This is a genomic window from Pseudomonas avellanae BPIC 631, from assembly GCF_000444135.1.
Lineage (GTDB): Bacteria > Pseudomonadota > Gammaproteobacteria > Pseudomonadales > Pseudomonadaceae > Aquipseudomonas > Aquipseudomonas avellanae.
On sequence record NZ_ATDK01000564.1, the window covers coordinates 1 to 47,215 of the forward strand.

Here is a 47,215-nt window from a genome sequence, read left to right on the forward strand (position 1 = left end):
TAAGTGAACAGCATTGCGCAGCGATGCGGGTTTTTTGCGTAACGGGGTTACAAAACCATGCTTACTTCGCACGGCCTTTGTAGGAACCGCCTTCACGGGTATCGATCTCGATCATGTCGCCGATTTCGATGAAGTCAGCAACGCTCAGCTCGGTGCCGTTTTTCAGTTTGGCAGGCTTCATGACCTTGCCCGACGTGTCGCCGCGAGCGGAACCTTCGGTGTAGTCGACCTGACGCACGATAGTGGTCGGCAGTTCTACGGAAACCAGACGCTCTTCGAAGAATACGGCTTCGCAGACGTCGGTCATGCCTTCTTCAACGAATGGCAGAACGCTTTCGATGTCTTCGGCGTTCAGCTCGTACATGGTGTAGTCGCTGGTGTCCATGAACGTGTAGGTGTCACCGCTGATGAAAGACAGGGTGGCTTCCTTGCGATCAAGGATCACGTCGTCCAGCTTGTCGTCAGCGCTGTAAACGATCTCGGTCTTGTAACCGGTCAGCAGGTTTTTCAGCTTGGTCTTCATGATCGCGCTGTTACGACCGGATTTGGTGAATTCAGCTTTCTGAACCAGCCAAGGATCGTTTTCGAGACGGATCACAGTACCGGGTTTCAGCTCTTTACCAGTTTTCATTGCATATATCCGAATTTGGATGGAATTAACCAAAGGCTCTGTACGAGAAACAGCCTGCGCAGGCATTTTTCGTACAGAGCCTTGTATCAAGGCCGCATATCATAGCGAATTTCCATAAAACTGCACCAGCGCCGTGGCAAGATCAGTCTGTGCGGCTTGTTGCTGGCACCAACGTTCGGCGTGTTTTTCGATTTGCGCCCAGTCTCCGGTGAGTGCCTGCCAGCTTTCGCTCAGGTCGCAGCCAGTGTTCCAGCTCTGCCAGAACCGATTCACGGCCTGCGCCGCCTCAGGCGCAAGACCCGCCAGATAGAGCGCTAAAAACGCATCGAGCTTGGGCAGGTGGGCGTCTTCTTCCTGCTGATAGATGTGCCAGAGCATTGGCCGCCCTGCCCATTGTGCACGCACAAACGAGTCTTCGCCGCGCACCACGTTGAAATCGCAACTCCAGAGCAGTTGATCGTAGCGTTCCTGTCGGATGAACGGTAAAACCTGGACCGTCAGCGCCCCCCTGGCCTGCACCATTCCGGCGTGCAATTCACTCTCGCCACCGAGCCAGCGCTGCACATCCGCCAGAATGCGTCCTTCCGGCACCAGCAGGTGGTTCGGGCGGCTGTCGCTGGCCAGCGCGTCGAGCCAGCTGTCCAGTCGCGGGTTCTCATAGGCAAACACCGAGATCAGGCGTGCGCCAGCCAACGGCTCGACGTTCAGTTCCTGCAGAAATGATTGCTGTAACGCCTTGTTCTGCTGAAACGCCTGACGCTGAATGATCAGGTTTCTTTCGCGCAACAGGCCACCGGTGGTGTCCGCAAAACCTGGGAAGAAAAAGAATTTCTTCAAACCGTTCATTTGCGGCGAAGGCAAAGCGTGGCAACCCGAGACCCAGTCTTCTGCGCTGAGGTACTCAAGGTTCAGCCACAGCGGCCTTGGCGAGCGCTGCAGCATTGATTCGGTGTACGACGTCGGCAGTCGGCAGGCGAAGGCTTCGATTACAACGTCGGGCACGGTGGTGCTGACCCAGTCCGCCGGCCACTGGCAAACGTTGACGCCCTCACGCTGTTGCTGCGAGGCGCAAGGATCGGCATCGGGACACAGGCGAACAAAGGCCGCAAGATCATCAATCCACAAGCGCACCTGCACGTCATGTTCGGCAACCAGTTGGCGTGCCAGACGCCAGGTCACACCCGCATCACCGTAGTTGTCGACTACGCTGCAAAAAATGTCCCAAGAGGGTTTCATCCTGGCTCCCTGAGTCTGGATGGAGAAAAACCCTGATTGTCGTTCAAAACGTTGCTCAGCCACCAGTTCGGTCACCGCCCTGACAACAATGATGAGCACATCGGGGAAAACGCGCAGCGCAGTTTTCATGCCCGGCCGTCAGGCATGGCACAATCGTATCTGTTGCCCTGCAAGGAGTTCAGCCATGTCATCGCCCACCCGCCGTCGCGACCTGTACGTGTCGTTGAAGTTGATCGTCTGCATTGCACTCGGCATCTGGCTGGGTGCCTTGGCGGTGTTTCTCACCGGCCTGTTGTATTACAAAAGCCTGCCACCTGCGCAAACCCAGGCGCTGGACAACGCCGCCGCCCAACTCAGTGCCCCGCCCGGACAAAAAGCCGGCAACACGGCGGCGGCCGAGCCCGAGACTGAAATGTTTCGCAAGTACCAGCAAAGCCTGCGCGAAAGCGAGGCCCGTCAGGCTCGTGAACAGGCCCAGGAGCAACAACAGCGTACCTTCAACCGTCCGAAATGTGATTTCTGGATGCAACAGGATCGCACCGCGCCCAGCGAGAAAAGCCGTGCCAGCATCAATCAGTACTGTGGATAAACCATGAACAAGCGGGACGTATTGCAACTGATCATCGACAAGCTGGAAATCGATCTGGACATTGCACAGCGGGCGGCCCAAACCGCTTACGAGACGGCCACCCACGAAGAGAACATCGCCGAAAACAAGTACGACACGCTGGGGCTGGAAGCGTCTTATCTCGCCGCAGGTCAGGCACGGCGCGTCGAGGAAATACGTCAGTCATTGACGCTGTATCAGAACTGGTCGCTCAAGCCATTCGATGAATCACGCGGCATTCAGACCGGTGATCTTGTCGTGGTCGAGGCGCAGGACGGTCAGACCCGGTATCTGTTTCTGGGGCCTGACGCTGCGGGCCTGAAGGTCAGTGCGGGCGATCGGCTGATCACCGTGATCACCGCCCGGGCACCGCTGGGGCAAAGCCTGCTGGGCAGGTTCGAGGACGATGCCGTACAGATTGTCATCAATGGCAGCGGACAATCCTACGAAATCACACAAACGTTGTGACACAACCATCATCTACAGGGTTGATCGCGCCAAGTTTTTATGAGTAAGGTGAACCGTCGCCATAACCACCGCAACCGGGGCAACACTCAAGCAAGCAAGGACTAAAACCCAAGGAGATTTTTCATGACGAACGTCATCGCATTCCCTGACGCCCATGAACGTGATCGCCTGAAGTCCAGTCAAGATCCGGCGTTGAGATACCTGAACAAGAAAGAGCGACAGCTGATCGACCAATTGCGGTCGACCAGCCATGCGGGAAGGCAGTACGTTTACGACTATGCAAGCATCATGCATTTGTCCAGGCCGTTGTACCCCGAGCCAGTCGATTGACTGCGCTCGCGTAACCCGCCTGACTGTGGGCTGCGCCGGTGAAACGGCGCAGCTTTCAAGGCGTGCTGCCTGGGATCAGCGCGTCAGCGAGAAGATCAGCGCCGAAATAGCCACCAGACCTGCGGCAATGACAAAGTAGTTGGACCATGCACCTGCATATTTGCGCATGGAAGGCACCTTGTAGATCGCATACATCGGCATCAGAAACAGCAACACCGAAATCACTGGCCCGCCCAGGTTCTCGATCATCCCCAGAATGCTTGGGTCGAGCGTTGCCACTATCCAGCACACCACCAGCATGAACGCGGCGGTCATACGGTCCAGCGCTTTCGCTGCAGGACGACGCCCGGATTTCAGAACCAGCCCTTTCAAGCCCTCGCTGGCGCCAATGTAGTGGCCGAGAAACGATTTGGAAATCGCTACGAAGGCAATCAGCGGCGCAACGAACGCGATAGTCGGGTTGTTGAAGTGGTTGGCCAGGTAAGACAGGATCGAGATGTTCTGCGCCTTGGCTTCAGCCAGTTGAGCGGGCGAAAGGGTCAGCACGCAACTGAACACGAAGAACAGCACCATCACCACCATCAAAACGTGGGCGCGGGCCAGAATCTGCGAACTGCGTACCTCGGCATTCTCGCCGTATTGGCGTTTCTGATCGACCGCAAAGGCCGAGATGATCGGCGCATGGTTGAAAGAGAACACCATCACCGGAATCGCCAGCCAAAGGGTCGACAAAAACGCCGAGGGCTCAGGCATCGTGGTAGCGGTGCTGAGGATACCGCCGGTCCAGTGTGGAATCAGAAACATGGCCAGAAACAGCAGCGCGACGATAAACGGATAAATCATCACGCTCATGGCCTTGACGATGAATCGCTCACCGCAGCGAACCAGCGCCAGCAGGCCCATGATCAGCACGAACGCCAGTACGGCACGCGGCGGCGGCGCTATGTGCAATTGGTGTTCAAGAAAGCTGCCCACGGTATTGGTGAGGGCTACGCTGTAAATCAACAGGATCGGGAAGATCGCGAAGAAGTACAGCAAGGTGATCATCGCGCCGGCGCTTTTGCCGAAATGCTGTTCGACCACTTCAGTGATGTCGGCCCCCTCACGCCCGGACAGTACGAAGCGGGTCAGGCCACGGTGTGCATAAAACGTCATCGGGAATGCCAGCAGCGCGAGAGCCATCAGTGGCCAGAAGCCGCCGATGCCTGCGTTGATGGGCAAGAACAGCGTACCTGCGCCAATGGCGGTACCGAACAATCCGAGCATCCAGGTGGTGTCATTACGGTTCCAAGAGGCGATGCTCTCGGGAGCTACATCCAGGCGTTCTACGACGCCGTTAGCTTGATCGTTCATCCGGTCGACTCTCCGTGGCCGGTTTATCAAAAAGGGCAGCGCGTCGAAAAAGCCGGCAGTTCAGCGCTCCCCTCGAAAACAGCGGGCGAGATTCTCCGGGATTGACGGCAGAAGTCAAAGCTTTGTAGGACAAGAATTGCCGAGCGACGGGCGACCAATGCAACGCACGCCTCGGGGGCGAAGGGCTGGCGGGCAATTGACCATTTGTCCTGCGCGCCGCTTTTTTTGCAGGCCGCGCGCTCATCGGCAGCTCTGGGCGACATCACATTCAGGCACAGTTCTGCATTTTGATCGAAAGGAAACGGGCGATACCATCGCCGCGCGCGCATCCAGACGGCATCTGATGGGCCTGCGTCAGGCCATTTCGCAGAAATCATTCAAGAGCTGAACATGATGTTGAGTATCAACGCAGGACCGTTTGCCCTCGCACTCACCCATTTGCTGCTGCTGATCGCACTGGTCACGGCCACCTTGATCGAGGCCAGGTTCACGCGGCGTACCCACGCAAAAAAGACAGCGGTATTCAGCCTGTTCATCCTCGGGGTCGTGGCAGCACGTATCGCCTTTGTGCTGACCTATTTCACGCAATACAGCGATGTGCCCTGGAAGGCCCTGGACATACGTGATGGCGGCTTTATGGTCTGGCCGGGCATTGCCGCTGCCATTCTGGGCGGCTTGCTGATCGGCTGGCGTCGTCCTGAACAACGTCGTGCACTGGCGTTCAGCATGACAGCGGGATTGGCGATCTGGCTGCTGGGTGGCTGGCTATTGAACAGCTACCAACAAGGTGCGCCCCTTCCGCAAACCACGCTGCGCACCCTGCATGGCGAACCGGTCAGCGTCGCTGAATACCGAGGCAAGCCGGTGGTCATCAACCTTTGGGCGACCTGGTGCCCTCCCTGTCGCCGGGAAATGCCCGTGCTGCGAGACATGCAACTGGAGCGCGAAGACATCGTATTTGTGTTCGTCAACCAGGCCGAAAGCGCGCAGATCGTGAGCGATTACCTGTCCAGACAGCAACTGGTGCTAAGCAACAGCTTTCTGGATCCAGAGGGAGAGTTCGCCCGCGAGGTCGGCTCGGCAGCCATGCCCACCACGCTTTTTTATTCATCGGACGGACGCCTGACAGGCAGTCATATGGGCGAAATGTCCAGAGCCAGCCTCACTCATTACCTGGACAGCCAGACGGGATCCCGATCAGCTGTTTCCGGTACAAGTTCTCATCGCGATTGAAAGCCTGCTGCATCGATTCATCTATCCATGTATAAATGCGCCTACACATTGGTCATCTCTGGAGGCTCAGCGCATGCGTTACGCGCTCGATCATAAGGCCCAAACCCACCAGCGCATCGTCAAGGAAGCGTCCATGCGCTTTCGGCGCGACGGCATTGGTGCTACGGGCTTGCAACCATTGATGAAAGCACTCGGCTTGACCCATGGCGGTTTCTACGCGCATTTCAAATCCAAGGATGATCTTGTCGAACAGGCATTGAGTCACGCTCTCGACAATGTAAAAGGAATCACCAGCGAAGTTTTAGCCAGACAGGACTCGCTCAGTGAATTCATCGATCTCTATCTCTCGACTACCAGCCGCGATGCGCAGGACGGCGGATGCCCGCTGCCTACCATGTGCCTGGAACTTGGACAGCGCGACCAACCCAGCGAGACGACGGATAAAATCGTCCTTCATTTGCTGGAACTGTTCGAGAACTCCCTAGCGGGGACCGGTCTTGAGCCCAAAAGCGTACCGATCCTGTCGGCACTGGTAGGCGGGCTGGTACTTGCCCGCAGTGCTGCGGACGAAGAGTTGTCGGAGCGTATCCTCAATACGACCCGGGACTACCTCAAGCAGGAGATAAAAAAGAGCACTAGCTGATGCATCGAAATACTGAAACGTTCTCGGTGCGGTTTTTTACCCACCGCAACGTTCATAAAAAACAGGCCGATCAATGATCGGCCTGTTTTTTTCAGCAATGACAGCAGTCAGTCAACCGCCAGCTTATCGCGATTCTTTTCCAGAATGGCCTTGCCAATCCCTTTTACTTCAATCAGTTCTTCGATAGACGTAAAGTCGCCAGCCGTTTCTCTGTAAGCCACAATCGCGTCGGCTTTATTCTTGCCAATGCCGGACAGTTCCTTCTGAAGCGTTAACGCATCAGCGGTGTTGAGATTGACTCTGTCGTCACGTTGCTCATGAACCGCAGCGGCCGCTACGTTTTCGGTGGGCGGTGGGGGCGGTGGGGACGCCGGTGTAGCGCTGACGGCAACCGAGGCACTGGTGAGCAAGGCAAAGATCAAAGCACTGAACAGAGGGGTTCTCATAGATAACGCTCCATAGCAATTCAAGGCAGCATTCCAAATGCTGTGCCTGAAACTTAGACCACTGCTTACCCATAGAAAAGAAGTTGAGCGTTGCGACCTGTTGCCATATCAATCAGCGTGTGTCCGTTATTGATCAGCCTGAACAATAACGGACTGGAATCAAGGCTCGCCGCTGCGTTCCTGATACATCCAGTCAACGATTTCACCCTCGGGTGTATAACCGCTGACTGTTTCTCGCAGCAACTGGCGCACGCTGTTGTAATCGTCCCGCTCCACGGCATCCAGCAGTTTTACCAGCCGGCCTTTCAATACATCCCACGCCAGATAGTCTTCGCTGGCACTCATGATCATCGGGTGTTCGGTCGCGACCACGTTGTCGCCGATCAACAGCTCTTCATAGAGCTTTTCGCCGGGACGCAGCCCGGTGAACTCGATGGAAATATCGCCATGCGGATTTTTCTCGGAGCGGATCGCCAGGCCGGAAAGGTGGATCATTTTCTCCGCCAGTTCGACGATCTTGACCGGCTCGCCCATGTCCAGAACGAACACATCCCCGCCATGCCCCATCGAGCCCGCCTGAATGACCAGTTGAGCGGCCTCGGGAATGGTCATGAAGTACCGGGTGATCTTGGGATGAGTCACCGTCAGCGGCCCGCCCGACTGGATCTGCTTGTGAAACAGCGGAATCACAGAGCCCGATGAGCCAAGCACGTTGCCGAAACGAACCATCGTGAAACGGGTCTTGTTGACCTGATAGACGTTGGCCTTGTCGCCGAAGATTACCGGCGCGGTCTCGCGGCTCAGTGCTTGCAGGATCAGCTCGGCAAGGCGCTTGGTGCTGCCCATCACGTTGGTCGGACGGACCGCCTTGTCAGTGGAGATCAGGACGAAGTTGGAAACCCCGGCCTGCAACGCCGCCTGCGCAGTGTTGAGCGTACCGACGACGTTGTTGATCACACCTTCGGCAATGTTGTGCTCAACCATCGGTACGTGCTTGTAGGCGGCCGCATGGTAAACCGTGTCGACCTTCCAGGTTTTCATGATCGACAGCAGCTTGGGGTGATTGCGCACCGAACCGAGTATGGGCAGCAACTTGAGCGAAAGAGACTCACGGGCCGAACGCTGCTCAAGCTCGGAAAGAATACTGTAAAGATTGAATTCGCTGTGGTCGAGCAGCAGCAACTGGACAGGCTGCAGAAGCAGTATCTGCCGGCACAACTCGGAACCGATCGAGCCGCCCGCGCCAGTCACCAGCACCGTCTTGCCCTTGATGCAGTGCTCCAGCAGGTTTTCCCGGGCGGGCACTGCGTCTCGTCCCAGAAGGTCGGCGATATCAACTTCCTGAAGATCGTCAACCTTGACCCGGCCAGCCGCCAGGTCCATGAAACCGGGGACGCTTCGCACGTGCAACGGAAAGCCTTCCAGAAACCCCAGGATCTCCCGACGACGCCCGCGCGACGACGAAGGGATGGCCAGGAGTATTTCCTGAGCTCCGGTGGAGTCGATCATGCGCTGGATATTTCGTGGTTTGTAAACCTGCAGTCCGGAAATCACCCGGTTGGAGATCGACTCGTCATCATCGATGAATGCCACGGGGTGCATCAGACGACCCATACGCAACGCAGCCACCAACTGGTTGCCCGCCGCGCCTGCACCGTAGATAGCGACCTTCTGCAGGCCGTTATCGCTTTTGGCAAACGGTACGTGTTGCGCCGCCGCAAACCAGTCACCGAGGAAATACTGCCGCATGGCCAGACGCAGACCGCCGATCATCACCAGGCTCAGCCACCAATAGTTGAAGATGACCGAGCGTGGCACCAGTTGCTGGTGATTGCTGTACACGTACACCATACAACCCAGGATCAACGACGACATCGTGACGGCTTTGATGATCGCAATCAGTGCATCGTTGCCAAAATAGCGCATGACCGCACGGTACATGCCAAAACGGATGAACAACGGAATAGCCGCCAGCGGTGCACTGATGAAAAGCCAAGTGTGCTTTTCCAGCGGATTGATCAGTTCGTCAATGCCCAGCCGCACGACAAACGACATCCACAGCGCAAGCCAGACCAGAAGAACGTCGGCAGCCACCTGGATTATTCGCTTTTTGCGGCGTGGTAGGGCCAGCAAACTAGCTCGCAACCTGCTCATCAATTTATTTAATGCTCCGTTATGCTACCGGTTGACACATCACCTGAAACCGGTGCCTGTGAAACAGCTACGTTCCTGAGACAACCAGAAACCCGCTTCGTTACCTGCTTTCTGCCTCGCCGGCGTGGAACCTCAACGCCAGTAAAATCAACGGAACGTAGGCAATTGCCGTCAATGCCAGCCCGTCGCCGCCCCCCAGAGCCACCCACATCGCAACGGGCAGCAGCCATACCAGATTGATCAACCCGACCGCCAGCGTGACAGGTCGATGGCTACCGTAATGGCGTGACGCAAACTGATAAGCATGGCTGCGATGGGCCTCGTAGAGCTTTTCTCCGCGCAACAGACGACGAATAAGCGTTACCGTGGCGTCGACAATGAACACGCCCAGCAAAATCAACCAGCACCAGAATAACCGAGGCGAGGCCCAGGAACCCTGAATGGAAAGCACGCCGAGGACCATACCGAGAAATCCACTGCCCGCATCGCCCATGAATATCTTCGCCGGAGGGAAGTTCCAGCAAAGAAAACCTGCCACGGCGGCGGCCAGCAGCAGTGGCTGCCACGACAGCTCGACGTAACCGCCCAGTGCGTAAATACCCGCCATGCCCAGACAGACTGTCACCGCTTCGATGCCGGCGATCCCGTCGATGCCATCCATGAAGTTGTAGAGATTCAACATCCATACCAGATAGAACGCCGCCAGGATCTGAACGAGAGGGCCAGGGCTCAGTGTCCAGCCCATGACATTGAGCGGAGCGAGTCCGCCCAGCCAGAACAGCGCCCACGCAGCCGCAGCAAAATGCCCCAAAAGGCGCCATCGTGCGGCGATATGCCCATGATCGTCCATAAAACCGATGATGGCGATCAGGCCTCCCGATCCGGCTACCGCAGCCAGCAACGACGGCGACAACTGATTGGTCCAGGCCAGAAACACGATAGCCATGCCAAAAGCGATGACGATGGAAACTCCGCCGCCGCGAGGCGTCGGTACGGAATGCGAACTGCGCGCATTGGGTATATCAATCAGACTTTTGGCAAGTGCATACCTGCGCAGCAACGCGGTCAGAATCAGAGACACAAGCGCGATGACAATTACTGACAGCCACTCAATCATGCTTGTCGTGTTCCAGATAATACCGAGCGGTGTCTTGCATGGCGTGTTCAATACTCACAGGTGGATGCCAATCGAGCATCGTACAGGTTTTACTGATATCGACCTGCAAAGAGCTGCAGAGCCGTTGTGAAAAGGCTTTCTTGCCAAGCAACGCTGCCGCGCCTTTCAACAATACGGCTGGCACAGGCAACAACCGGGCCGGCCTGCCAAGCGCCCTGCCCATCTCACGCAATAGCCGGGTGGTGGACAGGTCATCACCGTCACTGACAAGGAAGATCTGACCTGCCGCCGCAGGGTGATCGACGCACACCACCACCAGGTCCGCCAGATTGTCCACCGCCACCAGACTGCGACGATTATCGATAGCCCCCAGCGGCAACGGCAGCCCTTTGTCGAGCCAGCGCATCATGCTCCTGAAGTTGGCCTTGACCCCTGGGCCGTAGACCAGAACGGGGCGAATGATCACCACCTGCATACCGGAGCGGGCAGCCAGCGCGCGCAGCCCCTCTTCAGCCTTTTGCTTGGAAACACCGTAGGCGTCCAGCGGATTGCACGGATCATCGGCCCTGAACGGCGCGCCCGCTGGCGTAGACTCGCCGCTGGCCTTGATGGAGCTGATAAAGATGAAGCGCTTCACCCCCGCCGCAGCGGCCTGTTCGGCGAGGTTCAGGGTCGCAGTCACGTTGGCACTGAAATACGCCTGATCAGGCTCGGTGGCGGTTTCGTTAAGGACATGAACCCGCGCAGCACAATGAATAACCACCTGCGCGCCAGTCACAAAACTTTCCCACTGGTTGTCCGGCGCCAGCGATTGCATGGCCACAGCGCTGATGCGTGATGAAGCGCAAGTGTAAGCACCCCGCACTGCAACCCTGACAGCACAGCGCGTGCGCTCGATCAACCGGCGAACCACGGCACTGCCCACGAAACCTGTCGCACCTGTTATCGCAACCAATGCAACATCACCGCTCATGCACGAACGCCCTTCCAAATCGGCCAAATATTCCTTATGCGAAGCTTTTTGACAACCAAAATATCTTCACTCTATTTTATAACTTCTCTGCTTATGCAGACCTGTTTCAGATGAGCATCCGTTTTATAGTTGTGAGCGCTGGACTGTTTCGGCAACTCCTCCATATATTCTGTCAGGGAACGATCAACTCGACCTGAGTTTTTTCAAGCGCGTATTTACGCTCCAGAATGTTTCTCAACGTCTTTTTGGCAGTTGTTTCGCCATGCACAAGGCGAATCTGTGTCGGCCACTTATTCATACCCGTGACGAATTCGACAAGTTCGGCCTGATCAGCGTGGGCCGAATAGCCTTTGGCGGTGTGAATTGCAGCGCGAATATCGAAACGCTCGCGATCCAGCTCGACGTATCCGCCCGACGGGCCATGCGCCTGAATGGCAGCGCCAGGCGTTCCCTTCCCTTGATAACCGACAAACACCACGTTATGCCGAGGATTGCCCAGCATGGCTTTCAGGTAATTGACGATCCTGCCGCCGGCACACATGCCGTTACCGGCGATGACAATGGCCGGCCGTGCAGTGCTGGCCAGATAATTGACCGTGCGCAGGTGCTCTTCATGGGTGTTGATGGTAATGAGCTGGTCAAAGCCGAGCGGCTTACGTCCGGCGTCCAGCCTCAAGCGGGCACCTTCGTCCCAGTAGTCTTCAAATGACTGATAGGCCCGGGTGAAGCGACTTGCCAGCGGCGAGTCGAGGATGATCGGCAGTCGCGACCAGTCCGCAGGCGGTACTTCATCCCCACTCAGGCGCGCATCGCTTTGGGCAGCATCACCGGATGGCATCTTGCGCCGCAGGATGTCCTCCAGTTCGTAGAGCAGCTCCTGAGTGCGGCCGATGCTGAACGCCGGAATCAGCACCGTGCCGTTGTCTTCAAGCGCCCGGTCTATGATGCGCTCGAGCTCCTGCTGACGAATGCTGCGATCTTCATGAAGACGATCACCGTAGGTACTTTCCAGCACCAGTATATCGGCGTGCTCGGGTGGCTTTGGCGCAGGCAGAAACGGGGTATGGCTCGCGCCAAGATCACCGGAAAAAACAACGCGCATCGAACGCCCTTCCAGCGGGTAGTGCAGATCGCATTCGATATAAGCCGAACCCAGAATATGCCCCGCGCGTTGCAGGCGAACCCTGCAGTGCAGCGACTCGCGGTCGACCAGACTGAACCAGTTATCGAACGGCAGCGCGATGATTCGTTTGTTGATCAGCGCAAGGTAGCGCTCAACCTGTTCGGGATCATGTGCAAACTGAATCTTCAGGCTGTCTTCCATCACCAGTGGCAGCAGATGAGCGCTCGGCTCGCTGCACAGTATCGGCCCTTCATAGCCCGACGCCAGCAACTCGGGAATACGCCCGACGTGGTCGTTGTGCACATGAGTGACCAGAAGCGCCCTGATGGCCTCGGGGTCGAACCCGAACGGCGTGACCTTGCCTGACGCGCCGCGCTCCTGCACTGAGCCGCAGTCAATCAGCAGGCTGCTCGACGCATCCATACGCAGTTGATGGCAGGAGCCCGTCACCGTGTCGACAGCACCGTGATGAATGATTTCCGGATAAGACATGCAGTCACCTTTGCTTGCCAGCCTGACTGAATGCTTGCGACATCCGGCATCAGGTCTGAACCATAAGTTTCGGCGCATTTTGCACTTGAACAGCTTATTTTCAAGACTTGACACAAGACTGTTACAGCAGCAGAAATCGGCGCTGAAACCGAATATAACCGGCTACCCCTATGGAATGGGCACCTCGATTTAAAAAGCGAAGCTTCCTACACGGCGCAGTAACTATCCTTCATATAATCGAAGAATAAGCCGACAGAATTATAAGTAGGATTTTTCAGCAGAAAAGAGAAATACACATAAAACACACATCAGCCTCGAGGCGCTGGATGCAATTTCATGGCACGCAAAGGATAGAAAAGTGCACGACATCACGTCGCCAGACAGGCATTCGACGACGCCCGAGCAGTGCTGCTCAGACGGAGCGAGCAGAAGGCGTGCGTTTTTTACGAAGGCTGGCTATCAGCGTCAGTATCGGGCCGATGACCATACCCAAAAGCAGCGCGAGGATAACAGGCAATGCCAAAGGAAGCTGAGGCGCTGACCAACCGAAGAACGTCACGGCGACAGACTGCCGGTTTTCAAGCATGAACACGACTGTGACCGCAGCGATGAACAGTACAGCGACGATCAGAATGACTCGTTTGAAAATACGCATCTGGTGATCCTGTGGTGAATGGCTTTAAAAGCCTTCTTCTTCATCCTCGTTGACCCGGTCCCGCAGCTCCTTGCCCGGCTTGAAATGCGGAACAAACTTGCCATCGAGGCTGACCGATTGCCCGGTCTTCGGGTTGCGTCCGACTCGCGGTGCACGGTAATGCAGCGAGAAGCTGCCAAAACCCCGAATTTCGATTCGGTCACCGGTTGCCAGGCACTGGGACATTTGTTCAAGCATGGTCTTGATGGCCAGCTCGACATCCTTGGATGAGAGCAGCCCTTGATGGGTGACAATTCGTTCGATCAACTCCGACTTCGTCATATTTTTCCCTTCTTTTTCAAGCAGCTAGATCAGCGCTTGGAAGGTTTTAGCATGACCGGATGAATTTGAACAGCCCATGTTTTGACTTATGTTCAACGCTGTCAACCATGCATGAACAGATTACAGCCACGCTACACGTGAGGGGCGTTTACAGAGAGGGAAATAAACGAGGGCCTGGTAAGGCCTGGAGGCTATAGGGAGCGCGTGTAACCGAGGTCAGGCCTTCAAAGGGGGTCTGGCTCAGGCCCGTATCACATAAATGCCAGGCATGAAAAAGGGCGACCGAAGTCGCCCTTTTTATGGTCAAGCAGAACTTAGTTCTGTTTTTCCATTTGCGCGCGCAGCAGGTCACCAATAGTGGTAGGACCAGTGCTTTCAGCGACTTCAGGCTTGCTACGCAGGCTCTGGATCGCTTCTTTCTCGTCTTCAACGTCTTTCGACTTGATGGACAAGCTGATTACGCGGCTCTTGCGGTCAACGCTGATGATCTTGGCTTCGATCTCTTCGCCTTCTTTCAGAACGTTACGCGCGTCTTCAACGCGGTCACGGCTGATTTCGGAGGCTTTGAGGGTCGCTTCGATGTCGTCGGCCAAGGTGATGATGGCGCCTTTGGCGTCAACTTCTTTAACGATACCGCGAACGATAGCGCCCTTGTCATTGACAGTGACGTACTCGGAGAACGGATCGCTTTCCAGCTGCTTGATACCCAGCGAGATGCGCTCGCGCTCAGGATCAACAGACAGGATCACGGTGTCGAGCTCGTCGCCCTTCTTGAAGCGACGTACGGCTTCTTCGCCCACTTCGTTCCAGGAGATGTCGGACAGGTGAACCAGGCCGTCGATGCCGCCGTCCAGACCAATGAAGATACCGAAATCGGTGATCGACTTGATGGTGCCGGAGATTTTATCGCCCTTGTTGAACTGGCCAGAGAAATCTTCCCATGGGTTGGATTTGCACTGTTTGATGCCGAGGGAGATACGACGACGCTCTTCGTCGATGTCCAGAACCATGACTTCCACTTCGTCGCCAACCTGAACGACTTTCGAAGGGTGGATGTTCTTGTTGGTCCAGTCCATTTCGGAAACGTGTACCAGGCCTTCCACGCCTTCTTCCAGCTCTGCGAAGCAGCCGTAATCGGTCAGGTTGGTAACACGCGCGGTAACGCGGGTGCTTTCCGGGTAGCGAGCCTTGATAGCAACCCATGGGTCTTCACCCAGTTGCTTCAGACCCAGGGAAACACGATTACGCTCGCGATCGTACTTCAGGACCTTTACATCGATCTCGTCGCCAACGTTGACGATTTCCGATGGATGCTTGATACGCTTCCAGGCCATGTCGGTGATGTGCAGCAGGCCATCGACGCCACCCAGATCGACGAATGCGCCGTAATCGGTGAGGTTCTTGACGATACCTTTGACTTGCTGGCCTTCCTGAAGGGACTCGAGCAGAGCTTCGCGCTCGGCACTGTTCTCGGCTTCCAGGACACTGCGACGGGAAACGACAACGTTGTTGCGCTTCTGGTCCAGCTTGATGACCTTGAACTCGAGCTCTTTGCCTTCCAGGTGAGTCGTGTCACGCACAGGGCGGACGTCAACCAGAGAACCAGGCAGGAACGCACGGATGCCGTTAACGTCGACAGTGAAGCCGCCTTTAACCTTACCGTTGATAACGCCCTTGACCACTTCTTCAGCTGCGAAAGCCGCTTCCAGAACGATCCAGCACTCGGCACGCTTGGCTTTTTCGCGGGACAGCTTGGTTTCGCCAAAGCCATCTTCGACCGCGTCCAGCGCAACGTGAACTTCATCACCGATCTTGATGGTCAGCTCGCCAGCGTCGTTGTGGAACTGCTCCAGCGGGATGAGGCCTTCAGATTTCAGACCGGCGTGAACCGTAACCCAACCTGCCTGGTAGTCGATATCAACGATGATAGCGGTGATGATCGAACCGGCCTGGAGGTTGAGGGTCTTTAGGCTTTCTTCAAAAAGTTCTGCAAAGCTTTCGCTCATTTTAATTCCTGTTGATCAAGGGCGAAGGATACGCCCATCTGCCACGCTCCAGACAACGTGGGTTTCGTTCAAGTAAAAGAAAGCCTGCAGGACTATGACTGGTCTCCCACACGCCTCTTCGTCATCCGGCGATATCGCGAAGCGCGATTTCACTCAGAATGCGTTCCAGCACCTGTTCGATGGACAATTCAGTGGAATCCAGCTGTATGGCGTCGTGCGCCGGCTTTAGCGGAGCTACCGCTCGCTGGGTGTCACGCTCGTCGCGTGCACATATCTCATCTAGCAGACTTGACAGACTAACATCATCGCCCTTGGCCTTCAACTGCAAGTAACGTCGGCGCGCACGTTCCTCGGCACTCGCGGTGAGGAATACCTTCAGCGGGGCGTCGGGAAACACGACCGTGCCCATGTCGCGACCGTCTGCGACAAGGCCCGGTTCTTCCTGAAAGGCGCGCTGGCGCATCAGCAAGGCGTCGCGCACGGCGGGCAACGACGCCACCTGCGATGCGCCACTGCCGATCTGCTCGTTGCGAATGGCCTGGGTAACGTCCTCACCTTCAAGAATGATGCGCTGCCCCTGCCCCGCCGCTGTCGTCTCGAACTGAACATCCAGATGAGCAGCAAGCAATTTGAGCGCTTCTTCGTTGGTCAGGTCGACGCCATGATTGCGCGCAGCGAAGGCCAGCAGGCGGTACAGCGCGCCTGAATCAAGCAGGCACCAGCCAAGTTTCTTGGCCAGCAGCCCGGCTACAGTGCCTTTTCCTGAACCGCTAGGTCCGTCGATGGTGATAACGGGTGCTTTGATTTTCACTTTATGTCCTCTTGCGCTACACGCATGCCGACTTGAGCGCACAGCGCCAGAAAATGGGGAAACAATGTGGCGGCGTCCGCACAATCATGAATACGGATGGGCGCCGAGGCCCGCAACGATGCAACACGAAAAGCCATGACAATACGCTGATCACTGCGAGCATCAATCTCGCCGCCGCCGGGCGTACCGCCTTCTATAATGATGCCATCCGGCACAGGTTCGGCCTCGATACCGAGCACCGTCAAACCGTCAGCCATAAGCCTGACGCATTCCGACTCGCCTGCCTGCAGCGTCTCTGCGCCGCGCAGAATGGTACGCCCTTCTGCACAGGCTGCGGCGATAAGCAGCACAGGAAAGGGGTCGATCGCCAGCGCAACCAGCGCCTCCGGGATATCCGCACCTTTCAGCCGAGCCGAACGCACGTGCAGGTCCGCCAGCCGTTCATCTGCCAGCTCGCGAACATTTTGCAGCACAACATCGCCGCCCATCAGACGCAGAATGTCGATCGCCCCTTCACACATCGAGCCGACGCGAACATCCTCGAGCAGCAGATCACACCCTTCGCTGATCGAGGTCGCGACCATGAACAGGACGGCGGACGTGACATCGGTCGGCCCTTTGATGCGATGGCTGACGCTTTCTGCAGAGCGCACCCGCAAGTCATCCGGTGCCTCATGATGATCGGCAGAGGTCGTATCGACGCGCGCACGGCTGGCAAGAATTCTGCCGAAGTGCTCTCTGGCTGCGCGCGCGCGGGTAAATACATCCAGCAACTGCGCGCCATCGCCAGCATCCACAGCATCGCGCAGGGCATCGAGGTCACTGCGAAAACTGTCCAGCGTGCGCAAGACCGACTCACGATTGGCCATGAAGATGTCGTGCCACATGGTCGGATCGCTGCCCGCGATACGCGTGAAGTCACGAAAGCCGCCAGCGGCATAGCGGAATATTTCCAGGTTTTCGTTACGTTTGGCCAATGAGTCGACCAGACCGAATGCCAGCAAGTGCGGCAGATGACTGGTCGCCGCCAGCACGTCGTCGTGACGCTCGACCTGCATGTGCTCGACATCCGCACCCAGCGCAGACCACAACCGATGCACAACGGCAACAGCGTCGGGGTCGGTTTCAGGCAGCGGGGTCAGAATGACCTTGTGACGCCTGAACAACGCAGCGTTGGAAGCTTCGACGCCGCTCTGCTCGGACCCGGCAATCGGATGCCCAGGCACAAAGCGTGACGGCATATGGCCGAACGCCTGACGTGCCGCTCTGACCACATTGCCTTTGGCGCTGCCGACGTCGGTGAGGATGGCGCCCCCCAGGTCCAGCGGTGCGAGCAGCGCGAGGAGCTTTTCCATCGCCAGAATCGGCACCGCCAACTGAATCACGTCGGCGCCCCGGCAGGCCAGGGCAAGATCGGCTTCGCAGCGATCGACAACCCCGAGCTCGACCGCAAGCTTTCGCGACTGCGGATCAAGATCGACGCCGACCACTTCACGGCACAGGCCGCTTTCGCGCACGCCCTTGGCAAACGAGCCGCCGATCAGCCCAAGCCCCACGACCACCAGCCGACCGATCAACGGCCGGGCCGGTTGTTCCGAAATCACATCAACCACGCGAGCACACCTGGCAGCCCGAAAAGGCAACAAACAAACGGATCATGCACAACGCCCTCAAAGAACCGCTTTCGGGTAGGAACCCAGCACCTTCAAGGCAACGGCTTCACTGCTTATTTTTTCCAGTACGGCTTTGACCAGCGGGTCCTGGTGATGGCCGACGAAATCGATGAAGAACACGTAGGTCCACTTGCCACTGCGCGACGGACGGGTTTCGATACGTGTAAGGTCCAGTCCATTCTCATGGAACGGCACCAGCAACTCGTGCAGCGCACCCGGCTTGTTGCTCATCGAAACAATGATCGAGGTCTTGTCGTCACCGGTCGGCGGGACTTCCTGATTGCCGATGATAAGGAAGCGCGTGGAGTTGTCCGGGCGGTCTTCGATCTTTTCCGCCAGACGGGTCAGACCATAGAGACCAGCTGCCATATCGCCAGCAATGGCCGCCGAGTTCCATTCGCCCTTGACCCGCTTGGCGGCTTCGGCGTTGCTGGCCACGGCAACACGCTCGACATTCGGGTAATGGGCGTCCAGCCATTTGCGGCACTGGGCCAGCGACTGCGCGTGGGAGTAGATACGCGAAATGCTTTGCGTCTTGGTGCTCTCACCGACCAGCAAATGGTGGTGAATGCGCAACTCGACCTCGCCACAGATGACCATGTCGTGCTCAAGAAAGCTGTCCAGCGTGTGGTTGACCGCGCCTTCGGTGGAGTTTTCCACCGGGACCACGCCAAAGTTCACCGCACCAGCAACCACTTCACGGAACACTTCATCGATGGCAGCCATCGGCAGACTGATCACGGCATGGCCGAAGTGCTTCATGGCCGCGGCCTGGGTGAACGTACCCTCAGGGCCGAGATAGGCGACCTTGAGCGGCTGTTCAAGGGCCAGGCAGGAGGACATGATTTCGCGAAACAGCCGCGCCATTTCTTCGTTGCTCAATGGGCCGCGATTGCGGTCCATGACCCGCCGAAGCACCGCTGCCTCGCGTTCCGGGCGATAGAACACCGGCACTTCGCCTTCTGCCAGCGAAGACATTTTCACCCTGGCCACTTCCTGAGCACAGCGAGCGCGCTCACTGATGAGTTCCAGGACTTTCTCGTCGAGGCTGTCGATACGGACGCGAAGCGCCTTGAGTTCTTGCTCGGACATCAGCCGTGCTCCTTCTCGAAATCTTTCATGTAGGCAACCAACGCGTTGACCGCGCTGATATCGACTGCGTTGTAGATGGAAGCGCGCATGCCGCCCACCGAACGGTGGCCTTTCAGATTGAGCAGGCCATTGGCATCGGCACCGGCCAGAAACGGCTTGTCGAGACGGTCGTCAGCTAAACGGAACGGCACGTTCATCCACGAGCGATCCGGCGTGTTGATCGGGTTGCTGTACAGCCCACTGGCATCAATGAAGTCATACAACGTGCGCTGTTTGATGTCGTTGAGCTTGCCGATCGCCTCGACGCCGCCCTGCTCCTTGAGCCACTCGAAGACCAGCCCGGACAGATACCAGGCCAGGGTTGGCGGCGTGTTGTACATCGAGCCGTTGTCGGCAGCGACTTTGTAGTCGAGCATGGTCGGGCACAGCGAACGCGCGCGACCGAGCAGGTCTTCGCGAATGATTACCACCACCACACCGCTCGGGCCGATGTTCTTCTGGGCACCGGCGTAGATCATGCCGAAACGCGAAATGTCCACCGGGCGCGAGAGGATGTCAGAAGACATGTCGGCGACCAGTGGCACGTCGCCAGTTTCCGGAATCCAGTTGAATTCCAGACCACCAATGGTTTCGTTCGGCGCGTAATGAACGTAGGCGGCGTCTTTGGACAGCGTCCATTCGTTCTGGCCGGGGATGGCGAAGTAATCGTAGGCCTTGGCGCTGGCGGCCACGTTGACCGTGCCGTAGCGCGACGCCTCATCAATAGCCTTCTGCGACCAGATGCCGGTGTCGATGTAATCGGCCTTGCCGTTTTCAGGCAGCAGGTTCAGCGCGATCTGCGCGAACTGCTGGCTGGCGCCGCCTTGCAGGAACAGCACTTTGTAATTGGAGGGAATGGACAACAGGTCGCGAAGATCCTGCTCGGCCTTGTTGGCGATGGAGACGAACTCATCACTGCGGTGGCTCATCTCCATGACGGACAGGCCTTTGCCGTGCCAGTCGAGGAGTTCCGCCTGGGCACGCAGCAGAACAGCTTCAGGAAGCGCAGCAGGACCTGCGCAGAAGTTAAAGGCTCGCTTGCTCATATCCACTCTCGTCAAATACGTTGGGTCTGTACGCGCGTGTTACCGGGTGCTGCATCACGAGCGGGCAGCTCGCGACGGGAAATTCTGATCCGGCTGCAGGGCGGCCGAATGTCGCAAGGGCCGGACTTGCCTGGAATGCACATGCACCTCCAGACGAGCCAGCCCTTACCTGATTTACGTTACCGCTCAGTTCTGCGGTTCGTCTTCGTCCGGGGCCGCGTCCGCCTGCAGGTCTTCACCTGCCTCGTCTGCGTCGGTGACGTCCACATCAACGATTACGCCATCGACGACCTCGTCACCCTCAAGCTCTTCGCCTTCGACTTCCGACGGCTCCTGAACACGCTCCAGGCCAACCAGTTTTTCGTCGCTGGCCAGCTTGATCAGGGTCACGCCCTGGGTGTTACGACCCAGGCTGGAGACTTCGCCGACGCGGGTACGAACCAGTGTGCCCTGGTCGGAGATCAGCATGATTTCCTCGCCATCCAGCACCTGAACCGCGCCGACCAGACGGCCGTTACGCTCGTTGCTGACCATGGCGATGACGCCCTGACCGCCACGCTTGTACTCAGGAAACTCGGAAATGGCCGTACGCTTGCCGAAACCACGCTCGGAAGCGGTGAGGATCTGGCTGCCTTCTTCCGGGATCAGCATCGAAATCAGCTTCTGCCCTTCTGGCAGACGCATGCCGCGCACACCGCGAGCCGTACGGCCCATGGCGCGAACGTCGGATTCCTTGAAGCGGGTGACCTTGCCGCCGTCGGAGAACAGCATGATTTCCTGTTCGCCATCGGTGATGGCTGCGGAAATCAGGATGTCACCTTCGTCGAGTTCCAGCGCGATCAGGCCGACGCTACGCTGACGGCTGAAGGCCACCAGTGGAGTCTTCTTGACGGTGCCGTTGGCCGTGGACATGAAGATGAATGGCGCCTTCTTCTTGTCGGCAGCCTTGATGCGCGCCTTGCGCTCTTCTTCGGTCTCGCTGCTGTTTTCCGCGTCGTCCAGCTCGCCTTCGAGGGCTTCGCCTTCTTCGTCGGCACGCTTGCGCATGGCCTCGAGATCGACCGGCAGCATGGTGGTGATGTATTCACCTTCGCTCAGCGGCAGCAGGTTGACCAGCGGACGACCACGGGCAGCGCGAGACGCTTCCGGAATCTCGTAAGTCTTGAGCCAGTACACCTTGCCCTTGCTGGAGAACATCAACAGCGTGGTGTGGCTGTTGGCGACCAGCAGGTGAGCAATGTAGTCCTCATCCTTGATGCCGGTGGCCGACTTGCCCTTGCCGCCGCGACGCTGAGCCTGGTAGACCGCCAATGGCTGGGTCTTGGCATAGCCGCCGTGGGAGATGGTGACCACGCGTTCTTCTTCGGTGATCAGATCACCCAGGGTGAGGTCCAGGCGCGCATCGAGAATCTCGGTGCGACGCGCATCGCCGTATTCGGCGCGGATCAGTTCGAGCTCTTCGCGGATCACTTCCATCAGGCGCGTGGCGCTGTTGAGGATGCGGATCAGCTCGCCGATCTGAGCCAGAATTTCCTGGTACTCACCCAGCAGTTTTTCGTGTTCCAGACCGGTCAGGCGGTGCAGACGCAGTTCCAGAATGGCCTGAGCCTGTTCTGGCGACAGGAAATACTTGCCTCCACGCAGGCCGTATTGCGGGTCGAGGTTCTCGGGGCGGCACGAATCGGCACCGGCGCGCTCGACCATCTCGACCACTGCGCTCGATTCCCAAGGCGTCTTGATCAGCGCTTCCTTGGCTTCGGCAGGTGTCGGGGACGCCTTGATCAGGGCAATGACCGGATCGATGTTGGACAGCGCAACCGCCTGACCTTCAAGGATGTGACCACGCTCGCGCGCCTTGCGCAGTTCGAACACGGTACGGCGGGTGACCACTTCTCGGCGGTGACGCACGAAGGCTTCCAGCAGGTCCTTGAGGTTCAGGATGCGTGGACGACCGTCGATCAGGGCAACGATGTTGATACCGAAAACGCTTTGCAGCTGGGTCTGGGCGTACAGGTTGTTGAGCACAACCTCAGGCACTTCGCCACGACGCAGCTCGATGACCACGCGCATACCGTCCTTGTCGGACTCGTCGCGCAGTTCGGTGATGCCTTCGAGTTTCTTTTCCTTGACCAGCTCGGCGATCTTTTCGATCAGACGCGCCTTGTTCAACTGGTAAGGCAGCTCGGTGATGACGATCTGCTGACGACCGCCCACCTTGTCGATGTCTTCGACGATGGAGCGGGCACGCATGTAAATGCGCCCGCGGCCGGTGCGGTAGGCTTCGATGATGCCGGCGCGACCGTTGATGATCGCCGCCGTCGGGAAGTCCGGGCCGGGGATGTACTGCATCAGTTCGTCGATCGTCAACTCGGGGTTGTCGATCAGCGCCAGACAGCCGTCGATGACTTCACCGAGGTTGTGCGGCGGAATGTTGGTCGCCATGCCCACGGCGATGCCGCTCGAGCCGTTGACCAGCAGGTTGGGAATACGGGTCGGCATGACCGCAGGGATCATTTCGGTGCCGTCGTAGTTCGGCACCCAGTCGACGGTCTCTTTGTGCAGGTCGGCCAGCAGCTCGTGAGCCAGCTTGGTCATGCGCACTTCGGTGTATCGCATGGCCGCAGCGTTGTCGCCGTCGACCGAACCGAAGTTGCCCTGGCCGTCTACCAGCAGGTAGCGCAGCGAGAATGGCTGAGCCATACGAACGATGGTGTCGTACACGGCAGTGTCGCCGTGCGGGTGATACTTACCGATCACGTCACCAACCACACGGGCGGATTTCTTGTACGGCTTGTTCCAGTCGTTACCCAGCTCGCTCATTGCGAACAACACGCGCCGGTGCACGGGCTTCAAGCCGTCGCGCGCATCGGGCAGTGCTCGACCGACGATTACGCTCATTGCGTAGTCGAGGTAGGACTGCTTCAGCTCGTCTTCGATATTGACCGGGAGGATTTCTTTGGCCAGTTCGCCCATGAGAAGCCTGATTCCTTTTTCTGGTGAAACCTCGCAAACCCATTCGGGGTATACGAAGCTCGCCGCTGCCAGCATTTGCAGGGCAGCGACTTACGACAAATCAACGAGTTATGCCATGAAACTGCGCAGTGTGGGTGACGCCAGTGAGTGTCCCCGATAACCGCCTGATGTTACCACAACCGCCGAGGCGCTCACATCCTTTGCAGGCGCTGAAAACGAGCCACCTGCGCACAAGCCGCCTGAGAGACGCTTACAGGCCCGCGCAGCCGCTTTGGCAAAGCGGCTGCGCGTGCACTGCGCTAATCAATGAAGGTGTTTGCGGCTCATCAACTGCGCCATGCGGGCAGTGTCGGGACGCTCGACGATGCCTTTTTCGGTCACGATGGCGTCGATCAGGTCTGCCGGCGTCACATCGAACACCGGATTGAAGGCCTCGACATCGGCGCCCACTCGCTGACCGCCGACTTCAAGCAGTTCGCGGCCGTCGCGCTCTTCAATGATGATGTCGTCGCCGCTGGCCATCTCCATGTCGATGGTCGAACTCGGCGCCACCACCATGAAGCGCACGCCGTGGTGCATGGCGGCAACGGCCAGCTGATAGGTGCCGATCTTGTTCGCCACATCACCGTTGGCGGTGATGCGGTCGGCACCGACGATGACCCAGGTGATGCCCTTGGTGCGCATCAGGTGGGCGGCGGCCGAGTCTGCGTTGAGGGTCACCGGGATGCCTTCATTGGCCAGCTCCCAGGCGGTGAGCCGCGAGCCTTGCAGCCAGGGCCGGGTTTCGTCGGCATACACCCGCTCGATCATGCCTTCCAGGTGCGCAGCGCGAATCACACCCAGCGCAGTCCCGAAGCCGCCAGTGGCCAGCGCCCCGGTATTGCAGTGGGTGAGCACGGTTTGCAGGTTGCCCTGATGCCTGCGGATCAGGTCGGCACCCAATTGCGCCATGGTCAGGTTGGCTTCGCGGTCGCTCAAATGGATCGCCACGGCTTCTGCCTCCAGCGCCGCCAGAGGGTTGTCACCGTTTTTCACGCGCATCAGACGGTCACGTATCCGGTTCAACGCCCAGAACAGGTTGACCGCAGTCGGGCGTGAGTCGGCCAGTAGCTGCATGTCTTCTTCCAGCGCCGGGTACCAGTCGCCACCTTCAGCAATACGGGCGCGAGCACCCAGCACTGCACCATAGGCGGCACTGATGCCAATGGCTGGCGCGCCACGCACGACCATTGTGCGAATCGCCTCGGCGACACCCGCAGCCGTGGTATAGCGGTGCCAGACCTCCTCGAACGGCAGTACCCGCTGATCCAGCAGGTACAGAGCGTCGTCCCGCCAATCGATGGCCTTTACTTTCTCTGCAGCCAACAGTCGATCGCGCATCGCCAACTCCATCTTGAACATCCGAAACCCAGCATCAAAAGCCGCTGATTATAGCGAGCCGCCTGCGAAGACGCTCGGGTATACTTCGCCATCAACGTAATAAGCGATGGAACCTTCTCATGCCGAACGCTACAGCACCGCTCGACCTTTTGCTCCTGCCCGCCTGGCTGGTGCCGGTCGAGCCCGCAGGCGTTGTGCTCAAGGACCACGGCATCGGCATTCGCGACGGCTGTATCGTCTACATCGGCCCGCGCGCCGAGGCGTTGCGGCAAAACGCCTCGCAGGTGCAGGAACTGCCCGGCATGCTGCTCAGCCCCGGCCTGATCAACGCCCACGGCCATGCGGCAATGACGCTGTTTCGTGGCCTGGCCGATGACCTGCCCTTGATGAGCTGGCTGCAGGACCACATCTGGCCCGCCGAAAGCCAATGGGTCAATGAAGACTTCGTGCGCGACGGCACCGATCTGGCCATCGCCGAGCAGCTCAAGGGCGGCATCACCTGTTTCTCGGACATGTATTTCTACCCCAAGGTTGCCGCCGAGCGCGTCCACCTCAGTGGCATGCGCGCGCAAATCACCGTGCCGGTGCTGGATTTCCCGATTCCGGGCGCTCATAACGCCGATGAAGCGCTGCACAACGGCATCGAACTGTTCAACGAACTGGCCCATCACCCGCGCATCAAGATCGCCTTTGGCCCCCATGCGCCCTACACCGTAGGCGATGAGAACCTGGAAAAGGTCCGGGTCATCGCCGACGAACTGGACGCCATGATCCAGATGCACGTGCACGAGACAGCCTTTGAAGTCGAGCAAGCCGTCGAACAGCATCAGGAACGCCCCCTTGCCCGCCTGAACCGTCTGGGCATGCTCGGCCCGCGCTTTCAGGCCGTACACATGACCCAGATCAGCGACGCCGACCTGGCCCTGTTGGTGGAAAGCAACACCAGCATCATTCATTGCCCCGAATCCAACCTCAAGCTGGCCAGCGGTTTTTGCCCGGTTGAACGACTGTGGCAGGCCGGTGTGAACGTTGCAGTGGGCACCGATGGCGCGGCCAGCAACAATGACCTCGACCTGCTCGGCGAAACCCGCACCGCCGCCCTGCTCGCCAAGGCCGTTGCCGGTTCGGCCACGGCGCTGGATGCTCATCGGGCACTGCGCATGGCCACTCTGAACGGCGCTCGTGCACTGGGCATCCAGGCTGAGACCGGCTCGCTGGAGCTCGGCAAGGCCGCAGACATGGTCGCTTTCGACCTGTCCAGGCTGGCGCAGCAACCGATCTACGATCCGGTATCTCAGCTTATATATGCCACTGGCCGCGATTGCGTGAGCCATGTCTGGGTGGCCGGCAAACAGTTGCTCGACAACGGCCGCCTGACCCGAATGGACGAACACGCACTGCGCGACACTGCCATCGCCTGGGGCCAGCGTATTTCCGGTAAAGCCGAATAATTCGCTGCGGACCGAACACATGCCAGCCTGGCTTATCTATAAGCCAGACTGATGAAAACGAATTTTGAGTTCAAGAGGGACACCCATGAGCAACGTCGACCGCGCAGAAATCGCCAAATTCGAGGCCCTGGCCCATCGCTGGTGGGACCGCGAAAGCGAATTCAAGCCGCTGCATGACATCAACCCGTTGCGCGTCAACTGGATTGACGAGCGCGTCAACCTGGCAGGCAAGAAGGTGCTGGACGTCGGCTGTGGCGGCGGCATCCTCAGCGAAGCAATGGCCCTGCGCGGTGCAACCGTCACCGGTATCGACATGGGCGAGGCACCGTTGGCCGTCGCGCAACTGCACCAGTTGGAGTCAGGCGTCAGCGTCGAATACCGGCAGATCACCGCTGAAGACCTGGCCGAAGAAATGCCCGAGCAGTTCGACGTGGTGACGTGCCTGGAAATGCTCGAGCACGTGCCCGACCCCTCTTCGGTGATTCGCGCCTGCCACCGCATGGTCAAGCCCGGCGGCCAGGTGTTTTTCTCGACCATCAACCGCAACCCGAAGGCCTATCTGTTTGCCGTGGTGGGGGCGGAATATATTCTCAACCTGCTGCCACGCGGCACCCATGATTTCAAGAAATTCATCCGCCCGTCCGAACTGGGTGCCTGGAGCCGCGATGCAGGCCTGCAGGTCAAGGACATCATCGGCCTGACCTACAACCCGCTGACCAAGCATTACAAGCTGGCCTCCGACGTTGACGTCAACTACATGATCCAGACCCTGCGGGAGGCCTAAGCCATGCGCTTGAGAGCGGTTTTATTCGACATGGATGGCACTTTGCTCGACACCGCGCCGGACTTTATCGCCATTGCTCAGGCGATGCTGGCTGACCGCGGCCTGCCTGCCGTCGCCGACAAACTGATCCGCGACGAGATTTCCGGCGGCGCCAGGGCCATGGTCTCCGCGACCTTTGGGCTGTCGCCGCAAGCGCCGCAATTCGAGGCACTGCGCCTGGAGTTTCTGGAGCGCTATCAACGTGACTGCGCTGCGCACAGCAAGCTGTTCGACGGCATGGCCGAGTTGCTGGCCGACATTGAAAAGGCCGGATTGATCTGGGGCGTGGTGACCAACAAGCCGGTGCGCTTCGCCCAGCCGATCATGGAGCAACTCGGCCTGGCCGAACGTTCTGCCGTGCTGATCTGCCCGGACCACGTCACGCACAGCAAGCCGCACCCCGAGCCGATGATTCTGGCCTGCAAGATGCTCGATCTGGACCCGGCCAGCGTTCTGTTTGTGGGTGATGACCTGCGTGACATTGAGTCCGGACGGGATGCGGGCACCAAAACCGCTGCCGTGCGCTACGGCTACATCCACCCCGACGACAACCCGGACCACTGGGGTGCAGACGTGGTAGTCGATCACCCGCTCGAGCTGCGCAAGGTGCTGGATAACGCACTGTGCAGCTGCTGAGCCATACCGCCACACGCGAGGCCCTTCATGCTTGATTACTCCGCGCACCCGGAACTGCTCAAGGGCCGGGTCATTATGGTCACCGGCGCGGCTCGCGGCATCGGTGCCGCCGCCGCCAGAGCCTATTCTGCGCACGGCGCAAGTGTCGTGCTGCTGGGCCGAACCGAGGCCAGCCTTGCCGAGGTCAGTGACCAGATAAAGAGCGCAGGTCAGCCGCAACCGCTGATCATTGCGCTGGATCTGGAAAGCGCCATGGCGCAGCAGTACCGCGAGCTGGCAACTCGGGTCGAGCATGAGTTCGGCCGTCTTGACGGCTTGCTGCACAACGCGTCGGTCATCGGTCCGCGCACGCCGCTGGAGCAATTGCCTGACGAAGACTTCATGCACGTCAACGTCAACGCCACCTTCATGCTCACCCGCGCATTGCTGCCATTGCTCAAGCGCTCGGAAGACGCTTCGATAGCCTTCACTTCCAGCAGCGTCGGCCGCAAGGGACGCGCGAACTGGGGCGCGTATGGCGTCTCCAAATTCGCCACCGAAGGCCTGATGCAAACCCTTGCAGATGAGCTTGAGGGCGTTACGGCCGTGCGCGCCAACAGCATCAACCCAGGCGCGACACGCACGGGCATGCGAGCGCAGGCTTACCCCGATGAAAACCCGCTGAACAACCCTGCCCCCGAGGACATCATGCCGGTCTATCTGTACCTGATGGGCCCCGACAGCAAAGGCATCAACGGTCAGGCCCTGAATGCCCAGTAAGTGAAAACAGGCAGAATCGAACACAGGCAGAACTAAAAATCGAAGCACGCTTTCGTGACAGAAAACTGTCATAAAAGCTGTTTTCAAGGCATTTCCAGGTCAATGATTTGCCACAAAACGTTCACTGTCAGAGAGCTGGCGTCAGCTAAACCACTGATTTTAATAAGTCCAGCCAAAAGTGAACCGAATGGCGTGAGGTCCCCTCTAACCGAGCCAAGCCTACATTATGTGCTGAGGAGCGAAGAGATGAATTTTCCTACCCAGACCCATGCAATCGATTTCGATACGGCTGAACTGCAACGCCTCGGTTTTCGAAACCGACCCGATGCCGTCCTCCCGCCCCCGTCACTGCCCGAGCTGGTCTACCAGCTTGGGCGACAACTGCAGACCAGCCTGGAAGCCGAGCGGATACTGACCCTTTTCTTTCAGGGCGTGCAGCGCTTCCTGCCATTAAATGGCCTGGCCTACCGACATGTTGAGAGCGACCTGCACCTGCGTCTGGGCGAAATGTCATCCGACAGCGCCAGCTTTCACCTGCGCCACGAGGGCAAGTGCATCGGCGAACTGGAGTTTCAAGGCGCAAAGCCTTTTGATACCCGGCAGCTGAGCGACCTCGAGTCTCTGCTGGTGTGCCTGGTCTACCCGCTGCTCAATGCACTGCTGTACCGCATTGCCACGCAGACCGCACTGCGCGACCCGCTGACCAGTACCGGCAACCGCATCGCGATGGATCAGAGCCTGGCTCGTGAAATAGAAATTTCGAGCCGCCACAAGCAACCGCTGTCACTGCTGATGCTGGATATCGATCATTTCAAGAAAGTGAACGATGAATACGGCCATCACACCGGCGACGACGTGCTGAAAACCGTGGCGCAAAGCCTGAAAGCGCAGCTGCGCAATATTGATCGGGTGTTCCGTTATGGCGGCGAAGAGTTCGTGGTGATTCTTTCCAACACGGGCGCCACGGCGGCCGAACTGATCGGCGAGCGCCTGCGTCAGGCGGTGCGCAACCTTGAGTTTTGCGAACTTGACCCGGCACTGACCATGACTGTCAGCCTGGGCTGCTCGACACTGCTGCCGACGGAAACCGCCGACAGCCTGCTGCGCCGGGCAGACAACGCTCTGTACGTCGCCAAACGCGAAGGCCGCAACCGTCTCGCCATGGCCAGCTAGCACCCCACTCCCCGCCTTCTCGCCCAGTTCCTACATTTCCAGTGCGGCAACCCGCCCACGTGGAGACTTTACTTTGTCCAGCTGCATGCAGCGTTCAAGGAACAGGTACATGTAGTCGTAGCTTTTGGTAACAGCCTGACGCAACTCGGCCTGCAATTGAAGACTCGGCTTGTTACCCACCAGCGTGCAAATGATCTCGAGCGCCTCCCAAGGGTGCGCGTCATCGTACTGTGCGTGCATCTTGAGCCACTTCATGGACTTCTTGCGGGTCTCTTCCGCAAATGCCTCAGCGTACACGCCGGTGGAGCAGACCACCGCCGACCACTCGCCGGTCGCCCCCTCAATGGCGTAATTGGTGGCCGCCATCGCAACGGCCAGGGAGTCGGAAGAGCTGGTCTGCCAGCACCAATGGCTCAGCGCGTGCAGTTCAGGGGCCACCCGCTGATCGTGGAGATCTTCAAGCGTCACGTCATGGGCCGCACACCAGTTCACCCAGTAGTCGGCATGATTGAGTTCGACACGAATATTGCGCATCAGCCAGCGCCGCGCCATGTCTTCGCCAGGGTGACGACCAAAGCGCGTCTTGGTGAGATTCTTGGCCATGTACACAGCAAATTGCTCGACGACTGGCCATCCGCCGATCAGGTACTGACGCATGATCTGCGGGCTCAGCTTCGCGTCACGCATCTGCTGGTACAACTCGTGCTCGACCACCCGCGCCTTTGCGGGACTGCAATCGTTGATCAACTGCTGCGCCCAGTCCGGGTAACTGCTGGCTTCCATGAGCGGACCGGTTCTCTCGAAAGTGTCGATCACTGTGTATCTCCTTATAAGGGTTTCAACTGATTAACGTAGCGTTCCTGGCGCGCCGAACATCAAGGGGTCAGGCCGTACGGGTTGAATGTACAGACTCTCACACGTGAACAATTCAGGGCGCGCAATCAGATAGCCCTGTGCAAAATCCACGCCCATCTCCTGCAATGCAGACTCTACCTGCGGCGTTTCCACGTACTCTGCGATGGTGCGCTTACCCATCACATGACCGATATTGTTGATGACTTCGACCATGGCCTTGTTGATCGGATTGTCGAGCATGTCCTTTACAAAACTGCCATCAATTTTCAAAAAGTCCACGGGCAGATGCTTGAGGTAGGCAAACGAGGACATGCCTGAACAGAAGTCATCCAGGGAAAACTGACAGCCCAGCGCCTTCAATTCATTGATGAAACGGACGGCGCTGTCCAGGTCTGCAATGGCGCTGGTTTCAGTGATCTCGAAGCAGATCATTTCCGGCGCCACAGCAAAGGTCTTGAACTGCTGTTTCAGGTATTCGAGAAAAGTATCATCTCCAATACTTGAACCCGACAAATTTATAGCACACAGCGCTTGCGGCACCTGATGCTGGTCATCGCTCTGGCATTGAGCGATGACTTTGAAGACGTTCTGCACCACCCAACGGTCCAGCGTGGTCATCAGCCCATAGCGCTCGGCGGCCGGAATGAAGTTGTCCGGAACAACCATGCGCCCGGACTCGTCACGCAGGCGCAGGAGGATTTCAATGTGGCGCACCTCGTTGCCCTGATCCTTGATCGAAGCGATTTCCTGCGCATAAAGGCAGAAGCGATTTTCATCCATTGCCATGTGCAAGCGCTGTATCCAGGCCATTTCGCCGAAACGCATCGACAGGGTCAGATCGTCGACGCTGTAGACCTGAACCCGGTTACGGCCCTTCTCCTTGGCCATGTAGCAGGCCATGTCGGCAGCAGACAGCGACCCCTCCAGCGTGGCGGGCGTGTCGCCAAGGTGCACCAGACCAATGCTGACAGTGGTCATGAATGGCCGGCCTTTCCACATGAAATGCAGGCCCTGGACAATCTCGCGCAACGCCTCGGCAATGTCGTGCGCGGTGCTGGCGGTGCAGTCGACCAGCAGCACGCCAAATTCGTCACCGCCCAGCCGGGCCAGCGTGTCACCGTCGCGCAAGCCCTGCGGCAAGGCCCGACAGAGCTGGCGCAACAGCTCGTCACCTGCGGCATGGCCGCCGGTGTCGTTGACCAGCTTGAACTGGTCGAGGTCGAGAAACATCAGGCAGTGACTGCCGGTAGTGCTGTCATCGAGCACCTGTTGCAGGCGGCGCTCGAACTCACTGCGATTGACCAGCCCGGTCAATGGATCATGAGCGGCCTGCCATGACAGGTCAGCGATGTACTGCCGTTCCTGAGTCATGTCATGCAGCACCAGCACCGCGCCGCTGACCACCCCTTCGGTGTAGATAGGCGTACCGACCAGCGCCACCGAGACCGTGCTGCCATCCAGCCGCTGGATCAGCTTGCTGTCGGCGCTGCCGCCCTTGAGCTTGCCGGTGACAATCTGGTCAATGAGCGTCGAACTGTCTTTCTGATCGTTTTCATCCAGCAGGTTGAACAATGCCGCCAGAGGCAGGCCGCTGGCCTGAGTGCTTTTCCAGTGCGTCAGGCCTTCGGCAGCGGGGTTCATGTACACAATAGTGCCGGCCACATCGATGGTGATCACCCCGTCGCCGATAGACTCGAGGGTAATCTGAGCGCGCTCTTTCTCCAGTTGCAAGGCATCGGCAAACAAGCGCCGCTGGACGATCAGGCGGCGCACGCGCAACAGCGCGAGAAGAATCAGCACGACAGCGGTGAACAGATTGACCGCCATCAGCAGATTGAGAATAAACCTCGAACCTTCGCCCAGCGCATCGCTGAATGCCTTGGCCGCAGGCGTTACACCTTCGTTGATGACGTTGATCTGCACGCGCCACTGATCGACCTCGGCGGAGGTCACATCGCCCTGGCTGACCCGGTGGTGAATATGCAGTGCAAGCTCGTTGAGCTGCGTGAGGTAGCTGTCGCCCACCGCCCAATAATGAATGGCTTGTTTCATGAAGCTGAAGTTGTGGAAGTTCAGGTACATCCAGATGATGCCATTCACATCATCCGGGTGATTGCCGCCCTGAATGATCCCTGCACGGGCGTCTGAAAGCGACGGAATAGGTTGGTCAAGCGCCTTGCGCAGCGCTTGGCCACCCTGTGGCACAGCGAGGGCGTTCTGGTATTTCAGGTAGTCACGTTCATCGTGGGTATTGGCGTACAGGCTCAGATAGTGGATAGCGTCTTTCTGACCCTTGGACCAGAGACTCTCACCCGCCACGTAGCTGCGCACCGCAGACATGGTGTAGAGGCTGACACACCCCAACAACGCCTGAAACAGTGCGACGGCAATAAAAGGCCACACGATGCCCAGCAGACGGGGCTTGGAGAAGGTCCATGCTTGCTTCATGGGTTTCACGTCACCACATGCCTGAATAAACGTCTAGCGCAGAGACTAGGCTAAATTCGTCAATGATGGCAGGTGATTCTCCCGCAATTAAGCCAACCTGTGCGCTGATCGAGGCAATACCCATCAGATTTGTTGCAGATGTCCGTACAGCTTGGCGTAAAGACCTTCATCGGCAATCAGCTGCTGATGGTCGCCGTCTTCGACGATTCGCCCGCCGTCGAACACCAGCACCCGGTCCGCCTGCTTAACGGCTGACAGACGATGGGCGATGATCAGTGTCGTGCGGCTGCACAGAAACCGCGCCAGGGCCTGATGCAGGTTGAACTCGGTGGCGGCGTCCAGCGCCGAGGTCGCTTCATCGAGGATGACCACTTTCGGATCGGACAACACCATGCGCGCGATGGCCAGGCGCTGGCGCTGCCCGCCAGACAGGCGCACGCCGGAACGCCCCAGTACGCTGTCCAGGCCTTGCGGCAGGTCACGCAGTTGCGCAACCTCCAGCGCCCGCCAGCAGGCTTCATCGCTGCAGTCACGGCCCATGGTCAGGTTGGCGCGCACGGTATCGTTGAACAGTGCCGGATGCTGCAAGACCACAGCGACGTTCTCACGCACCGTGTCCATACCGATATCCTGCTGGCTGACGCCGCCGAAGCGGATGACTCCGGTGCGCGCCGTGTACAGGCCCAGCAGCAACTGCACCAGGGTGCTCTTGCCGCCACCACTGGCACCGACAATGGCGACCTTCTCGCCCGGCGCAATGCTCAGGTTCAGTTGGTCCAGCACCAGATCCTCGCCATAGCCGAAACTCAGGCCGCGCACCTCGACACTCACCGTCTCGCGCCCCTTGAACGGGTCCGCGCCACCCGCGTAGTGCGGCTCGTCGGCACGCGCGAGCAGTTCGTTGATGCGCGTCAAAGCCCCGCCCGCCGCATAATAGGCGTACTGCAGGTTCAGCAATTGCTCAACCGGCGTCATCATGAACCACAGGTAACTGAAGACCGCGAGCATCTGCCCGATGGACAGGTCCGAGAACAGCACGGTGAGCATTGCCGCCGCGCGAAAGATGTCGATGCCGAACTGGAACAGCAGCCCGCTGGCCCGCCCGGAAGCGTCGCTTTTCCACTGTGAATTGATCGCGTAATCGCGAACTTCCTGCGCTTTTGCGCCCAGACGGCCGAGAAAAAAACCCTGCCGGTTGCCTGCCCTGACCTCCTGAATCGCATCCAGCGTTTCGCTCAGCGCCTGAGTGAACCGCGAGGTGCTGTCGTTTTCCAGTTTCTTGACGTGTTTTACCCGCTTGCCCAGCTTCACCGTGAGCAGAATCACCAGCGGGTTGAAGAGCATGATCAGCAGGGCCAGCTTCCAGTGCATCCACATCAGGATGCCCGCCGTGCCGGCCAGGGTCAGCGTGGACACCAGCAGGCGACTGAGGGTCTCGCCGACGAACTTGTCCAGCGTGTCCAGGTCGGTCACCAGATGCGTGGTGACGGTGCCGCTGCCCAGGCTTTCGTATTCGCGCAGGGAAATCCGCTTGAGGCGCTCGATCAGGCGCAGCCGGATGCGATAGACAATGTCCTTGGCCAGCCCGGCAAACAGCCGCGCCTGCAACACATTGAACACCAGCGCCCCGACCCGCAGCACCAGCGTCAGCAAGAGCATCAGGCCAATGTAACCCACAGCTTTTTGCAGGCTGTCAGGCAACAGGTGGTTCATGACGTTCAGGGCAGCGTCGCCGCGCCCCAGCAACACTTCGTCGACCAGCAACGGCAGCAACAACGGGATCGGCACGCTGCACAGGGTCGCCAGAACCGCGACACCATTGGCCAGCCACAGGGCTTTTTTATGACGCAGCGCAAGACGACGGATTTCGGCCCAGCTCAGCGTATCGCGATGGCCGACAGACGATGGGTGAGCACCTTCGGGCAAATCATCACGCACTGGCGCCGCGCTCCAGCCATCGGCCCAGCAGGGGAGCAAGACTGGCAAGTGGCTGATAACCATTGGTCAGCAGCGCCAGTTGCCCATTGCGCTCGGCGAGCAGAGTCGGAAACCCGGCAATGCCCAGATCCTGCGCCCAGGCAAAATCTGCTGCCGTTGCCGCCTGCCGCTCGGGACTGTCAAATTCATCGGCAAACGCCTGGCGCGACAGGCCGGTCTGTTCGGCCAACTCAGCCAGCAAAGACGGGCGAGTCACGTCGCGGCCTTCGCTGTAAAAGGCCCGCTGGATCAGCCCGACCAGCGCCCAGGCGCGATCCGGGTCGAGATGCCGGGCGGCAGTCACCGCCAGACAGGCCGGAGTCGTGTCATAGACAAAGCCTTCCGGCAGCGCGCCCTCAAGCCGGAATGTCTGGCCGGTGGCCTCTTCGACCGCCTGCCAGTGTTCAAGAATGTAACGGCGCTTGGCCGGTTCCAGCGCAGCGCTTTCAGCACGCAAACCGCCCATCACCAGATGCAACGGCACACCCGCCGCCCGAGCCTGTGCGACCAGCGCTTCGGCAACCGGAGCGAAACCCCAGCACCACGAACACATGGGGTCCATGACATAGATCAGGCGGGAAGACATGGCTCAGGCCTCGGAGGGTAGGCGATAGTTGCGCCCGATAGGGTGGGGCTGATTGCGAGCCTTGGCCAGTTCGATCTGCTTTTGCCGGTCGATGGCGCTGCGGCGGGTTTTCTCGCTCAGCGAGTCCCAGCAATGCGGGCAACTGACGCCTGGCGCGTAATGCTCGCTGGCGCGGTCTTCGGCGCTGATCGGGGTGCGGCAGGCGTGGCACTGATCGTAGTCACCTTCGGTCAGGTCATGGCGTACCGTGACCCGGTTGTCGAACACGAAACATTCGCCGCGCCACTGACTTTCCTGCTCGGGCACTTCTTCCAGGTATTTGAGAATCCCGCCCTTGAGGTGGTAAACCTCCTCGAACCCCTCGCCGAGCATATAGCTCGAGGCTTTTTCGCAGCGAATGCCACCGGTGCAGAACATGGCGACCTTCTTGTGCACCGCCGGGTCGAAATGCGACTTGATGTAGTCCGGAAATTCACGGAAAGACGTCGTTTTCGGATCGATGGCGCCCTCGAACGTGCCAATCGATACTTCGTAATCATTACGGGTATCGATCAGCAGCACCTCAGGGTCGGTGATCAGGTCGTTCCAGTCCTTGGGCTCGACATAAGTGCCCACGCTCTTGTTGGGGTCGACGCCTTCGACACCCAGGGTCACGATCTCTTTCTTGAGCTTGACCTTGGTGCGATAGAACGGCTGCTCGTCGCAGTAGGACTCTTTGTGGTCGATGTCGATCAGGCGCGGATCGCTCTTCAGCCAGGCCATCAGGCCGTCGATGCCTTCGCGGCTGCCGGACACGGTGCCGTTGATGCCTTCGTCGGCAATCAACAGCGTGCCCTTGATGCCGTTATCGACCATGGCCTGCAGCAGTGGCTCACGAAAGGCTACGTAATCGCTGAGGGTCACGAATTTGTATAGCGCCGCTACGACGATCGGCTGACTGATCGACTCTTGAGTCATGTATCTCTCCAGTGGCGACCCTCGCAAAGGGCCTACCGGGCAAAAATGGCGGACAAAAAAAACGCACCGGCCAGGCGGCGCGGTGCGGATTCTAGCAAAAACCGGAGTGCAACAGGCGGGTCAGCGAATCAATTGCCCGGCAAAGGGGCGCGATTCGCGCAACGCCCGGATCAGTGACCGCCAGCGCAGGTCGGTGAAGCAGGCGCTGCACCGGTTTTGGCCCACTCGTCAGGCGTGTAGGTGTGCAACGCCAGCGCATGAAAGTCGCCCATCAGCGCACCCAGCGTGGCGTAGACCTTCTGGTGGCGCTTGACCGAATTCAGGCCCTGAAACTGATCACTGACCAGCACCGCCTTGTAATGCGTCTGCTGGCCACGGCTGTGCATGTGGCTCTCGTCGAGCACTTGCAGATGCTGCGGTTGCAGCAGCGCAAGCGCCGACTCGATTCGATTTTGCATGGTCATGGTGGGGATCGCCTGTCAGGGCTTCTTGGCCGGAGCCGGAGCCGGAGCCGCTGCCTTGGCAGGTTCCAGTTCGGCGGTCATGTCAGCCAGCAGCTTGTTGACGACCGGCACCGCGCTTTCCAGCTTGCCCTGGGTCAGTTGCGCCGATTGCTGAGCCAGCTCAGGCATTTTGGTCATCACTTTCTTGCCCAGCGGGGACTGGTAGAACGCAACCAGATCCTTCAGCTCGCTTTCGGTGAAGTTGGCGGTGTACAGCTTGACCATTTCAGGCTTGAGCTTGTTCCAGCCAATCGCCTGGTCCAGGGCGGTGTTGGCTTTGGCCTGATAGGTTTCGAGCAGCGCTTTTTTCGATGCAGGTGCCTTGGTTTCAGCAAAACGCTGGGCGAACATCTGTTGAACCTGCGCGTAGACCGGAGCGCCCAGGCGGTCGGCGTTGGCAAGCTTCAGGAATGTTTCGGCGCTCGCGTTGTGACTGGCGGTGTCGGCGAAGACCTGGCCGCTGGCACAGACCAGGGCTACCGCGGTACAAATGGCACGAAGACGGGTCATCGAGTTTCCTTATCTAGCAAACGAGGCATTACCCCAGGGCCGACCATTCTGCGCTTATCTGGGCTTTTGGCTCAACCCCCGGTTCACCCAGCGGTTAAAAACCACTGCGCGGGAACCCTGCTCACATATGACTACCTAACCCTGCAACGTACTTAAAGGAGTAAGACCAGTGAGCCGTACCGAAACCGACAGCATCGGCCCGATCGAAGTCCCTGAAGATGCCTATTGGGGCGCGCAGACCCAACGCTCACTGATCAACTTTGCGATTGGCGACCAGCGTATGCCGCTGGCCGTTCTGCATGCGTTGACCCTGATCAAGAAAGCCGCCGCACGCGTCAACGACCGCAACGGCGACCTTCCCGCCGATATCGCCCGGCTGATCGAACAGGCTGCCGACGAGGTGCTCGACGGTCAGCACGACGCGCAATTTCCGCTGGTGGTCTGGCAGACCGGCAGTGGCACGCAGAGCAACATGAACGTCAACGAAGTGATCGCCGGCCGCGCCAACGAACTGGTCGGCCAGGGCCGTGGCGGCAAATCGCCGGTCCACCCCAACGATCACGTCAACCGCTCACAAAGCTCCAACGACTGCTTCCCGACCGCCATGCACATTGCCACCGCGCAAGCGGTCAAGGACCAGCTGCTGCCGTCGATTGCCGAGCTGTCCAGCGGGCTGGCCGAACAGGCCGCGCGCCACATGAAGCTGGTCAAGACCGGGCGCACGCACATGATGGACGCCACGCCGATCACCTTTGGTCAGGAACTTTCGGGGTTCGTCGCGCAACTGGATTACGCAGAAAAAGCCATTCGCGCCGCCCTCCCCGCCGTCTATGAACTGGCGCAAGGTGGCACCGCAGTCGGCACCGGGCTCAACGCACCGAAAGGCTTCGCCGAAGCCATTGCGGCAGAACTGGCTGCACTGTCGGGCTTGCCGTTCGTCACCGCGCCGAACAAATTCGCCGCACTGGCGGGCCACGAGCCGCTGGCTGCGCTTTCCGGCGCACTGAAAACGCTGGCCGGCACCCTGATGAAGATCGCCAACGACCTGCGTTTACTGGGTTCCGGCCCGCGCGCCGGGCTGGCAGAAGTCAGGTTGCCAGCCAACGAGCCCGGCAGCTCGATCATGCCCGGCAAGGTCAACCCGACTCAGTGCGAGGCCCTGTCGATGCTGGCCTGCCAGGTCATGGGCAACGACGTGACCATCGGTTTTGCCGCCAGTCAGGGCCATCTGCAACTGAACGTCTACAAGCCGGTGATCATTCACAACGTATTGCAGTCGATCCGACTGCTGGCCGACGGCTGCAGCAATTTCAATGAACACTGCGTCGCCGGCATGGAGCCAGACGCTGAAAAAATGGCCGAGCACCTTGAACGCGGCCTGATGCTGGTCACCGCGCTCAACCCGCACATCGGGTATGACAAGTCGGCGCACATTGCCAAAAAAGCCTACACCGAAGGCCTGACCCTGCGTGAAGCGGCCCTGGCGCTGGGTTACCTGACCGACGAGGAGTTCGACGCCTGGGTGCGCCCGGACAAGATGCTGGAGGCGGGCAGCAATGGTTGACGCCAAAAGCGGCGCGACACCCCTGGAAGGCAACGGCAAACGCATCCTGATGGTTTACGGTACGCCGAAAGCCATCAGTTTTTGCCACGCGCTGGGCGACGCCTACGCGCTGGCTGCACGGGGCGAAGGGCACGTGGTGCGGATCATCAGGCTGGGCGAGCTGGATTTCGACCCCATTCTGCACAACGGCTACGATCAGACCCAGACTCTGGAGCCTGATCTGCTCGATGCGCAGCGCCAGATTCACTGGGCCGAGCATCTGGTGTTTGTCTATCCGGTCTGGTGGGGCGGCTTGCCAGCCCTGCTGACGGGTTTCTTCGATCGGGTGTTGACGCCCGGCTTTGCCTTCAAGGCCCACGGCCGCAAGCAGCACGCCAATGAATTGCTCAGGGGTCGGACCGCAGAACTGCTGGTGACAATGGACACTCCGCCGCGCTACTTTCGCTGGATCTATGGCGCACCGGCTCACCGGCAGATGGTGCGCACTGTCCTGAGCTTTTGCGGTATCAAGACCAAGCGCCTGACCGAGTTCGCCCCGATACACAGCGCCACCGAGCAGCAGCGCCAAGAGTGGATTGTACAAGCGCAGGCATTGGGCAAGCGCTGATTGGCGCTTCGCTCAAAGCATCGTTCAGGAAACCTGCGCCAGCCTCGCCTTTCGCGCCCTGAGACCGGCGATCAACGAAGGGCCCAGCGCGGTCAGCGCCGACCCCAGCACCACCAGCAATGCGCCGCCGTAACCCAGCACATTCAACTCTTCAGCCTGCACATAGTCGGGCCACAACCACGCAGCGCTTGCCACCGCAGCCAGCGTGACCAAGGGCGTCAGCGCGAGGGTCGCACTAACCCGCGATGCTTCCCAATGCGCCAGCGCCTCGGCAAAAGCGCCATAGGCCACCAGCGTGTTCAGGCAGCACGCCAGCAGCAGCCAGCCTTGCAACGGGCTCAACAGCAACGCCTCGGCAGGACGCGCCCACGGCGTGAGCAACAGCGCGCAGAACAGGTAGATCACCATCATGACCTGCAGCGAATTCCACACGGTCAGTAACTGTTTCTGACTCAAGCCATAGAAGGTCCAGATCGTCGAAGCCAGCAGAATGATCAGCACGCCGGTGGTGTAGTCACCCAATGAGGTGAACAACTCCACCAGGCGCTGATTGAAGAAGAAGCCGAAGCCGATCAGCAGCACCAGCAAACCGACGCCCTGGCCCAGACTGAAACGCTCCTTGAACAGAAAGATACTGCTGATCAGCAGGAAGATCGGGCCCACTTGCACCAGCAATTGCGTGGTGCCAGGGCTCAGCAGGCGCAAGCCGATCAGGTACAGCACGTAGTTGCCGACCAGCCCGAACACCGCCAGCAGCACCAGCACTTTGCCTTTGCGGCCCAACACTTTGAAGCTGGGCAGGCGCTTGACCGACGCCAGCCAGATGAACAACAGCGCGCCGGAAACAGACAAACGAAACCAGGTCACGGTGACCGGGTCCATGACCTGCAAAACCTGTTTGAGCTTGATGGGCAGAATGCCCCAGAGCAGCGCGGTCAACAGCGAAAGACAAAGGCCATAGACCCAGCGTCCAGATGAGATATGCATCGAAAATTCCGAAAAAGGTAAAACATGATCCTCATTCTAGGCGCTGACCTGAAAAGCAACAGCTACAGCTGGGCACGGTTAACGTCGCAAATTGTGTTCTTTACTGTTGATTGCCGTGATTGCGCTGATACGTGTTGTCGCCCATGGCCTGAATCTGGCCGTCGATCAGGGCATCGAACGGCTTGAGCAGCGCCTCGAAAGCGTTCGGCGCTTCCAGCGTCTGCAAGGTATGAACGATGGCTTCCAGCGTCGATAACGCCTCCGGACCGGGCGCTTTGCGCAGTCGATAACGCGAAGCGGGCACACTGCCAAGTGTCACCCTCGGCAGCGCGGCCAACAGCGGGTTGAGGTGCAGCAGCTTGCGCGCCTTGCGCCAGGTGCCATCCGGGACGACCAGCAGCATCGGCATGGCATCAGGCGTGTAGGCCGTCAACGTCTCGGCCGCGTCGCCTGGAAACAGCAGCCGCGCTTCATAGCCTGGCGGGTACAAAAGCGTGTGCAGATCATCGAACACTTCACCCACGCACAGCTGCGCATTGACCAGCCCCAACGCTGCCAGTCGCGCAGTGTTCAAGGCATGCCTGACTTCATCAGGATGCTGCAGGATCAACACCCGCGTGCGGCTGTCGATCTGCGGGATCAAGGCGCAGAGGCAATACGCAGTCGGGCGCAGGCAACGTTTACAGCGGGCGCGGGGCATCGGTTCTCGCTCGGCCTGTCTTTAGGGGGTCAATCAAGCATGCTGCGTTGTGCCATGACCTGTGGTCCGGCACAACCGCCTGTCGAACAGCGGCGCAGTTTAAACAAAACGCCGCCGCTGCGCCGGGGCAAACCGTCGCTGCGACAGCGATTTGAGCTAGCCTTGAGGTTTGGGCTGGTCAATGAAGTACGCCTGCTGAATCTGACAAGATCAACATCAGGGGCTTTCATGAATCGCGAAGCAATCAAACAAAAGGTGTTTGACGCACTGGGCATCATTCTAGTGGACAAGAGCGTCATTGACGAAGACGCCACGTTCAGCGAACTGTTTCTCGAAGACGAAGACGTCGAGAGCCTTTTTACTTCACTGGAAGAAGCGTTCGGCCTCACCTTCCCACGGCCCATCAAACAGCAGGCAATCGACAACGCCAGAGAATTCTCTCTGCACATGATCGTCGAGCTGGTGGTAATGATGGGGAAGGAAACACTGTCGAGAGAGGGGAAAGACGAGAAACGCAAAAGAAAACCCGGACGTCAGCATTGAATAATGCCGGCCCATTGATTCGGGGCGGTCCAGTGCGCCCCGATGAGATTGCAGCGTTCGCTACCCTGCCAGCAGGGTCAGGCGAAAGGTTTACCGGCGTTGACGACGACGATTGTCATCGGCGCGAACCGGAATGGGTTGCAGCTTTGGTCGTTCGATCAGACCCAATGCAACGCCCAGATCATGGAGCCATTCTTGCAGTTTGGTATTCATGGAGCCCCCTTGAGGGAAAAACCCGGCAGTCAATCTGTACTTATCACTCACAAGGATCATAGAAGCAAATGAACCATTAGCCGAGTGTCACGGAAACAATTTTTCCGATGCAGCCAATGTGACATTTGTGCAGGCTTGCTTCTAGTCTTTGCGACGGACGGCCTGTTACTGAACGTTGCATGAGTACCGAAAAAAATCAGTCAGGTTGCCGAATCAAACCCTCGCCATCTGTCATCGCCCGTTCAAGCAGGTCAGCGGGCAGGCTCTTGCTGGCACGCGCCCCCAGCAACTTGAGCTGCTCGCTACGGCTGATCAGGTTGCCGCGCCCCTCGGTCAGCTTGTTGCGCGCGGCCGAATACGCCTTGTCCAGTTGTTGCAAGCGGTTGCCGACCTCATCCAGGTCCTGAATGAACAGCACGAACTTGTCGTATAGCCAGCCTGCCCGCTCGGCAATTTCGCGCGCGTTCTGGCTCTGGCGCTCCTGCTTCCACAGGCTGTCGATCACCCGCAATGTGGCGAGTAATGTCGTGGGGCTGACAATCACGATATTACGGTCAAAGGCCTCCTGAAACAGATTGGGCTCAGCCTGCAATGCCGCTGAAAACGCCGCCTCAATCGGCACGAACAACAGCACGAAATCCAGACTGTGCAAACCTTCGAGACGCTTGTAATCCTTGCCCGAAAGCCCTTTGACGTGATTGCGCAACGACAGTACATGCTGTTTGAGCGCGGCCTGACCAATGACGTCGTCATCAGCCGATACGTACTGTTGATACGCCGTCAGGCTGACCTTGGCGTCGACCACCACCTGTTTGTCGCCAGGCAGCATGATCAGGACGTCGGGCTGAAAGCGCTCGCCATCCGGCCCCTTGAGGCTGACCTGGGTCTGATACTCGCGGCCTTTTTCCAGCCCGGCATGTTCCAGCACGCGTTCCAGAATCAGCTCACCCCAGTTGCCCTGGGTTTTCTGCCCCTTGAGCGCGCGGGTCAGGTTGGTGGCTTCGTCACTCAGGCGCAGGTTGAGCTGCTGCAGACGCTCCAGCTCCTTGGCCAGCGAAAAACGTTCGCGGGCTTCGTTCTGATAACTCTCTTCGACGCGCTTTTCGAACGATTGGATGCGCTCCTTGAGCGGCGTGAGCAATTGCCCCAACTGCTGCTGACTGGTTTCGGCAAACCGCTGCTCGCGCTCGTCGAAGATCTTGCCAGCCAGTTCAGCGAACTGTGCCCGCAGTTCGTCCCGGGAACCCTGCAAGTCGTTCAGGCGCTGCTGATGGCTGTCCTGCTGTTCACGCAGCTCGGCATTCAGCGCTGCGCATTGTGCGTCCAGGCGGCGCAACTCGGCTTCTCTGCCGGCCCGCTCATGGCTCCAGCCCTGCGCCGTTTCACGGGCGTTCTCGCTGTCCTGGCGCAGCAGCTCGACTTCGCGCCGCAGCGCGGCGAGGTCGGCCTGTTTGGCCGCATTGGCCTGGCTGAGGTCGCTGACCTCGTCACGGCTGGCATCGAGCTGTGCATTGAGACCTTCCTGCACCATTTGCGCCGTGCTCAGACGTTCGTCCAGCAGCGCGCTCTCAGCTTGACGCAGTGCCAGACGACGCTGTAACTGCCAGAGCAATGCCAACAATGGCAATGCGGCTGCAGCAAGCCCCAGTAACAGGCTGTTGAGGTCCAGTGCCATAAAGACTCCATGCAGGCTGAATCATCGCCAGCGGCAGTGTGGGTAACGCGGATAATGCAGCACAAACACAGTGCGCAGTGAGGCGAGATCATCAGGCGGGGGCAAATCGGGGGAACGGATTGTACGCATTTTCAGCGCAACGCACAGCCCCTAATTCAGGGACAATTCACTCGGTACAATCCACAGAAGCTGTGGATAACTCAGTGGACAACCCACCTTTAACTTCCGCAAACGCAAGCAGGATGGGGCCTGCGCTCAAACTGACGATTTTTTCACCAGCTAAAAAAAACGATGTTTTTCATTGACTTAATAATTCACCATCATAAATCAAACCCTTAGCAACGCTTGTGACAGTGATGTGGCAGCTTGCAGCGCTAATGTGCACAACTCCTGGCAGAGGCTTTTTTCAGCTATTTCATCCTTCATATAATCGTTGCTCAATTGCATCGGATTCTCAGTAAAGACGTGGCTTTCACGTGTTTTTACGACCCGGAAATCATTGCGACCACGAGCGCTTTCATCTGCGCCGTGCTGCCGAAAAAACCCGTCTGGCGATAAACTGCGCTTTTTGCGGTCAAAGCACTGCTCAAAAGTACCCTGCCGTCAGTCGTCGACGACTCAATGAATGGATCCATCAGGAAGATAATGCGGGAAATACTGAAGTTCTTCGTGTTGCTGATGGCCGTCTGCGTCATCGCCGTCGCGGCCAGCCTGGTGCTGCCGTCACCGGACGGCAGTGTTTTCGCGTGCGCCGTGCTGCTGTCGGCCATTGCCGTGACGCTGATCATCTGCAGCGACCTGAGCAGGGGGCGCATCAACCAGACAGGCGACATCATGCGAGCGATCGAGCACCGCCACTCCCTGCGCCTGACCATCGCCGCCTACCTGCTGGGCTGCTCGATGGTGGCCTCTGCGACGGTGCTGATCTATAGGTTGATCGGGCACTGGTAAATTTATTCGATAGCCCCCTTGCGCTGTTGGTGCGGCATCGGTAATATTGCCGCCGTTAGTACCAAGCTGAAAATCAATTCCGGTCGACAAGTCCCCCGACAGACACTCCTCCATGCGACGAGAATGTTGGCAACAAGGGATCGACCACCTTGATGGTTTCCAGACATGAACCTTTCGCACTGATGCACCATTTAGGGTGGCAGTGCAGACACGGCTCTCATGGTCTGCCTCAACCAGCCTGCAATTGATCAGGATCTTCACCCGGAGCGTAGAACCTTTGCTCCTGTTGTGTTGCCTGCCCTCCTAAGTACCTACCGGTCAGCCAGAGCGCCATACGATAAAGCGCGCTTCAACTGCCTGTCTTGTTCCAGTCAGGTTCTCCGCCCAGCCAGGCTTTTGTATCAAATGTCGGCCCGCGTTTACTGGAATCTTTATTTATGCACGGTATTGTTCCGTGTTGTTTCAGGAAACACCTTGAATATGAATACTCAAACTCAACATGCAATTCACACGCTTACCCATGCTTTTGCCCCGATGAACTGCCTGATCATGGCCGCTCGCAAAGGCTGCTTCAGTTTCACCATCGTCAACGAACACGGCATCGCTCGTCACAGCGAACGCCTGTACCCCGATCAGTACGCCAGCGCAGAGCCGCTGCAGGCTGTGATCGAGCGTACCCGTCAGGCCCTCATCGCCTGACGACAGCCGTCCACCGCAAGCCCGAAAGCCCCGCCCTGCAAAGCGGGGCTTTTTTATGCTTGCGATAATAGCGCTCCGAAAAACTAAAAGTGCGTCACTGTAACTTCGTAACAAATTGAAGTTCTTACCGCATAATCAGGATTGTCCTACAATAATAGCTCTAAATCGGGCTCCTCAGGCTATAGCGCGCCATCGAAAATGTTGGTAATTTCCGATCGGTGAACAACAAGGAGTTCTAATAATGAAAATAATGACAAAAGCACTGAACCGGACAACTCTTGGACTCGCCTTGGGTCTGGCTTCTTCTCAACTGCTCGCTGCCGGCTTCGCCCTCAACGAACAAAGCATCAGCGGCATGGGCACCGGCTTTGCAGGTCGCTCCTCTTCCGCCGACGATGCCAGCACCGTGTTCGGCAACCCTGCCGGCATGTCGCGTATCAAACGTGAACAAATCAGCGTAGGCGCCGCAGCCGTGATCGCCAAGACCGACATTGACAACGGTCGTGGCACGTTCGGCGGCAGCAACGACGGTGACATGGTTCCCGTGGTTGGTGTGCCAATGGGCTACTACGTCAAACCTATCGATGATCACTGGGCATTTGGTCTGGGCGTGTACGTTCCGTTCGGCCTGGTCACTGATTACGAGAAAGGCTTTGCCGGCCGTTACTGGGGCGACAAGAGCCACGTACAGGTCGTGACCTTTCAGCCGACCGTCAGCTACGCATTCAATGACAAGGTTTCCATCGGCTTTGGCCCGACCATCAACCGTATCGACGGTGAATTGACATCGGCCACATTGAACGGCCGAAGCGCAGGCACCAATGATGGTGAGGTGAAGATCAAAGGTGATGACACCGCCATCGGCTTCAATGCCGGTATTCTGGTGCAAGCCACTGACACCACTCGCGTGGGCCTGACCTATCACTCCAAGGTCGATTACAAGCTCGAAGGCAAGACCAAAATCGAAGGTTCAGGCTTCGGCGGGTTCTCCGGCCAGAAGTATGACGCTTCGCTGGATATCTCCACGCCTGAGTCGGTGGACTTCTCCATCACTCAGCAGCTTGATGAAAACTGGACTGTTTATGCAGGCAGCACCTGGACTCGCTGGAGCCGCCTGAAAGACATCACGGTCGAAAACAGCGGCGTCCCTGCCCTGCTGGGTGGCTCTGCCGGCCCAATCGGCACCATCACCGAAGAGCAGAACTGGCACGACACCTGGGCACACGCCATCGGTGCTTCGTACAAGGTCAACAAGGAGTGGACGCTGCGCACTGGCTTCTCCGTTGATCAGTCTCCGACCAACAACGTTAATCGATCCCCTCGCATCCCGACTGGCGATCGCAAGATCATCAGCTTCGGTGCTGGCTGGAGCCCGACCGACGACCTGACCATCGACGTGGCGTATTCGTACCTGCGTGAAGATGAAACCAAAATCCGCGACAGCAGCGCGAGCAAGCAGTCGTACAGCGCTGACTATCGCAACACGGCGCACGGCCTCGGCACTTCGGTTACCTATCGTTTCTGATAAGTAGCGGTCATCAGGCTGAAAAAAGCCCGCAACCGGTGACGGTTGCGGGCTTTTTATTGCGTGCATGTTGCGCTCAACGTTATGCACAAGTCCGGAACGGCCAGGCACGCTGTGCTTTGACTATCGTGCCGATGCTCTGCGTCGGCATGCCGCTCTGCGCCGTCTGTGTGGCGCTGCACGTCACTGCGTCGTCAGTGCCATCACGGTAAAAAAGCGCTTTCTTTCAACTATCGTGCGACGCTCTGCGTCGCATGCCGTTCTGGACGCT

The 47,215-nt window shown here is 58.6% G+C and carries 45 protein-coding genes and 1 pseudogene; 16 read left to right on the forward strand and 30 right to left on the reverse strand.

The genetic code is table 11. From position 1 onward, the window contains the following. Positions 1-61: 61 nt before the first annotated feature. Both DW49_RS0125460 and earP read right to left on the reverse strand, forming a co-directional pair. Complete coding sequence (locus DW49_RS0125460; protein WP_005616505.1) at positions 62-631, reverse strand: elongation factor P; 570 nt, start codon at positions 629-631, stop codon at positions 62-64. Between the two features lie 99 nt (positions 632-730). Beyond that, positions 731-1,867: an elongation factor P maturation arginine rhamnosyltransferase EarP gene (gene earP, locus DW49_RS0125465; RefSeq protein WP_024420548.1), complete on the reverse strand. Its 1,137-nt coding sequence runs from the start codon at positions 1,865-1,867 to the stop codon at positions 731-733. A gap of 184 nt (positions 1,868-2,051) precedes the next feature. On the opposite strand from earP, the gene DW49_RS0125470 reads away from it, so the two are divergent. The 3 genes from DW49_RS0125470 (at position 2,052) to DW49_RS0125480 (ending at position 3,272) form a co-directional block, all read left to right on the forward strand. Beyond that, on the forward strand, positions 2,052-2,456 hold the full coding sequence (locus tag DW49_RS0125470; RefSeq protein ID WP_017700788.1) for a hypothetical protein: 405 nt from the start codon (positions 2,052-2,054) through the stop codon (positions 2,454-2,456). 3 nt (positions 2,457-2,459) lie between these two features. Then, the gene (locus DW49_RS0125475; protein WP_003373305.1) at positions 2,460-2,942 is read left to right on the forward strand and encodes a GreA/GreB family elongation factor; all 483 of its coding nucleotides are present in this window, start codon (positions 2,460-2,462) and stop codon (positions 2,940-2,942) included. A gap of 123 nt (positions 2,943-3,065) precedes the next feature. Beyond that, positions 3,066-3,272 carry a hypothetical protein gene (locus DW49_RS0125480; RefSeq protein ID WP_002554553.1) on the forward strand — a complete coding sequence of 69 codons (207 nt, stop codon included), beginning with the start codon at positions 3,066-3,068 and terminating at the stop codon, positions 3,270-3,272. Positions 3,273-3,347: 75 nt separating this feature from the next. Here DW49_RS0125480 and DW49_RS0125485 read toward each other — a convergent pair whose 3' ends face one another. After that, positions 3,348-4,625, reverse strand: coding sequence for an aromatic amino acid transport family protein (locus tag DW49_RS0125485; protein ID WP_005616492.1), 1,278 nt, complete (start codon positions 4,623-4,625; stop codon positions 3,348-3,350). A gap of 26 nt (positions 4,626-4,651) precedes the next feature. Beyond that, positions 4,652-5,002, reverse strand: coding sequence for a helix-turn-helix domain-containing protein (locus tag DW49_RS1000000132650; protein WP_020347662.1), 351 nt, complete (start codon positions 5,000-5,002; stop codon positions 4,652-4,654). 13 nt (positions 5,003-5,015) lie between these two features. Between DW49_RS1000000132650 and DW49_RS0125490 the strand changes: the two genes are divergently transcribed. Both DW49_RS0125490 and DW49_RS0125495 read left to right on the forward strand, forming a co-directional pair. Then, the gene (locus tag DW49_RS0125490; RefSeq protein WP_005616489.1) at positions 5,016-5,858 is read left to right on the forward strand and encodes a TlpA disulfide reductase family protein; all 843 of its coding nucleotides are present in this window, start codon (positions 5,016-5,018) and stop codon (positions 5,856-5,858) included. Between the two features lie 73 nt (positions 5,859-5,931). Continuing rightward, positions 5,932-6,501: a TetR/AcrR family transcriptional regulator gene (locus DW49_RS0125495; RefSeq protein WP_005616485.1), complete on the forward strand. Its 570-nt coding sequence runs from the start codon at positions 5,932-5,934 to the stop codon at positions 6,499-6,501. A 107-nt stretch (positions 6,502-6,608) separates the two neighbouring features. Here DW49_RS0125495 and DW49_RS0125500 read toward each other — a convergent pair whose 3' ends face one another. From DW49_RS0125500 to mtnA, 15 genes and pseudogenes are all read right to left on the reverse strand, one after another. Next, entirely contained in the window at positions 6,609-6,947 is a 339-nt protein-coding gene (locus DW49_RS0125500) for a ComEA family DNA-binding protein (protein ID WP_003378968.1), read from the reverse strand. Between the two features lie 159 nt (positions 6,948-7,106). Beyond that, complete coding sequence (locus DW49_RS0125505; RefSeq protein WP_024420550.1) at positions 7,107-9,101, reverse strand: polysaccharide biosynthesis protein; 1,995 nt, start codon at positions 9,099-9,101, stop codon at positions 7,107-7,109. A gap of 100 nt (positions 9,102-9,201) precedes the next feature. After that, complete coding sequence (locus DW49_RS0125510) at positions 9,202-10,218, reverse strand: MraY family glycosyltransferase (protein ID WP_024421528.1); 1,017 nt, start codon at positions 10,216-10,218, stop codon at positions 9,202-9,204. After that, positions 10,211-11,191 (reverse strand): UDP-glucose 4-epimerase family protein, encoded by a 981-nt coding sequence (locus DW49_RS0125515; protein ID WP_005616476.1) that lies wholly within the window; start codon positions 11,189-11,191, stop codon positions 10,211-10,213. The genes DW49_RS0125510 and DW49_RS0125515 overlap by 8 nt, the downstream gene beginning before the upstream one ends. Positions 11,192-11,363: 172 nt before the next feature. Next, a complete protein-coding gene (locus DW49_RS0125520) occupies positions 11,364-12,806 on the reverse strand; it encodes an MBL fold metallo-hydrolase RNA specificity domain-containing protein (protein WP_005616474.1) in 1,443 nt (480 codons plus the stop codon). Between the two features lie 412 nt (positions 12,807-13,218). Further along, positions 13,219-13,461, reverse strand: coding sequence for a lipopolysaccharide assembly protein LapA domain-containing protein (locus tag DW49_RS0125525; protein ID WP_005616472.1), 243 nt, complete (start codon positions 13,459-13,461; stop codon positions 13,219-13,221). A gap of 24 nt (positions 13,462-13,485) precedes the next feature. Continuing rightward, positions 13,486-13,782, reverse strand: a complete 297-nt coding sequence (gene ihfB / locus DW49_RS0125530; RefSeq protein WP_002554561.1) for an integration host factor subunit beta — start codon at positions 13,780-13,782, stop codon at positions 13,486-13,488. Between the two features lie 314 nt (positions 13,783-14,096). Then, positions 14,097-15,788 (reverse strand): 30S ribosomal protein S1, encoded by a 1,692-nt coding sequence (gene rpsA / locus DW49_RS0125535; protein WP_002554562.1) that lies wholly within the window; start codon positions 15,786-15,788, stop codon positions 14,097-14,099. Between the two features lie 121 nt (positions 15,789-15,909). Then, positions 15,910-16,599 carry a (d)CMP kinase gene (cmk, locus tag DW49_RS0125540; protein ID WP_005616463.1) on the reverse strand — a complete coding sequence of 230 codons (690 nt, stop codon included), beginning with the start codon at positions 16,597-16,599 and terminating at the stop codon, positions 15,910-15,912. Further along, complete coding sequence (locus tag DW49_RS1000000134535; RefSeq protein ID WP_477742857.1) at positions 16,596-17,252, reverse strand: hypothetical protein; 657 nt, start codon at positions 17,250-17,252, stop codon at positions 16,596-16,598. Before DW49_RS1000000134535 ends, cmk begins: the two co-directional genes overlap by 4 nt. Positions 17,253-17,294: 42 nt before the next feature. Beyond that, positions 17,295-18,212, reverse strand: a pseudogene (locus DW49_RS1000000134540) (prephenate dehydrogenase/arogenate dehydrogenase family protein); the annotation flags it as partial. A gap of 57 nt (positions 18,213-18,269) precedes the next feature. Beyond that, positions 18,270-19,364 carry a prephenate dehydratase gene (pheA, locus tag DW49_RS0125550; protein WP_005616461.1) on the reverse strand — a complete coding sequence of 365 codons (1,095 nt, stop codon included), beginning with the start codon at positions 19,362-19,364 and terminating at the stop codon, positions 18,270-18,272. Beyond that, entirely contained in the window at positions 19,364-20,449 is a 1,086-nt protein-coding gene (serC, locus tag DW49_RS0125555; protein WP_005616460.1) for a 3-phosphoserine/phosphohydroxythreonine transaminase, read from the reverse strand. The genes pheA and serC overlap by 1 nt, the downstream gene beginning before the upstream one ends. A gap of 186 nt (positions 20,450-20,635) precedes the next feature. Further along, on the reverse strand, positions 20,636-23,422 hold the full coding sequence (gyrA, locus tag DW49_RS0125560) for a DNA gyrase subunit A (RefSeq protein ID WP_005616459.1): 2,787 nt from the start codon (positions 23,420-23,422) through the stop codon (positions 20,636-20,638). A 303-nt stretch (positions 23,423-23,725) separates the two neighbouring features. Then, the gene (gene mtnA / locus DW49_RS0125565) at positions 23,726-24,802 is read right to left on the reverse strand and encodes an S-methyl-5-thioribose-1-phosphate isomerase (RefSeq protein WP_005616458.1); all 1,077 of its coding nucleotides are present in this window, start codon (positions 24,800-24,802) and stop codon (positions 23,726-23,728) included. A gap of 119 nt (positions 24,803-24,921) precedes the next feature. Here mtnA and DW49_RS0125570 point away from each other — a divergent pair, with 119 nt between their 5' ends. The 5 genes from DW49_RS0125570 (at position 24,922) to DW49_RS0125590 (ending at position 29,644) form a co-directional block, all read left to right on the forward strand. After that, entirely contained in the window at positions 24,922-26,253 is a 1,332-nt protein-coding gene (locus DW49_RS0125570) for a TRZ/ATZ family hydrolase (protein WP_005616457.1), read from the forward strand. A gap of 85 nt (positions 26,254-26,338) precedes the next feature. Beyond that, entirely contained in the window at positions 26,339-27,037 is a 699-nt protein-coding gene (ubiG, locus tag DW49_RS0125575) for a bifunctional 2-polyprenyl-6-hydroxyphenol methylase/3-demethylubiquinol 3-O-methyltransferase UbiG (protein ID WP_003378938.1), read from the forward strand. Between the two features lie 3 nt (positions 27,038-27,040). Beyond that, on the forward strand, positions 27,041-27,712 hold the full coding sequence (gene mupP / locus DW49_RS0125580) for an N-acetylmuramic acid 6-phosphate phosphatase MupP (protein WP_005616456.1): 672 nt from the start codon (positions 27,041-27,043) through the stop codon (positions 27,710-27,712). 27 nt (positions 27,713-27,739) lie between these two features. Beyond that, a complete protein-coding gene (locus DW49_RS0125585) occupies positions 27,740-28,471 on the forward strand; it encodes a YciK family oxidoreductase (RefSeq protein ID WP_005616455.1) in 732 nt (243 codons plus the stop codon). 246 nt (positions 28,472-28,717) lie between these two features. Beyond that, positions 28,718-29,644 (forward strand): GGDEF domain-containing protein, encoded by a 927-nt coding sequence (locus tag DW49_RS0125590; RefSeq protein ID WP_005616454.1) that lies wholly within the window; start codon positions 28,718-28,720, stop codon positions 29,642-29,644. A 30-nt stretch (positions 29,645-29,674) separates the two neighbouring features. Here DW49_RS0125590 and DW49_RS0125595 read toward each other — a convergent pair whose 3' ends face one another. The 7 genes from DW49_RS0125595 to DW49_RS0125625 form a co-directional block, all read right to left on the reverse strand. Beyond that, positions 29,675-30,460, reverse strand: a complete 786-nt coding sequence (locus DW49_RS0125595) for an iron-containing redox enzyme family protein (RefSeq protein WP_005616453.1) — start codon at positions 30,458-30,460, stop codon at positions 29,675-29,677. 30 nt (positions 30,461-30,490) lie between these two features. After that, positions 30,491-32,947 carry an EAL domain-containing protein gene (locus DW49_RS0125600; RefSeq protein ID WP_024420554.1) on the reverse strand — a complete coding sequence of 819 codons (2,457 nt, stop codon included), beginning with the start codon at positions 32,945-32,947 and terminating at the stop codon, positions 30,491-30,493. A gap of 123 nt (positions 32,948-33,070) precedes the next feature. After that, entirely contained in the window at positions 33,071-34,885 is a 1,815-nt protein-coding gene (locus tag DW49_RS0125605) for an ABC transporter ATP-binding protein (protein ID WP_005616451.1), read from the reverse strand. Further along, positions 34,878-35,510 (reverse strand): DsbA family protein, encoded by a 633-nt coding sequence (locus DW49_RS0125610; protein ID WP_005616449.1) that lies wholly within the window; start codon positions 35,508-35,510, stop codon positions 34,878-34,880. The genes DW49_RS0125605 and DW49_RS0125610 overlap by 8 nt, the downstream gene beginning before the upstream one ends. A 3-nt stretch (positions 35,511-35,513) precedes the next feature. Then, the gene (gene trhO / locus DW49_RS0125615; RefSeq protein WP_005616448.1) at positions 35,514-36,467 is read right to left on the reverse strand and encodes an oxygen-dependent tRNA uridine(34) hydroxylase TrhO; all 954 of its coding nucleotides are present in this window, start codon (positions 36,465-36,467) and stop codon (positions 35,514-35,516) included. Between the two features lie 170 nt (positions 36,468-36,637). Further along, the gene (locus DW49_RS0125620) at positions 36,638-36,931 is read right to left on the reverse strand and encodes a BolA family protein (protein WP_005616447.1); all 294 of its coding nucleotides are present in this window, start codon (positions 36,929-36,931) and stop codon (positions 36,638-36,640) included. A 15-nt stretch (positions 36,932-36,946) separates the two neighbouring features. Beyond that, positions 36,947-37,480 (reverse strand): DUF2059 domain-containing protein, encoded by a 534-nt coding sequence (locus DW49_RS0125625; protein ID WP_005616446.1) that lies wholly within the window; start codon positions 37,478-37,480, stop codon positions 36,947-36,949. 169 nt (positions 37,481-37,649) lie between these two features. Here DW49_RS0125625 and DW49_RS0125630 point away from each other — a divergent pair, with 169 nt between their 5' ends. Both DW49_RS0125630 and DW49_RS0125635 read left to right on the forward strand, forming a co-directional pair. Continuing rightward, positions 37,650-39,044, forward strand: coding sequence for a class II fumarate hydratase (locus DW49_RS0125630; protein WP_005616445.1), 1,395 nt, complete (start codon positions 37,650-37,652; stop codon positions 39,042-39,044). Beyond that, a complete protein-coding gene (locus DW49_RS0125635; RefSeq protein ID WP_005616444.1) occupies positions 39,037-39,651 on the forward strand; it encodes an NAD(P)H-dependent oxidoreductase in 615 nt (204 codons plus the stop codon). Before DW49_RS0125630 ends, DW49_RS0125635 begins: the two co-directional genes overlap by 8 nt. Before the next feature lie 24 nt (positions 39,652-39,675). On the opposite strand, the gene DW49_RS0125640 is transcribed toward DW49_RS0125635, so the two are convergent. Together DW49_RS0125640 and DW49_RS0125645 are read right to left on the reverse strand one after the other, a co-directional pair. Further along, positions 39,676-40,638 carry a DMT family transporter gene (locus DW49_RS0125640; protein ID WP_005616439.1) on the reverse strand — a complete coding sequence of 321 codons (963 nt, stop codon included), beginning with the start codon at positions 40,636-40,638 and terminating at the stop codon, positions 39,676-39,678. Positions 40,639-40,738: 100 nt separating this feature from the next. Further along, on the reverse strand, positions 40,739-41,338 hold the full coding sequence (locus tag DW49_RS0125645; protein ID WP_005616436.1) for a tRNA-uridine aminocarboxypropyltransferase: 600 nt from the start codon (positions 41,336-41,338) through the stop codon (positions 40,739-40,741). Positions 41,339-41,377: 39 nt separating this feature from the next. On the opposite strand from DW49_RS0125645, the gene DW49_RS1000000132975 reads away from it, so the two are divergent. Then, positions 41,378-41,881: a hypothetical protein gene (locus DW49_RS1000000132975; protein WP_024420555.1), complete on the forward strand. Its 504-nt coding sequence runs from the start codon at positions 41,378-41,380 to the stop codon at positions 41,879-41,881. A 90-nt stretch (positions 41,882-41,971) separates the two neighbouring features. On the opposite strand, the gene DW49_RS1000000133970 is transcribed toward DW49_RS1000000132975, so the two are convergent. Next, positions 41,972-42,094, reverse strand: a complete 123-nt coding sequence (locus tag DW49_RS1000000133970) for a PA1414 family protein (protein WP_003378919.1) — start codon at positions 42,092-42,094, stop codon at positions 41,972-41,974. 196 nt (positions 42,095-42,290) lie between these two features. Then, positions 42,291-43,655: a DNA recombination protein RmuC gene (locus tag DW49_RS0125660; protein WP_161780213.1), complete on the reverse strand. Its 1,365-nt coding sequence runs from the start codon at positions 43,653-43,655 to the stop codon at positions 42,291-42,293. 759 nt (positions 43,656-44,414) lie between these two features. On the opposite strand from DW49_RS0125660, the gene DW49_RS0125665 reads away from it, so the two are divergent. The 3 genes from DW49_RS0125665 (at position 44,415) to DW49_RS0125675 (ending at position 46,944) form a co-directional block, all read left to right on the forward strand. Next, a complete protein-coding gene (locus DW49_RS0125665; RefSeq protein ID WP_003378916.1) occupies positions 44,415-44,720 on the forward strand; it encodes a hypothetical protein in 306 nt (101 codons plus the stop codon). A 480-nt stretch (positions 44,721-45,200) separates the two neighbouring features. Then, entirely contained in the window at positions 45,201-45,419 is a 219-nt protein-coding gene (locus DW49_RS0125670) for a hypothetical protein (protein WP_003378914.1), read from the forward strand. Positions 45,420-45,660: 241 nt separating this feature from the next. After that, positions 45,661-46,944, forward strand: a complete 1,284-nt coding sequence (locus DW49_RS0125675) for an OmpP1/FadL family transporter (protein WP_005616428.1) — start codon at positions 45,661-45,663, stop codon at positions 46,942-46,944. The last annotated feature ends 271 nt before the right edge of the window (positions 46,945-47,215 follow it).

Coding starts and splice junctions, on each gene's coding strand:
- DW49_RS0125460 (WP_005616505.1), bottom strand. CDS start 631: ATGAAAACTGGTAAAGAGCTGAAACCCGGTACTGTGATCCGTCTCGAA.
- earP (WP_024420548.1), bottom strand. CDS start 1,867: ATGAAACCCTCTTGGGACATTTTTTGCAGCGTAGTCGACAACTACGGT.
- DW49_RS0125470 (WP_017700788.1), top strand. CDS start 2,052: ATGTCATCGCCCACCCGCCGTCGCGACCTGTACGTGTCGTTGAAGTTG.
- DW49_RS0125475 (WP_003373305.1), top strand. CDS start 2,460: ATGAACAAGCGGGACGTATTGCAACTGATCATCGACAAGCTGGAAATC.
- DW49_RS0125480 (WP_002554553.1), top strand. CDS start 3,066: ATGACGAACGTCATCGCATTCCCTGACGCCCATGAACGTGATCGCCTG.
- DW49_RS0125485 (WP_005616492.1), bottom strand. CDS start 4,625: ATGAACGATCAAGCTAACGGCGTCGTAGAACGCCTGGATGTAGCTCCC.
- DW49_RS1000000132650 (WP_020347662.1), bottom strand. CDS start 5,002: ATGATTTCTGCGAAATGGCCTGACGCAGGCCCATCAGATGCCGTCTGG.
- DW49_RS0125490 (WP_005616489.1), top strand. CDS start 5,016: ATGATGTTGAGTATCAACGCAGGACCGTTTGCCCTCGCACTCACCCAT.
- DW49_RS0125495 (WP_005616485.1), top strand. CDS start 5,932: ATGCGTTACGCGCTCGATCATAAGGCCCAAACCCACCAGCGCATCGTC.
- DW49_RS0125500 (WP_003378968.1), bottom strand. CDS start 6,947: ATGAGAACCCCTCTGTTCAGTGCTTTGATCTTTGCCTTGCTCACCAGT.
- DW49_RS0125505 (WP_024420550.1), bottom strand. CDS start 9,101: ATGAGCAGGTTGCGAGCTAGTTTGCTGGCCCTACCACGCCGCAAAAAG.
- DW49_RS0125510 (WP_024421528.1), bottom strand. CDS start 10,218: ATGATTGAGTGGCTGTCAGTAATTGTCATCGCGCTTGTGTCTCTGATT.
- DW49_RS0125515 (WP_005616476.1), bottom strand. CDS start 11,191: ATGAGCGGTGATGTTGCATTGGTTGCGATAACAGGTGCGACAGGTTTC.
- DW49_RS0125520 (WP_005616474.1), bottom strand. CDS start 12,806: ATGTCTTATCCGGAAATCATTCATCACGGTGCTGTCGACACGGTGACG.
- DW49_RS0125525 (WP_005616472.1), bottom strand. CDS start 13,461: ATGCGTATTTTCAAACGAGTCATTCTGATCGTCGCTGTACTGTTCATC.
- ihfB (WP_002554561.1), bottom strand. CDS start 13,782: ATGACGAAGTCGGAGTTGATCGAACGAATTGTCACCCATCAAGGGCTG.
- rpsA (WP_002554562.1), bottom strand. CDS start 15,788: ATGAGCGAAAGCTTTGCAGAACTTTTTGAAGAAAGCCTAAAGACCCTC.
- pheA (WP_005616461.1), bottom strand. CDS start 19,364: ATGTCCGAGCAAGAACTCAAGGCGCTTCGCGTCCGTATCGACAGCCTC.
- serC (WP_005616460.1), bottom strand. CDS start 20,449: ATGAGCAAGCGAGCCTTTAACTTCTGCGCAGGTCCTGCTGCGCTTCCT.
- gyrA (WP_005616459.1), bottom strand. CDS start 23,422: ATGGGCGAACTGGCCAAAGAAATCCTCCCGGTCAATATCGAAGACGAG.
- mtnA (WP_005616458.1), bottom strand. CDS start 24,802: ATGCGCGATCGACTGTTGGCTGCAGAGAAAGTAAAGGCCATCGATTGG.
- DW49_RS0125570 (WP_005616457.1), top strand. CDS start 24,922: ATGCCGAACGCTACAGCACCGCTCGACCTTTTGCTCCTGCCCGCCTGG.
- ubiG (WP_003378938.1), top strand. CDS start 26,339: ATGAGCAACGTCGACCGCGCAGAAATCGCCAAATTCGAGGCCCTGGCC.
- mupP (WP_005616456.1), top strand. CDS start 27,041: ATGCGCTTGAGAGCGGTTTTATTCGACATGGATGGCACTTTGCTCGAC.
- DW49_RS0125585 (WP_005616455.1), top strand. CDS start 27,740: ATGCTTGATTACTCCGCGCACCCGGAACTGCTCAAGGGCCGGGTCATT.
- DW49_RS0125590 (WP_005616454.1), top strand. CDS start 28,718: ATGAATTTTCCTACCCAGACCCATGCAATCGATTTCGATACGGCTGAA.
- DW49_RS0125600 (WP_024420554.1), bottom strand. CDS start 32,947: ATGAAGCAAGCATGGACCTTCTCCAAGCCCCGTCTGCTGGGCATCGTG.
- DW49_RS0125610 (WP_005616449.1), bottom strand. CDS start 35,510: ATGTCTTCCCGCCTGATCTATGTCATGGACCCCATGTGTTCGTGGTGC.
- trhO (WP_005616448.1), bottom strand. CDS start 36,467: ATGACTCAAGAGTCGATCAGTCAGCCGATCGTCGTAGCGGCGCTATAC.
- DW49_RS0125620 (WP_005616447.1), bottom strand. CDS start 36,931: ATGACCATGCAAAATCGAATCGAGTCGGCGCTTGCGCTGCTGCAACCG.
- DW49_RS0125625 (WP_005616446.1), bottom strand. CDS start 37,480: ATGACCCGTCTTCGTGCCATTTGTACCGCGGTAGCCCTGGTCTGTGCC.
- DW49_RS0125635 (WP_005616444.1), top strand. CDS start 39,037: ATGGTTGACGCCAAAAGCGGCGCGACACCCCTGGAAGGCAACGGCAAA.
- DW49_RS0125640 (WP_005616439.1), bottom strand. CDS start 40,638: ATGCATATCTCATCTGGACGCTGGGTCTATGGCCTTTGTCTTTCGCTG.
- DW49_RS0125645 (WP_005616436.1), bottom strand. CDS start 41,338: ATGCCCCGCGCCCGCTGTAAACGTTGCCTGCGCCCGACTGCGTATTGC.
- DW49_RS1000000132975 (WP_024420555.1), top strand. CDS start 41,378: ATGCTGCGTTGTGCCATGACCTGTGGTCCGGCACAACCGCCTGTCGAA.
- DW49_RS1000000133970 (WP_003378919.1), bottom strand. CDS start 42,094: ATGAATACCAAACTGCAAGAATGGCTCCATGATCTGGGCGTTGCATTG.
- DW49_RS0125665 (WP_003378916.1), top strand. CDS start 44,415: ATGCGGGAAATACTGAAGTTCTTCGTGTTGCTGATGGCCGTCTGCGTC.
- DW49_RS0125670 (WP_003378914.1), top strand. CDS start 45,201: ATGAATACTCAAACTCAACATGCAATTCACACGCTTACCCATGCTTTT.
- DW49_RS0125675 (WP_005616428.1), top strand. CDS start 45,661: ATGAAAATAATGACAAAAGCACTGAACCGGACAACTCTTGGACTCGCC.